Raw genomic sequence first — 57104 nt, 5'->3', positions numbered from 1 at the left:
TCGTCCTCGATGGCGGAGATCTGACCCTTGTCGATGCCGAACCGCCGGCGGCGCACCACGCCCATCGGCTCGGTGCGGGATGCCCGGTAGAACGCCGTCGACACGGGCGCCCGCCAGTCGAGCACGACCGGGTCGCCGTCGTTGTTGCTCACGTGCCGCCGACCGATGTAGGCCACCCCACGAAGTTCTCCCCCGCTGCGCTCCTCCGATACTTCGCGGGGACCCCGACCTCCCAATGAGAGCGTCTCGAAGTCCAGGCGCCCGAAGAAGAGCGTGGTGTGCGGGTCGTCCTGCAGGGACGCGACGCGGCGCGCCAGGGTCACCGCGAGTTCGTATGCCGAGTCGCCGTCGCTGGCACGGTTCGGGTCGAGGGCTTCGGCGCGCTCGCGCATCCGGGCCAGGTCAGCGCGGGCAGCTGCGAGGTAGGTGCGTTCGGAGTCGAGGTCTGTCGTTGCGGGACTGTGGTCAGGCATGCGAAATGGGCGCCTCTTCCGGCAGTCGAGTTGTGGGGGACGAGCGAGCTTATCCGCTCAGCCCTACCCACGACCACTGAAATAGGCCGCCTCAGCGGTCGACAAGACAAAAGTCCCCCTCGGCGTGAGCCGAGGGGGACTTCGCGTGATCCGGCCCCGTCACAAGCCGGATCCACCCCGTCAGGACCTACCGGGCAACGGAGGAAGGGAGAGTGCCCGGGGTCCCTCGCCACGGTCTAACTGGACGATGCTTCGCCCAGCGTGACCGAGACGTCTTGCTGCTTCCCATCGCGGACGATGGTCAGCGTGACCTTGTCTCCGACGTTGTGCGCTCGGACATAACCGATCAGCGCGTCGGAGGATGAAACCTGGCGTCCGTTGAACTTGATGACGTCGTCACCGGCCTTCAGTCCGGCCTTGTCAGCCGGGGAGCCGGAGTTGACCTTGGAGATCTTCGCCGCCTGCACGGTTGCGTCGCCGAGCTTGACCGTGTCCGGGTTGCTGTTGACCTGGACACCGATCTGCGGGTGCTTCACCTTGCCGGTGTCGATCAGCTGCGAGGTGATGTTCTTGACGACGGACACAGGGATAGCAAACCCGATCCCGATGTTCCCCGCCTGGGACGAAGCTGACGATTGCCCGAGAGTCGCGATCGAGGAGTTGATCCCGACCAGCTTCCCGGAGCCGCTGACCAGCGCGCCGCCGGAGTTGCCCGGGTTGATCGCGGCGCTGGTCTGGATCGCGTTCGTCGTCGAGCTGTTGTTCTCCTGCTGTTGCGGCTGCGAGCCGAACGGGTTCTCGCTGCCGCCCTGGCTCTCCTGCTGGGTGGTGACCGGACGGTTGAGGGCGCTCACGATGCCGGTGGTGACCGTGCCGGCGAGGCCGAGTGGGTTGCCGACGGCCATGACCGGCTGTCCGACCACGAGCTTGCTGTCGTCGCCGAGCGTGATGGGCTTGAGGTCGTCCGGTGGATTCTCCAGCTTCACGACGGCCAGATCGGTGCTGGAGTCGGTGCCGACGACCTTGGCCTTGTAGGTGCGGTTGTTGTTCAGCGTGACGGTCACCGTCGGCTTGCTGCCGGCGCCGGTCACCACGTGGTTGTTGGTGACGATGTTGCCGTCCTTGTCGAGGATGACCCCGGAGCCCTGGTCGCCCTGGCCACCGGCCCGCACCGTGATCGCCACGACACTGGGCGAGACCTTGCTCGCCGTCGCCGACCAGTTGACCATGCCCGCATCGCCGAAGTCCGCCGGGTTGGCCTTCAGCACGGTGGTGCTCCCGCCGCTGGCGGTCGAGGACCCGTTGTCATCCTTGGTCAGCGCCCAGGTGCCGCCGCTGGCGAGTGCGGCCGCCAGGACTGCGGCGACCGGGACGGCGGCCCAGCGCTTGCTGCGCTTGGTACCACCGGTTCCGGAACCATTGCCGGACCCGCCGGCGGGGTTGTAGGGGCCATTGGGGAAACCACCCTGCTGGCCGCCACCCTGCTGGCCGCCGTTGGTGTATGTCGGTGCCGCGTAGGCGCCGTGCGCCGGACCCCCGCCATACGGCTGCTGGCCCTGCTGATGTGGGGCCTGCGGGGGCTGCTGGCCCGGCGCGTGGCCGCCGCCGAACGCAGGCCGGCCGGCGCCGGCCGGTGCGGCATACGGGTTGTGCTGCGGGTGCGGTTGCTGCTGGGGTTCGCCGTACGCCGCCTGTGGCTGCGGATGCGCCGGCAGGTGCGCGGTGTGGTCGCCGGACGTGTAGATGCGACCGGTCGTGTCATCACCTGGTGCGTCGTTGCCCCGGCTGTCATCAGCAGGATGCTGGTCAAACGACATCTCTCTCAAACCCCTTGTGGTCGATGCGCCGCCGAGGGTGGTGGCTGGCCCTTCACTGGTTCCTATTCAACGCCGTCCGTCTGTTTCGGCGCTTCGTCGAACCTGTGGGCCTCCTGTGGCTCCTCCGTGACCGGCGGCGCGGTGCTCTCGTTGACGGTCTCCGTTGGCGTGTCTGTTTCGAGAGAGGGTATTTTCGCGACGAAGGTGGCGCCACCACCGGGGGTGTCGTTGACCTCGACCGTGCCCTTGTGTGCGGCGACGAGAGCGGTCACGATCGCCAGCCCGAGCCCGCTTCCTCCGTGCTCGCTGTTGCGGGACGCATCGGCGCGGTAGAAGCGCTCGAAGATGCGATCTCGCAACTTCGCGGGGACACCCGGCCCGTGGTCGATCACCCGGACCTGTGCGGTGTCGCCGATCGTGCCGACCGCGATCTCGATCGGTGTCCCGGCCGGCGTGTAGCGGATCGCGTTCGCCATCAGATTGCTCAGCACCTGCCGCAGCGCGGCATCGTCCCCGAGCACGACCGTCGGGCGGACCGGGCCGCCCAGCCCGTGCAGTCGGACCTCGCGCTCGTGGTCGATGGCAGTCGCGTCCTGGACGGTGTCCGCAGCGAGCACCGTGAGGTCGACCGGTGTGAGGGGGCGCTCCGTGACGCTGTCGTCCTGGTGGCGCCGCTCGAGCCGGGTGAGCAGCAGGAGGTCGTCGACCATCGTGGCCATCCGGGTCGCCTCGTCCTCGATGCGCCGCATCGCGGAGCGCACGTCCTCGGGCTCGGAGACCGCGCCCTGGCGGAAGAGCTCGGCATACCCGCGAACGGTGGCCAGCGGAGTGCGCAACTCGTGCGATGCGTCGGCGACGAACTGTCGCATGCGGTCCTCGGATGCGCGGCGTACGGCGAAGGAGTCCTCGATGCGGGCGAGCATGATGTTGAGGGACTTGCTGAGGCTGCCGACCTCGTCCTGCGCTCCGGGCACGGGCACGCGTTGGGTCAGGTCGCCGCGGGCGATGCTGCGCGCGGTGTCCTCGATCTTGCGCAGTGGGCGCAGGGCTCGGCGTACGGCGTACCAGCCGAGCGCGGCACAGGCGAGCAGCGCGATCAGGCCGACGGAGACGATCACCAGCTCCAGGCGCTCGATCACGTCGTTGGTGTGATCCATCGACACCGCGACGGCGTAGACGAGCGTCTCCTTGTCGGTGCGGACGGTGCCCGCCACGACGTGCCAGGTGGTGCCGCCGTTCTTCGACCCGACGCTGAAGACGCGTCCGCTCCTGACGCGTGGGTCGGAGCTGGTCAGCCGCGGGATCGCCGGCAATGGCCCACCGGTCGAGGAGTTGCCGGGGTCGGTGGCCAGGCTGCGTTCCTTGCCGTCGACCGTCTGCAGCTCGATCGCATAGGTGTTGGTCGGGACGAACGCGAACGCACGCTGCTCGGACGCGCGGTTCTGCACCGCACTGTCGACGAGATGTGCGCTCGCCGCACGCAATTCGGCGTCCTGCCGGGCGCTCATGAAGCTGCGCACCTGGGTGGTCACGGTCGCGCCGCTGGCCAGCAGGGCGACGGCCAGCAGAGCCATCACCAGGACGGTCAGGCGCAACCGGAGCGGCATGGCGGAGAGTTCGTGGCCGACGCGTCCTCGCAACGAGTTGCGCGACGCCCTCACTCGCGCGGAGCGCGCAGGACGTAACCGACCCCGCGCTTGGTGTGGATCAGCGGCAGCGCATCGCCGACGTCGATCTTGCGGCGCAGGTAGGAGATGTAGCTCTCCACGATGCCCGCCTCACCGCGGAAGTCGTAGTCCCACACGTGGTCCAGGATCTGTGCCTTCGACAACACCCGGCCCTGGTTGAGCATGAGGTAGCGCAGCAGCTTGAACTCGGTGGGGGACACCTCGATGACGTGGCCGGCGCGACGCACCTCGTGCGAGTCCTCGTCCAGCTCCAGGTCGGCGACCCGCACCGTGGAGCGGGCGTCGCTCTCGACCTGGGTCCGGCGGAGCACAGCGCGGATGCGTGCGACGACCTCCTCCAGGCTGAACGGCTTGGTGACGTAGTCGTCGCCACCGACCGTCAGGCCCTTGACCTTGTCCTCGACCGCGTCACGTGCGGTCAGGAAGACGATCGGCAGCTCGATGCCGTTGGCGCGCAGCTTGCGGGTGACGGTGAAGCCGTCCATGTCCGGGAGCATCACGTCGAGCACCGCGAGGTCGAGCGTGTGCTGGCCGGCGATGGTGATCGCGTCGTTGCCGGTCGCCGCGGTGTGCACCTCGAAACCTGCGAATTTGAGGCTCGTTGCGAGCAATTCGCGAATGTTGGTTTCGTCTTCGACCACCAGCAAGCGGGCTTCCGGAGAGTTCATAGCGGACACTGTGACCCCCTTCGCTGGGAATTGTCTGAGAGTCACATGATACCGCTCAGCGGCCCTGCTGGGCGAGGGTCGAGCGCCTGGCGGCCGATGGAATTTCATTAGCTCGTCTAATGAGCTAAACTAAGTACCCGTGACCCCAGCCGAACGCAGACGCCTCGCCGTCGACCTCCGCTCGGTCTGCATGCGCATCAGTCGCCGGGTCCGTTTCTCCAGCGTCGGTCAGAAAACCCTCCCGCCGCACCAGGTTTCGGTCCTCGGCAAGCTCGACAAGCAGATCCGCACCCCGCGTGAGCTCGCAGAGATCGAGTGCGTGAGCGCCCCGTCGATGACCCGCACGGTCAACGCACTGGTCGAGCAGGGTTTCGTCCGACGTGATGCCGACCCCGACGACGGTCGCCAGGTGCACCTGCAGCTGACACCCGAGGGCCGTAAGACCCTGAGCGCCATACGCCGTTCGCGCGATGAGTGGGTCTACTCCCGTATGGCGGATCTCACCGAGGAGGAGTGCGCGGTGTTACGGCGGGCCGCGGACATCCTGGAACAGGTGGTCTCCCACAAATGAGCCGGACCTTCGCGTCCCTGTCCGTCTACAACTACCGCGTCTACTTCGCCGGTGCACTCGTCTCCAACGTCGGCACCTGGATGGGCCGCACCGCCCAGGACTGGCTGGTCCTGACGCAGCTGACCGACAACAACTCGACGGCCCTCGGGATCGTCACCGCGCTGCAGTTCGCACCTGTCGTCCTCCTCGCGCCCTTCGCCGGTGCGATCACCGACCGCTTCCCCAAGCGGCGCATCCTCTTCGGCACCCAGAGCGCACTCGCGATCACCGCCGGCCTGCTGGCCGCCCTCGTGCTCGCCGACGTGGTCACGCTCTGGCAGGTCTACGCGCTGGCGCTCCTGCAGGGCATCGCCACCGCGCTGGACAACCCGAGTCGGCAGGCCTTCGTGTCCGAGATGGTCGAGTCGGACCTGCTGAGCAATGCCGTCGGCCTCAACGCCACGTCGTTCAACGCCGCCCGGCTGGTCGGACCCGGCATCGCGGGATTGTGCATCGGCCTGCTCGGGACCGGTCAGACCCTGGTCTTCAACACCTTCTCCTTCATCGCCGTGCTGATCGCGCTCAAGGCGATGCGTCCCGCCGATCTCATGCCGGCGCCGCAGGTGCGCGGCAAGGGGAAGGTGCGCGAGGGGCTGGCCTACGTCAAGCGCCGTCCGGACATCATGCTGATCATGTTCATGGTCTTCATGCTGGGGACCTTCGGGATGAACTTCCAGATCACCATCGCGCTGATGGCCACCGCGGTCTTCCACCAGGGGGCCGCCGAATACGGACTGCTGGGCTCGATCATGGCGATCGGCTCGCTCGCCGGGGCGCTGATGGCCGCGCGTAGGCAGCGGCCGCGGCTGCGGATCGTGATCTGGTCGATGACCGGTTTCACGGTGTTCTCGGCGCTCGCGGCGATCGCGCCGTCATACCTTCTCTTCGCCGCGTTCCTGGTGCCGACCGGCCTGTGCGCGATCACCACGCTCAACACCGCCAACGCCACCGTGCAGCTCAGCGTGACGCCGGTGATGCGCGGCCGGGTGATGGCCCTCTACATGGCGATCTTCATGGGCGGCACCCCGGTCGGGGCACCGGTGGTCGGCTGGATCGGTTCGGTGTGGGGGCCGCGATGGACCATCCTGATCGGCAGTATCGCGACGGCGATTACGGTGGGTGCCGTCATGAGCTATCTGTTGCGCAGCAAAGACCTGCGACTCCGTCTCGAGGGTCGGCCGATCCCGCACGTCGAGGTGCGTCACCGAGACGGCGCCGGTGACCTCACCGGGGAGCGCGTCGCATGATGTCGCCACGGTCGCAACGCCTCGTCGTCATCGTCGCGCTGGTCGCACTCGTCGGCGTCGCCGTGCTCGGCGCATTGCTCGGCTGAGCCTCAACCGAGCTGGGCGCGCAGCCGTCGCCGGACGTGGTCCAACTGCTCGATCACGATGCGGCGCAACGCAGTCGGGGCGTCCTCGTGCCGGTCGAGCCATTCCTGCGCAGCACGCACGACCGGGTTGTCGGCGTCGCCATGGGTGATGTTGGTCCGGGGGAACAACCCGGCAGCCAGCCGAGCGGCCATGGTCATCGTCTGCTGCTGCCACCACTGTCCGACCTGCTCGAAGTAGGGCGCCACGAACTGCGCGGTCGCGCTCTCCGGTCCGGTGCTGAAGCCGGCGAGCAGGGCACGCTGCTTGTCGTTGGTCAGCGCGTCGTCGGTGGTCAGCTCGCGCCATACCCGTGCCTTGGTCGCGGCGCCCGGCAGCGATGCGAGAGCACGATCCCGGGCGGTCGCCCCGCTCATCGTCGGGTCGGCGGCGTATTCGTCCTGCAGCCGTGCCTCGTCGACGGCGCCCAGCTCCGCGAGCGCGGCAAGCAGGTCCCAGCGCAATGACGGGGTGAGCTCGTGACCGTCGACGCCGCCTTCGAGGGTATGGCGCACCGGTGCCTCGCCGCTCGGGGTCAGGCCGGCACTGCCGGCAAGAGCGTGCGCCCACGCCCGCTGCAGGTCCGAACCCGGTGCGGCCGAGCGCAGGCCGTCATTGATCGCGGAGACGAGTTGTGTGGCAGCGGAGGGGCGTTCGGCGGGCGGAAGATAGTCGGTGATGGCTGCAGCTGCCTGACGCAACACCATCCCGAGCAGGCCGGCATCGGTCTCGGTCGCGGCGTTGCGCTCGACGGCCACCAGGTAGTGCTCCGGGTGCAGTTCGGCATCGCGCACGGCGTTCCACAGTGCCGACCAGATCACTGCCCGGGTCAGCGTCGGCTGCACCGAGGACAGCTCTCCGGTGAGCTTGATGGCCGACATGTCATCGAGCCGGAGCAGAGCGTAGGTCAGGTCATCGTCGTTGGCGACGACCGCGTCGACCCGGGTGCCGGCGGGCAGTTCCACCGGGACCTTGGGTGCATCGAGCGTGACCTCCACCCGAGCGCTGCGCTCGAGGCCGGCGGCCCCCAGCGCAAAGGTCGAGACCACGACGCGGTGCTTGCGGTCGATCCGCTCACCGGTCAACTGATCCGCGGAATTCAGTGTGACGTAAACGTTCTCGCCCTCACGCAGGACACCGATCGTGGATGGTCCGGTGGTCTCCAGCCACGACGGCACCCAGTCGGACAGGTCTGCGTCGGTCGTCTCCTGCAGGCAGGTGATGAGGTCTTCGAGAGTGGTCGAGCCGAAGGCGTGCCGCTGGAAGTAGCGCTGCGCGGCACCGAAGAACGCGTCGCGTCCGGCATACGCCATCAGCTGCTTGAGGACCGAGGCGCCCTTGGCGTAGGTGATGCCGTCGAAGTTCAGCCGCGCGGCCTCGAGATCCGGGATGTCGGCGACGATCGGGTGGGTCGTCGGCAGCTGATCCTGGGTGTAGGCCCACTGCTTGCGGTTGAGCGCGAAGGTCACCCAGGAGCCCTCGAACCCGGCGGCCTCGGTCGCGCCGAGGTAGCCCATCAGGTCGGCGAAGGACTCCTTGAGCCAGGTGTCGTCCCACCAGCGCGGCGTCGCGAGATCGCCGAACCACATGTGCGCCATCTCGTGCATGATCACTTCGGCGCGCGACTCCAGCTGCGCCTCGCTGGGCGTGCCGCGGAAGATGTAGCTGTTCTCGCTGAAGGTCACCAGCCCGGGGTGCTCCATCGCCCCGATGTTGTACTCCGGCAGGAAGATCTCGTCGTATTTGCCCCAGGGGTAAGGGAATTGGAAGGCCTCGTCGAAGAACGTCAGGCCTCGTTTGGTCACGTCGAAGATCGCGTCGGCGTCCAGGTGCTCGGTCATCGACCGGCGGCAGATGACGCCGAGCGGGATCTCCAGGGAACTGCCGTCGGCGCGGTCGGCCCGCCATACATCGGCCACGGAGTGGAACGGGCCGGCCGCGATCGCGGTCAGGTATGACGACAACGGCAACGTCGGTGCGAACGTGACGGTGTGCCGGTCGCCGTCGACCTCGTCAGTGACCACTGACTGGTTGGCGAAGACCGCTGCTGCGGCGGGTGCGGTGACGACGAAGGAGAAGCGCGCCTTGAGGTCCGGCTGCTCGAAGCACGCGAAGGCACGCCGGGCGTCGGTGGGCTCGAAATGCGTGTAAACGTAAGTGTTCTGGTCCGCCGGGTCGGTGAAGCGGTGCAGACCCTCGCCGGTCCGGCTGTAGCGGCAGCGTGCCTCGACCACGACCTCGTTGACAGTATCGCCGGTCTGCAGGTCGGTGAGGTGCAGGCGTGCGCCGTCATACGAATCGAAGGGCTGGGCGGCGCCGTTGACGGTGAGTGCGGTGACCTCGTCGGCGATCAGGTCCAGCCAGGTGGACGTGTCCGTGCTGGTGAAACGGATCGTCGACCGTGAGCCGAACGCCGCGACGTCGGCGTTGTCGAGATCGCTGAGGTCCAGCTCGACGCGCTGCGTGTCGACAGCCAGCCGGCGGCCGCGCAGCGCGCAGTCGTCACGAGTCAGATTGAGGTCCGCAATAGTCACACGCATCATGGTCGCCGATCGGCGACGGCGCGCCCGGACCGGGGTTCGTTCTCGGCAAGAGGGTCAGAGGTGTTCCACCACGTAGTCGATGCAGGCGGTCAGCGCGGCGACGTCGTCGGGGTCGACGGCGGGGTACATGCCGACGCGCAACTGGTTGCGGCCCAGCTTGCGGTAGGGCTCGGTGTCGACGATCCCGTTGGCGCGCAACGTCTTTGCGACGGCCGAGGCGTCGACGCCGTCGAAGTCGATGGTGCCGACCACGGGGGAGCGGTCCTCGGGTGCACTCACGAACGGCGAGGTGTATGACGTGCGCTCCGCCCAGTCGTAGAGCGTCGTGCTCGACGCAGCGCTGCGACCGGCGGCCCAGGACAGTCCGCCGTTCGCGAGCATCCACTCCACCTGCGCCGCCATCAGTGCGATGGTCGCGACCGCAGGGGTGTTGTAGGTCTGCTCGAGACGCGAATTGTCCACGCACACCTGCAGATCCAGCGTTGCGGGCGTCCAGCGCTGGGCGCTCAGCGTTTCGATCCGCTCGAGCGCGGCCGGGGACATCGCGGCGAACCAGAGGCCGCCGTCGGACGCGAAGACCTTCTGCGGGGCGAAGTAGTAGACGTCCGTCTCGGTGAGGTCGACCGGGGCAGCGCCCGCCACCGAGGTCGCGTCGACGAGCATGAGCGCGTCACCGGAGTCGGCCACCCGGCGCACCGGGGTCAGCACGCCGGTCGAGGTCTCGTTGTGCGCCCAGCAGTAGACGTCGGCGCCCTGCGCCAGGCTCAACTGCACCGAGGTGCCGACCGGTGCCTCGGCGACCAGTGGGTCGCTGAGGAACGGCGCCTTGCGCGCCACCGTCGCGAACTTGGCGCTGAACTCCCCGCAGACCGCGAACGCGCCGCGCTCGCTGATCAGCCCGAAGGACGCGGCGTCCCAGAAGACGTTGGTGCCGCCCATGCCGACGACGATCTCGTAGCCGTCGGGTGCGCCGAGGAGCTCGGCGAGGCCGGAGCGGACCTGCGCGACGAGCTTCTTGACCGGGGCCTGCCGGTGCGACGTGCCGAGCACCGTGCGGCCCTGCTGGAGCAACGCGTCGAGCTGCTCGGGTCGCACCTTGCTCGGTCCGGAGCCGAAGCGGCCGTCGGACGGTTTCAATGATTCAGGGATGACGAGCTGGTCGGTCACGGATCCGATTCTGCCAGCGGTAGCGTCGGAGCCATGCAGCCGATCAAGCGTTGGGACTACGCAGGCGAGGGCCTGGACGAGCACGACCTGCCGGCGGCACCGCTGGCCCTGGTCGAGCAATGGGTGCAGGACGCCGTCGACCGGCAGGCCGCCAAGGGCGACGTGCCGGAGCCGGACGCGATCTCGGTCGCGACCGTCGACGATGCGGGACAGCCGCACGTGCGCACCGTGCTGATGCGCTACCTCGGCCCGGACGGGCCGGGGTTCTACACCAACTACACCAGCCGCAAGGGTCTCGACCTGGAGATCAATCCGAACATCGCGGCGGCGCTGACCTGGCCGCCGATGTTCCGCGCCATCCGTTTCGTCGGGGTCGCGCACAAGATGCCGGTCGAGCGCTCCGAGGCCTACTTCCGCAGCCGCCCCTACGGTTCGCGGATCGGCGCGTGGGCGTCGCACCAATCGCAGCCCGCGGCCACGCGCGCGCAGCTGGAGGAGGCCGTTGCGTCATACGAGAGGAAGTGGCCGGACACCGGCAGCGGCGAGGGCGTGCCGCTGCCGGACTTCTGGGGCGGGTATGTCGTGCGCTGCGACGAGCTGGAGTTCTGGGCCGGCCGCAGCAGTCGACTGCACGACCGGCTGGTCTACGTGCGCACCGGCGACGGGGACCTGGCCGATGCCGGCAGTTGGCGGATCGAGCGGCGGCAGCCGTAGAGCTCGCGGTTTCGATACGGGCTCGTACCTCGCCCTACTCAACCCGCGAGCTCGCCCTACTCAACCCGCACGTACGCCCTGGTCAACCCGCGAGCACGTCCTGATCAACCCGCGAGCGGGCATGGGACAGCCCGTGGGCTCCGGCACGAGTGCCGGTCTGCACGATGGACGAGATCGCGCACCCACGGGCCGCGGTGGCTGCGTTGGCGTAGCTACCGAACGTCCGTTTCGTCGGTCCACCGGAGGTGGCCGGCGACGAATCCGAAGGTTGCGCTAGCGCGCAACCACCTCACGCGTCCTTTGAGAATTCACTCTTGGACCACCTCCTTTCTCGTGTGCTTCCACGCTAAGCCGAACGGCGCGCCGGTGGCAACGGATTTACGCCGCGTGGCGCACGAGAGGCCGGCGAACGGTCCGTGAATGCAAGAACGGCTGGCGCCCAGGGGAGGTGCGCCAGCCGTCCGAGCTGCACCTTGCGGTGTGCTCACCCCGCCCGCAAAGCGAACGGTTCGGGAAGCCGTGGGTCAGGGGGGAGGAGCCCCACGCCTTCCAAGTAGAAGAACGTAGCGCGAGCGGCTGGGATTCCCGAACATATTGACCGAAATTCTTTCGCGAGCGGCCGCGATGGCACCTGTCATCGCTTAATGGCAGGCTTACGGTGTGAGCGAGCTGATCGACACCACCGAGATGTACCTCCGCACGATCTTCGACCTCGAGGAAGAGGGGATCGTGCCGTTGCGTGCACGCATCGCCGAGCGCCTGGGGCACTCCGGGCCGACCGTGTCCCAGACCGTTGCCCGCATGGAGCGGGACGGCCTGCTGACCCTGGCCGGTGACCGGCACCTGGAGTTCACCGACCACGGCCGGATGCTCGCGACCCGGGTGATGCGCAAGCACCGGCTCGCCGAGCGGCTCCTCGTGGACGTCATCGGCGTCGAGCTCGAGTTCGCGCACGACGAGGCGTGCCGGTGGGAGCACGTCATGAGTGAACGTGTCGAGCGCAAGATCCTCGGCATGCTGCAGGAGCGGCACATCTCGCCGTACGGCAACCCGATCCCCGGGCTCGAGGAGCTCGGCGAGGAGGAGACCCGGTTGCAGTTCCGCGACGGCGTGCGACCGATGACCGAGGTGGTCACCGATCAACCAACCAACTTCGTCGTCCGGCGTGTCGGTGAGCCGGCACAGGCGGACCAGGAAGCGCTGACCGTGCTGACCGCCGGCGGGATCACTCCCGGCGCGAAGGTCGAGACCCATCTCGAAGGTGACCGGGTGCTGGTGCGCGCGGAGGGCAATGAGGGCGTGTCGCTGCCACGCGACGTGGCCATGCACGTCTTCGTCGACGCCGACTGAGCGTGTCGCAATCGCGGGCAGTCAACGAGTTTCGAACTTTTTTCGACCACTCCGTGACCTCGCTGTGACATTGCGTTCGGGGTTGTGTACCGTTTTCCCCGGCCCACCAACTCGGTGGGCTCCTGTGAGGCAACGCCGAGTCCTGCCAGCCGATCAGGTGTAACGATTCCGCCCGGCAGGAGCGGGGGACCCACATTCGGGTGGCGCAAGCCGCCCTAGGGGCGAAGTTCCACCGCGGCACCTCACGGTGTCGCAGCGGAACCGGGTATCTCCAACTCGAGCCCGACAGCTGACCTCGTAGGCGACGGAGAGGTAATTCGTGTCCATTCTTGGAACGCGCGGTCGTCACCGCGCCCCGAGCAAGTTGTCGACGACCTTCAACTCGACCGCGCGTGTTTCGGCCACTGTTGCCGTCGCCGGTGGTTTGGTGGCCTCGATTGCCGCGCCGCAGGCCGCCCAGGCGACCACCGGAGTCGCGTCGATCACAGGTGCGAGCTCGGTCGACTTTGCAGCCCAGGCTTCCCGCGCCCAGGCGCTGGCGCACCCGCTGACCGCGACGAAGGCCGAGCAGCAGCTCAGCGCCGTGCCGGCGCAGGGCCAGCTCGCGGCCCCGGTCCCCGCGCAGCGCTATGAAGCCCCGAAGAAGGTTGTGCGCCCGCGCACGTCGTCGGTCTCCCGCGCCGCGACGCGTCCCGCGCCCGTGCAGCGGCAGCAGCCCGCACCTCAGCCGGTTGCCAAGCCGAAGCCGCCCGTGGCCCAGCCGGCACCCCCGGCTGCGAGCGGCATCGTGGGCATCGCCGAGCGCTACATCGGCACGCCCTACGTCTACGGTGGCTCGAGCCCGTCCGGCTTCGACTGCTCCGGCTTCACGTCCTACGTCTACGGCCAGGTCGGCAAGTCGCTGCCGCGCACCGCGACCGCCCAGATGCAGATGGCGACCCGGGTCAGCGACCCGCAGCCCGGCGACCTGATCTTCTTCGGCGACGGCAGCTCCGCCTACCACGTGGCCATCTACATCGGCAACGGCAAGATGATCGACGCCAACCACCCGGGTGGCTCCGTCGGCATCCGCGCCATCTACAGCGGTGTCTCGGGTTACGGTCGCATCTGATCGACCACTGATCCACCAGCTTCACCGAACGCCGCGTCCGGCCCGCCGGGCGCGGCGTTCGTCGTACCCCCACATGTACCCCCGCATGTTCCCCCGCATGTTCCCCCGCATGTTCATCCCCACCGAAAGGCAGAACCCATGACCTTGTCCGAAACCCTGCTCGCCGCCGACCGTCGCCCGCAGGTCGTCGCCGACCTGGCCGCCGTGATCGACGCCGAGGTGAAGGACAAGAAGGGCCTGAGTGGCGGCGCCATCAAGGCCGGCTACGCCGCGGTGCGCAAGTTCAACCCGACGATCGCGTCCGACGCGACGAATCGCATGCTGCCGGAGGTCGCCACGGCACTGCAGCCCTTCTGGGCCGACTTCGCCGGCGCCGGCGACTTCGGGGACTACCTCGCGGGGCGCGGCGACGAGGCGGCGGACGCGCTGCTCGCCGTGACCGACAAGCGCGCCGCGGCCACGGAGCGCGAGCCGCTGAAGCGCGCCTACAAGGGACTGCGCGGCAAGGCGCACGACAACGTCAAGCAGGCCCTGCCCCGGCTCGGCAAGGTCATCCAGCAGTACGGGTCCTGACCGCCGAGCAGGCATTCATGGTCTTCTGATAGACCATCGATATGTCTGATTCGCTGCACGCATCGACCGTGCGACTCACCGGCTCCGACGGTGCCCAGGTCGAGGCCTACCTCGCGACGCCCGACGGCGACGAACCTCGTGGTGGCGTCGTCGTGATCCACCACCTGCCCGGCTACGACCGCGCGACCAAGGAGATGGTGCGGCGCTTCGCGGAGCTCGGGTATGACGCGATCTGCCCGAACCTCTACTCGCGGCAGGCGCCCGGCGCGGACCCGGCCGATGCGGCTGCCGCCGTGCGTGCGGCCGGCGGCATCGCCGACGAGCAACTCGTCGGCGATGTGCAGGTCGCGGCGGCACACCTGCGTGGGCTGCCGCACGCGAACGGCAAGGTCGGCGTGATCGGCCACTGCTCCGGTGGCCGGCACGCCGTGCTGGCCGCGTGCCACCTGGATCTCGACGCGGTCGTCGACTGCTACGGCGCGTTCGTGACCGGCACACCGGCTGCGGACTACCCGCTGCACGTCACCAACCTGGTCCCGTTGTTGCCCGACCTGCGGGCACCGCTGCTCGGCCTCTTCGGCAGGAACGACAGGTTCCCCAGCCCGGCACACGTCGCCGAGCTCGACGAGATCCTCACCACACACGACAAGCCGCACACGTTCTTCTCGTATGACGACGCCGGACACGCCTTCTTCGCGGTCGACCGGCCGTCATACAACGTGGCCGCCGCGAACGACGGCTGGGAACGCATCGAGACCTTCTTCCACGAGCACCTGGGGGCCTGACACATGTGCACCTACATCACCGTCACGACCGACGTCGAGGGCAGTGCCAAGGGTCCCGGCGGCAAGTGGTTCAGGATCACCGACGCCGCTGCCTACTACGACCACCCGGTCCACGCGATGGCAGAGCACACGCTCAACGTCGACCTGACCGACCCGAGCGCCGGACCGGGGCAGCGGATCGCACTGGAGCTGACCGCAGCCTCCGCACAGCGGCTGGTCGACGCCATCCAGCAGGCGCTGGACGCGGCACCCGACGAGCTCAAGGCCGGCTGAGGGCGGCGCTCAGGGCCGTCCGAGGGATGGGCCTGTCGGGCGCGGCGGCCCGCCGGGCGCCGTCGTCGTCACCGTCTGGGTGACGGTCGTCGTCTTCGGCGGTGGTGCCGACGCCGTGGTGGTGCTCGTCGCGGTCTTGGTTTCCGTCTGCGTACGGGTGACCGTCGTGCCCTTGCCGGGCTGGACGACCTGCACCGTCACTGTCCTCCGCGGCAGCGTCACCGTCGTGGTCTGCGTGGAGGCGCTGTCGCTCGCCGGGTCGGAGCTGGCCTTCTGCGTGACGGTCTGCGTCGGACCGAGCTGTGTCTCGGTGACCGTCTGCGGGCTGGTGCCCGTGTCATTGCCGCCGTTTCCCGCGAGTAGGTAGATGCCGATGGCGCACAGTGAGGCGATGCCGGCGCCTATCAGCGCGCCGGGTAGGAGGCCCGGCGCCTGGTGGTGCCGCGCCTCGTCGCCGTAGTCGTCCTCCGGGTCGGCCCATTCGTCCATGAACGCGTCGTTCGCGGACTGCTGTTCGCCGTCACCGTTTGCCTGGGTGTTGTTCGGCATGTCGCCCATGCTACGAGGGACTTCCGCCTTGATCGGTGCTTCGCCGCCGGGTGCGCGCGTCGATGCGGCATGCTGCAGGCATGCATTTCGTCGGTCTCGATCTCGCCTGGGGTCTGCGGAACCCCACCGGAGTCGCCGTCCTGGACGAGTCGGGGGCACTGTGTCATGCGAGCGCCGTACGCACCGACGACGAGATCGTCGCCCTGGCCCGAGCCGCCGCGCCCGCCGACTGCGTCGTCGGCATCGATGCGCCACTCATCGTGGTCAACCCCAAGGGCAGCCGGCCGGCCGAGCGGGCGCTGGGCCGCGATTTCGCGGCATACGAAGCGGGCGCGCACCCCTCCAACACCGACAACCCGGCGTTCGCCGACGGCAGCCGTGGCGGACGCATTGCCGGGCTGCTCGGCCTCGACATGGACCCCGACTCGCGCGCGCCGCGCCGTGCCCTGGAGGTCTATCCGCATGCGGCGACCGTTGCGCTGTTCCGACTCGGGCAGAGCCTGAAGTACAAGAACAAGCCGGGCCGGTCGGTCGATCAGTTGCAGGGCGAGATGCTGACCCTGATCCGGTTGCTGGAGTCGCTCGAGACGGCGAAGCCGGCCCTGCGGCTGAAGCACAGCGAGCACTGGCAGCACCTCGTCGACACCGTGCAGTCGGCGACCCGCAAGGCGCAGCTGCGGCACGCCGAGGATGCGATCGACGCGGTGATCTGTGCGTATGTCGCACTGCTGGCACACCACGCCCCCGAGCAGCTCACGACGTATGGCGACTTCGCCACCGGCTACATCGTGACGCCGACGCTGCCGGAGGACCTGGAACCGAGCCGACCTTCGGCCAAGGGAACGACACATGCCGACGTGGTGAGCGCGGCCCGGCGGGAGTATGCCGTGCAGTTCCCGCGGGTCGAGCGTGCCGCGGCCGACGCCGTCGCCCTGATCGCCGGCGTGCTCGACGATGCCGGGCTCAACTACCTGTCGGTGGACGGGCGGGCCAAGACGGTCGCGTCGTTCGCGGAGAAGGCGACGCGCGAGCAGAACGGCGCACCGCTGTATCCGGACCCGATGCGCCAGATCGGCGACACGATCGGGGTGCGCGTGATCACCTACGTGCGTCGCGACGTCGACGCGGTCGTGCAGTTGCTCGCCGCCGAGACCGAGGTGCTCGACGACCGCGACCTCGGTCAGGAGACCGCCAGCGAGGGCCGTTTCGGCTACTCCAGCCGGCACCTGCAGATCCGGCTGGTGCCCGAGGACCGCGCCGAGCACCCCGACCTCGGCGACCGGCACGTCCAGGTGCAGATCCGCACCGTGCTGCAGCACGCCTGGGCCGAGTTCGAGCACGACATCCGTTACAAGGGAACGATTCCCACCGAGCAGCGGCCGGACTTCGACCGGCGCTTCACCCTGGCGGCGGGTCTGCTGGAGCTGGCCGACGAGGAGTTCTCCACGATCCGGGACAAGCTGCAGTCGGGTGCGGCCGAGGCGGTGCCGAGCGCCTTGGGCGCGGACCAGATCTCCTCGCGCGAGCTCGCCGCCTATCTCGCCGGTCAGTATGCCGAGGCGGCCTGGTCCCGTGCCGACCACTACTCCTGGATGGCAGGGCTGGTGGGCGAGCTCGGCATACAGTCCCTCGCCGACCTTGCCGAGACGCTGCGCACCGTCGACTCCGAGACGATCGACGAGCGCATGGCCTACCGCACGCCGCCCGGTGCGGTGCGGCGGCTGGACGACGCGCTGCTCTACCGGTTCGGCGAGGAGTATGTCGCCCTGGAGGGCAACGCACACCGTGTCGAGCGGTTGCAGTCGCGGCTGGCGAAGCTGCGCGGCGCGTGAGCGCCGCCGGTCACGCGGATTCGACTGTGGCAGCGAGCTTTTCGAGAGATGCCGACAGGTTGTCGGACGTGGTCGACCGCGCGCGGTCCACGCGCTTGGGGTCGTTCAACCGAGACCAGTCGTAGGTGTGGGTGACCCGGGTGTGCTGGTCGTCCAGCGGCGCCAGCTCCCAGCGCCACAGGTGTCCTGCGGGTGCCGCGCCCTCGTTGCCGGGGCACCAGGCGATGCGGCGTCCCTCCTCGAACTCCACCACCTTGTTGTCGCGGACCTTGCCGTTGGCGAGCGTCATCCGGAAGACCTCCCCGACGGCGCGCACGCGCTGGCCGGCGGCGGCCTGCTCGAGGTTGTGGTTGCCGTCCCACGCCGGTTGCCGGCTGGGATCGGCGATCAGCTCGAAGATCTGCGCCGCGGGTGCGGCGATGTCGCGGGTGGCACTGACGACCTTGGTCTCTTCCGGTGTTGTCATGTCGCCCATCGTGGCAGGACCTGCAGCCGGGTGGGACAGGGGCGCCCCGCCGGCCTGGAGGAGCCGGCGGGGCGGGTGCGGTGGCCGTCAGGAGCCGTTCGGCAGCTGCACGGCTTCGCCGGTGGTCTTCGCGACCGCGGACGTCGTGCCGGCCGGGTTCTCGCCGGTGACGGTCAGTCGCGGCGCGTAGCTGCCGTTGGCGACGTCCTGGTCGGAGATCGCGTGCGTCCCGTACTTGCACAGGTATGACGCACCGGCCGCGAGCGACGAGTAATGGCAGCGGGGCAGGTTGTCCTGGTTGCCGGTCACCGTCACGTTGGTCAGTGTTGTGTTGCCGGTGTTGGTGATTCGGGTGAAGTAGGTCGCGACGTCGTCGATCGTGCCGGTCCGGCCCGCGGCCGTCAGGTGGTCCAGGTAGGACTCGATCCGCAGCTTCGGTGCTGCGGGCGCCGCATCGTTGGCGTCGACACTCACGGTGAGGTCGGCATTGGAGGTCTTGCCGGCGGCGGCATACCGGACGGAGAGCGTGTGGTCGCCGGGTGCGCTGGTGAGCGGCGCGGTGATCGGCACCCGGACGGTCGCGCTGCCGTCCGTCGGAATGGGCGGCGTCGGGACCTCCTTCGGCGCGGTCCAGTCCTCCGGTGCCGTCACGGCGAGGGAGCCGGCGGCCAGCGCGTGGCCGGTCTGGTTGGTGATGGTCACCGGCACGGATCCGGCGCTGCCGGCCTGAATCGTGCTGGCATCAGCGGAGATCGGCGCGCAGAGCGCCTTCATCGAAGCCAGTGGGAACGACGTGTAGGTCAGGTGCTGATAACCGTCGCGCTCGTAGAAGAGGCCGACGGTGTCGCGCGTCACCATCGCGAGGGTGGAGTATGCCGAGCTCTCCTTGTCGATCACCTTCGAGGCCGCCCAGGTCTTCCCGTCGTCGCACGAGAGCCGCACGGTCTCGTTGCGGCGGATCGACGGATCGTCGTTGTTCGCGGACAGCAGCAGGTGCGACGCCGGGTCGCTCGCCGGTGCGTTCGGAGCGACGCGCAGAACCGCCCCGTTGTCGCCCGGGTCCACCAGGGTCGGGTCGGCGACCGGCTTCGAGTAGGTCTCGCCGCCATCGTGCGAGATCGCCACGAGTCGATGTCCGGCCGCGCGGACGTTGAGCATGACCGACCCGTCGGACAGCTGGACCGTCTTGTTCTCGTCCATCCCCGGACCGACGGGTTTGCCCATCTGCCAGGTGTTTCCGTGGTCGTCGCTGTAGGCACTGGCCGCGTAGTTCTGGCCGTCGATCCGGATGACGTACTGCTGGATGAGGCGCCCGGCATACGGCCCGGTGGTCAGTTGGATGCCCTGCCCGGAGGCTGCGAACATCCCTCCCCAGGACGGGTCCTTGACCTGCGGGGTGATCCGGCGGGAGTGCCAGGTGAGACCGTCGTCGTCGGAATAGCTGTAGTCGGCCTGCAGCACGTTGGGGTCGGTCGGGTCGTTACCGGTGGCGGAGCCGACGAAGCCCTGGTTCATGCCGGCCGCGTAGAACAGGAAGATCCGGCCGGTGTCGTTGTCGACCAGCAGGCTCGGGTCGCCATACCCGTGCGGTGCGGGGTCCTGGCGGACGACCTGCTGCTTGGTCCAGGTCCGACCGCCGTCGCTGCTGCGCCGGATGATCATCGCGATGTTGCTGGGCAGGTCGGCCATCGTCGGACGGCCGTCGTATGCCGCGATCAGCGTGCCCTTCGTGGTCCTGGTCAGCGCCGGGATGCGGTACTGCGGGAAGCCGCCCTCGCCACGGGTCGCGAGAGTGGTCGAGGCATCGCCGGAAGGTGCGGCCGCAGCGGCGGACGGGAGTGCCGTGCTGGCCAGCAGGGCTCCGGCGGCGAGCGCGACGAGGGGGCGGGTGAGGCGGGGAGCACGCATGGAAGTGTTCCTTTCGAGAGGACATCAGACATCTGATGTCCTCGGACCGTAGTCCGATCAGCGGGTGCCGTGTGGATTGCGCGACGCCGATTTGCCCGGTGTTCCGGACCCGGCGCGGGATCTCAGCGCCAGAGGTCCTGCAACCAGCGGATCGACGCGACCTGCTCGTCGGCCTCGCCGCCCTCGTGGTTGTTGTAGGGATAGACGTCGAGCTGTTTCGGTCCCGCGTAGTGGTTGTGGACGCCGAAGCCGCCGGATGGCGGGCAGATGGTGTCCATCAGCGCGACCGAGAACTTCGCGGGTGCCGTGGCGTGTGCGGCCATGGTGATGCCGTCGACGTAGTCCATTGTGCGCAAAGCGGTTTCGGCGTCGGCGCGATGGGTGCCGAGGAACGCGATCAGCTCGTAGTAGGGCCGTTCCTCGGTGATGCGCACGGCGCGACGGACGTTGGCCAGGAACGGAACGCCGATGATCGCTGCGCGCACGAGATCGCCTGCGAGGGCGGTGGCGGCGAGTGCGATGGCGCCGCCCTGGCTGGCGCCGGCGACTGCGAGCCGTTCCGGGTCGGTGCCGTCGAGGGCGAGCGCGGTCTCGACAGCGCGCACCGCGTCGGTGAACACGCGCCGGTAGAAGTAGTCGCGCGGATCGAGGATGCCCTGCGTCAGGAAACCCTCGACGTATGGCGAGGCGCTGCCCGCCGGATCGCCGGTGCTGCCGGCGCGCCGGGCGCGGGCGCCCTGGCCGCGGGTGTCCATGACGAGTGTGGCGAAACCGGCTGCGGGCCAGGCGAGCCAGTCCAGGGGAGTGCCGCGCCCGTCGCCATACCCGAGGAACTGCACGACGGTGCCCTGCACGTCGCCGGCTGCCGGTCGCAGGTGCCAGGCGTTCACGCGATGCCCGCCGAAGCCGGCGAACGAGACGTCCTGTGTCGCCACGCCCGGCAGATATGCGGCGGCGCTGTGCGTCTCGACCGACAGGTCGTGCTTGCGCGTCTCGGCGAGTGTGTCGTCCCAGAAGGCTTGCCAATCCTGGGGTTCCCGCCGGTCCGGCAGATAGGTCGTGAGTTGTTCGAGCGGCAGGTCGAACTCAGGCACCGGTCGCCTCCGTTGCGTCCGTCGCGTCCGGCAGCGGATCGGTGTCGGCCGCCAGTGCGGCCAGCGTCCGGATCTGCTCCTTGACCGGTGCGTAGTGCTCCTCGATCGCAGCGTGCAGGCGCTCCAGGTCGTGTGCGGCTGCGGCGTCGACGATCTCGACATGTGCCTGGGCGGTGCGCTGCCAGCTGCGTTCGCTGACGTCGAGGGTCTTGGCGACGCGGGCCTGCACCTCCCAGAACGCGCCGGTGAGCTGGACGACCAGCTCGTTGCCGATCGGTTGCAGCAGCAACAGGTGGAAGGCGCGGTCCTGCTCGACATACGGCTTGCCCTGATCGGCGAGCTCGCACATCTCCCGGGCGAGCGAGGCCAGGCTGGTGCGCTGCCTGGAGTCGAGCCCGTCGACGATCATCTGCGCGAAGCCCTGCTCCATCAGTTGACGGACCGAGACGACGTCGGACAGCACGCGGTAATCGGTGCCGCTGCCGAGCAGGGACCGGAAGGCCAGGCTCTCGATCATCGCGCTCAGTGACAGGCTGCCCACGAAGGTCCCGTGGCCGTGCCGGACCTCCACGATGTCCAGCGCGCTCAGGGTACGGATCGCCTCCCGGACGCTCGAGCGGCTCGCACCGATCTCGCTCATGAGTTCCGGCTCGGTGGGCAGCGGGTCGCCGGCCTTCAGCCGGCGGTCCTGGATGTAGCTCTTGATCTGCTCCACGACCTGCAACTGGGCGGTCCGTGGCCGCCCGTCGGTATTGCTCATGTGCGTCCTCCCTCAAAATCCCTGGAACGAAAGTTAGCGTATCTCAACATCAGACGTCTGATGTCTTGTATGGTCGCTCACATTCACCGTTTTGCAGCAACTTGGAGGCAGTCGTGGCACACCAGAATTCACCTCTCGATCCTGCCGGACTCCGCGGAACCTCGCGTCGGCAATTCCTGAAGTACACCGGAGTTCTCGCCGCGGCAGCCGGCATCGCGACCTCGGTCAGCGCGTGCGGACCCTCCAGCGGCACCTCCGGCAGCGGCGGTGGCGGAGGCGCCAACGGCGGTGGCTCGGCCACGATCGACGCGACGCTCGCCTTCCAGCTGTCCGGCACACTCGACCCGAAGGACCACTCGAGCGCGGTCGCGACGGCGGCCAACCAGCACGTGTTCGAGGGGCTCATCGATCTGGACCCGGCCACCCACGAGCCCTACCTCGCGCTGGCGAAGGCACAACCGAAGGCCAGCGCCGATGGCCTGAAGTGGACCGTGCAGCTGCGGGACGGTGCGGTGTTCTCCGACGGCTCCGCGGTGACCGGTGAGGACGTCGCCTGGTCGTTCACCCGGGCCCTCGACCCGGCAACCCTGATGTCGCAGTTCATCTCCTTCATCAAGTCGGTCAAGGCGACCGGCAAGGACTCGGCGGAGTTCACCCTCAAGGAGCCGTTCCCGCTCTTCCCGACCCGCATCTCGGTGATCAAGATCGTGCCCAAGGCGAAGACCACGACCGCCGCGCAGGCCAAGAAGTTCGGTGACTCACCGATCGGTTCCGGCCCCTGGGTGCTGGACTCGGCCGACGCGAACAGCGGCCTGACCTTCTCGGCGAACCCGAAGTACAACGGGGCGCACAAGGCCAGGGCGAAGAAGATGGTCTGGCATACGACGACGCAGGACGCGACCCGGGTCGCGGACCTGCAGAGCGGACGCTCGCAGGCCATCGAGGCGGTGCCCTACGTCAACGTCAAGCAGCTGTCGAAGACGAAGAAGGTCGCCGAGAAGCAGGCCTTCAACCAGATCTTCCTGATGTTCAACTGCTCGGCAAAACCGTTCGACGACAAGCGAGTTCGTCAGGCGCTGCACTACGCGGTCGACACCGACGCCATCATCCGGACCGCGTTCCAGGGTCACGCATCGGCGGCGCAGAGCTACCTGGACGAGGGCAACGCCGACTTCCAGAAGGCGTCGACGGTCTACAACCACGACCCGGCGAAGGCCAAGAAGCTGCTGGCAGCTGCGGGCGCGACGAACCTGAAGCTGGAGCTGGTCACCACCGACTCCGGCGCCGTCGCGGCGACCGCACCGCTGATCATCGACGCCTGGAAGCAGGTCGGTGTGCAGGCGACCCTGAACACCGCGCCCTCGTCCTCGGTCTACGCGCCGGCGCCCGACGGGCTGGTGAGCAAGCCGAGCTTCCGGGCACTGCTCGCCTCCGGCGACCCGACCGTGTATGGCGTGGACGTCGACCTGCTGCTGCGGTGGTTCTACTACGGAGCGACCTGGCCGACCGACCGCTTCCGCTGGCAGCCGGCCTCGGCGAAGAAGGTGGCGAACTGGCTGGACCAGGCCGCCAAGGAGACCGACAAGGCGAAGCAGAAAGCGTTGTGGATGAAGACGATCGACTTCATCGCCGACGAGGCTCCGCTCTACCCGGTCGTCCACACCAAGATGATGACCGGCTGGGACGACAAGAAGCTCACCGGCTTCAAGCCGGTCTCGATGACCGGCCTGTACTTCCTGGACACGAAGCCGGTCTGACCCCCACCCGTCCCTGATCGAGCCCATCGAGCCGGGTCAATTTTGAATTACTGCATGAGGAGGTGTTCGCATGGCTCGCGTGCTGAGCCTGGTCTTCCGGCGAGTACTGACGCTGATCCCGCTGCTGTTCGGCATCGCGCTGTTCGTCTTCGTCATCATGCGGCTGTCGCCGGTGAACTCCGCGGTGTCCGCGCTGGGTGACAACGCCAGTGCCGCACAGATCGCGGCGTACAACCACGAGCACGGCCTGGACAGGTCGCCGCCGGTGCAGTTCGTCAACTTCCTCGGCGACCTGCTGACCGGGGACCTCGGCACCACGCACTCGCTGAACAAGTCGGTGTCGGCACTGGTCGGTGAGGCGCTGCCGGTCACCATCGAGCTGACGGTTCTGGGTGTCGCGCTCGCCTTCGTGATCGCGATGGTGCTCGGGATCGGCGCGGCGCTCTATCGTGACCGGTGGCCGGACCACCTGGTGCGCATCCTGTCGATGGCGGGGATCTCGATCCCGTCGTTCTGGTTGGCGTTGTTGCTGATTCAGCAGTTCGCGATCAGTCGCACGTGGCTGCCGAATGCCGGCTACGTCAATCCCGGGGACGACTTCGGTGGGTTCCTGCAGGCGATGGCGATGCCCGCCATCTCGCTCGCGCTGCCGGTGGGCTGCTCGCTGGCGCGGATCGTGCGGACCTCGATGGTGGAGGAGTTGGACAAGGACTACGTGCGCACGGCATACGGCGCGGGCCTGCCGCCATACGTGGTGGTCGGGCGCAACGTGCTGCGCAACGCACTGGTCAACCCGCTGACCGTGCTCGGGCTGCGGGTGGGCTACCTGCTCGGCGGCACGATCATCATCGAGGCGATCTTCCAGATGCCCGGGATGGGCACGCTGGTCATGCAGGCCGTCACGACCAACGACACGTCGCTGGCGCAGGGCACGATCCTGGTGATCGCCGGCTGCTTCGTGGTCATCAACCTGGTCGTCGACCTGCTCTACACGGTTGCGAACCCGAGGCTGCGAGGAGGCCACTGATGCGTGGATTTCTGGGTGGATATCGCGCGGGACTCACCCGCAAGCTGTCGAACAACCCGGGGACGAAGTCGATCAGCCTGTCCCGGCTCGGCATACCGTCCCGGATCGCGCTCGTCTTCGTCGCGGTGCTCGTCGTGGTGGCGATCATCGGGCAGTGGATCACCCCGCACGACCCGACCCGCACCGGACTGGGTGCGGTCGGCACGGGCCCGAACGGCAGTTTCTGGTTCGGGCTGGACTCGTCGGGCCGGGACATCCTGTCCCGGCTGATCGTCGGCACGCGGCGGTCGCTCGAAGTCGGCTTCGGCGCAGCGGCGTTCGCGCTGATCGCCGGCTCGGTGCTCGGTGCCGTCGCGGCGACCGGTCGCAAGGTGGTCGACGAGATCATCATGCGGCTGCTGGACATCGTGATGGCATTCCCGGCGATCGCGCTCGCGGCAGTGCTCGTCGTGGCCTACGGCAAGGACAGGCTGTCGGTGCTGATCTTCGCCATCGGGTTCGTCTTCATGCCGTCCATCGCCCGGGTCGTGCGGGCGAACGTGCTGTCGCAGTATGGCGAGGACTACGTCGCAGCCGAGCAGGTGATCGGCGCCCGCCGGTTCCACATCCTGCGCCGGCACGTGATGCGCAACTGTGCGGCGCCGGTGCTCGTCTTCGCCACCGTGATGGTCGCCGACTCGATCATCTTCGAGGCGTCGCTGTCCTTCATCGGCGGCGGCCTGCCCGGGCAGGCGGCGCAGTCGTCCTGGGGCTCGGTCATCGCCTACGGCCAGCAGATCCTGCAGGCCGGCGGGTGGTGGGCGACGTTCTTCCCCGGCGTTCTCATCCTGGTCACCGTGCTGTCGCTGAACGTGCTGTCCGAGGGCATCTCCGATGCGTGGGCGGCACCGGCCTCCCGTGCCACGGTGTCGACCAAAACAGCTGCGGCTGTTGCTGATCCGGTTGTCGGTAAGGGTGCGCCGGCCGAGGCCCTGCCGGGACTCGCGGTCGCGGCGCAGCGGTTGCGGGCGAGCGCCCGTCCGGTGCCGGACGCCGAGCCGATCCTGACCGTGCGGGACCTGCGGATCGGCTTCCCGGAGCGGCATCACGGCATCGCGATCGTCGACGGCGTCGACCTCGCGGTGCGTCCGGGTGAGGTCCTCGGTCTGGTCGGGGAGTCCGGCAGCGGCAAGTCGCTGACGTCGCTCGCCGTGATGGGCCTGCTGCCCAAGGGAGCCCACCTGACCGGGTCGATGATGTTCGACGGTGCGGAGCTGGTCGGCATGAAGCCGGGTCGGCGCCGGGCGCTGATGGGGCGCGACATCGCGATGGTCTACCAGGACGCACTGTCCGCGCTGAACCCGGCGATGACGGTCAAAGCCCAACTGCGACAGGTCATTCGGCGTGGCGGCACCCGGTCGGCGAACGAGCTGATGGAGCTGGTCGGCCTGGACCCGGAGCGGACTCTTGCGTCATACCCGCACGAACTGTCGGGTGGTCAGCGCCAGCGGGTCGTCATCGCGATGGCGCTCGCGCGCGACGCCAAACTGCTCATCGCGGACGAGCCCACGACAGCCCTGGACGTCACCGTCCAGGCGCAGGTGATCGAGCTGTTGCTGCGGCTGCGCGCCGAGTACGGCTTCGCGCTGATCCTCGTCAGCCACGACCTGGCGCTCGTCAGCGAGGTGTGCGACCGCGTCGCCGTGATGTATGGCGGCCGGATCGTCGAGGACGGCACGAGCGCGGACGTGGTGGCGCAACCGCAACACCACTACTCCCGCGGGCTGCTCGGCTCGGTGCTCTCGCTCGAAGCTGGTGCCGAACGGCTCACCCAGATCCGCGGCACGGTGCCCGCTCCGGCGGACTTCCCGGCCGGTTGCCGATTCGCCGACCGGTGCCCGGCGGCGACGTCGGTCTGTCACGAGGAGGTTCCGCAGCTGGTCGGCCATGGGACCAACCCCGACAGCCATCGGTCCGCGTGCCATCACGCGGTGACCGCAGACAGTCACGCTCCCGACCTGGTGAAGGTGAGCTCCAATGAATGACACTCCACTGCTGGAGGGCAGGAACCTGCACGTCACCCACCGCATCCGCGGTGGCGGTCTGTTCGGCAGCGGCCACGTCTACGCCCTGACCGGTGCCGACCTGACCATCGAGGCAGGGCGGACGCTCGGCATCGTCGGCGAATCCGGTTGTGGCAAGTCGACACTCGCGCGCGTGCTGGTCGGGCTGCAACGCCCGACCGAGGGCAGCCTGTTGTGGGAGGGCAAGGACGTCTGGTCGATGTCCCCGCGCGAGCGACGCAGCGTGCTCGGTCGTGGTGTCGGCATGATCTTCCAGGATCCGTCCGGATCGCTGAACCGGCGGATGCCGGTGTCCGAGATCATCCGGGACCCGCTCGACGTGCACCGCTGGAAGTCCCCGGCGGAGCGGGCCGCACGGGTCCGTCAGCTGATGGACCTCGTCGGGTTGCCCTCGTCGTTGGCGGATGCGCTGCCGTCGTCCCTGTCCGGAGGGCAGCGCCAGCGCGTGTCGATCGCGCGAGCACTGGCGCTGGACCCGTCGCTGGTCGTCGCGGACGAGCCGACCAGTGCGCTCGACGTGTCCGTCCGGGCCCAGATCCTCAACCTGCTGCTCGACCTGAAGCACGAGCTGGACCTGGCAATGGTGTTCGTGTCACACGACATTCAGACCGTGAAGCGGATCAGCGACCGGGTCATCACGATGTATCTCGGGCGCATCGTCGAGCAGGCACCGGCAACTCGATTGCCCGACGACGGGCGGCATCCCTACACGCGTGCGCTCTTCTCGGCCGCGCCGAGCCTGCTGCACCCGACCGACCCGATCCCGCTGGTGGGTGCGGTGCCGTCGGCGTCATCGCCGCCGAGCGGTTGCCCGTTCCGGACCCGCTGCTGGCGCGCCGATGACACCTGCAGCACCCGGATGCCCGCGTATGACGAGGTCGATGGCGACCACGTCGTGCGTTGCTACCACCCCATCGAATCCTCAACAACGACAACAGAACTGCTGCGCGAGGCGTCTGCCGACGACAACGCAGCTACAGCGCAAGGAGCGTGAACCGTGGCCACCCCCACCACCTACACCGGGGTCATCCCGCCCGTCGTCACTCCACTGGCCGATGACGGCAGTGTCGATCGTGGCTCGCTGGAGCGACTCGTGCAGCACCTGCTCGACGGGGGCGTTGACGGACTCTTCGCGCTCGGCAGCTCCGGCGAAACAGTCTTCCTCACCGACGCACAACGTGACGAAGCGCTGGACGTCATCGTGCACACGACCGCCGGCGCCGTGCCTGTCCTGGCGGGGTGCATCGAGCCGACGACGCCGCGAGTGCTGGAGCGCGTGCGCGCTGCCGAGCGGCTGGGAGCGGAGGCGTCGGTCGTGACCGCGCCGTTCTACGCGATCGTCGGGCCGTACGAGATCGAGCGGCACCTGCGGGCCGTGGCGGCGGCGAGTTCGCTGCCGGTGCTCGCCTACGACATCCCGGTCTGTGTGGGCCGGAAGCTACCGCTCGACCTGCTGCTGCGCCTCGCCGCGGAGGGCGTGCTCGCCGGGGTCAAGGACTCCAGTGGTGACGACGTCGCATTCCGGCAGTTGCGGCTCGGGCTGGACGAGCAGGACGACAACGGGTTCGCGCTGCTGACCGGTCACGAACTTGTCGTGGACGGCATGCTGCTCGCCGGTGCCAGTGGCTCGGTGCCGGGTCTGGGCAATGTCGACCCGGCCGGCTACACGCGACTGCATCAGCTTGCGGGGAAACAGGATTGGGCCGGTGCTCGGGCGGAGCAGGAGCGGCTCGGCCGGTTGTTCCGCATCGTCGACGCTGCGGATCCGGCGACCGCCGCGGGAGCCACGCGCGGTGTCGGTGCGTTCAAGTGTGCGCTGCACCTGCTCGGCGTCATCGATTCACCGGCCGTGTCGTTGCCGATGCGTCGCTTCGATGAGGCCGAAACCGGCCGGGTCCGTGAGCAATTGGAGCTTGCCGGGCTCGACGTCCGCCGATGAGCGATGTTGTGGGGTGTGCCGTCGGCGTGGACATCGGCGGCACCAAGACGGTCGCTGCGCTGGTCGATGCGGGTGGTGGCATCATCGGGCGCGCCGTCGAGGCGACGCCCGGATCCGACGGCCCGGACGCGATCCTGGCAACCGTCCTCCGACTGGTCAGAGCCGTGGCCGACGGCACCCGCCCTCGCGGTGTGGGGGTCGGCTCGGCAGGAGTGATCGATCATCGCTCCGGCGTGGTGCTGTCAGCGACCAGTGTGTTGCGCGATTGGGCGGGAACTCCTGTGCGCGAACGCCTTTCGGACATGACAGGGCTGCCGGTACGAGTGGTCAATGACGTGCATGCGCATGCCCTCGGCGAGGCGTGGGCCGGTGCAGCCGCCGGCGCGGAGTCCGTGCTGATGATCGCCGTCGGCACCGGAGTCGGCGCGTCCTTCGTGCGATCCGGGGAGGTCTGGTTCGGCGCACACGACGTGGCCGGCCATCTGGGGCACATCCCGGCCGCAGCGGCGGAGGGTCGCCCCTGCGTGTGTGGACGGACCGGTCATCTCGAGGCGGTCGCAGCCGGGCCGGCGATCTGCGCGCTGTATGCCGAGCGCACCGGTCGAACCGTCACCGACGTGCAGGAGATCGTTCGGTGCGCAGCGGCCGGATCAGCCGAAGCTGCAGGGGTGCTCGCCGAAGGCGGGCGCGCGTTGGGTGCAGCCGTGGGCGGTGCGATCAATCTGCTCGACCCGGAGGTCGTCGTGGTCGGTGGCGGCGTGGTCGGCGCGGGGGAGTTGTGGTGGGCACCGATGGAAAGTGCCTTGCGGGACCAGCTCCTGCCCACCACGGCAGGCATCCGGGTGGTCCGCAGCAAGCTCGGCAGCGACGCAGCACTCGCCGGAGCCGCCCGACTGGTGCTGGACGCCGACCGCAAGATGAAGGAAAGACATTGAGCATCAACGTCATTGACGCCCTTCGTGGACGTCTCATCGTGTCGTGCCAGGCATATCCCGGGGAACCGATGCGCGACCCGCGCACGATGACCCAGGTCGCCCTGTCGGCGGCTCGCGGCGGCGCTGCGGCGATCCGCGCGCAGGGCCTGGACGACCTGCGACTCATCCACCAGCACGTCGACCTGCCGGTCATCGGGCTCTGGAAGGACGGCGACGCACCGGTCTTCATCACCCCGACGCTGGAGCATGCGCTCGCGGTGGCCGAGACAGGTGTCGAGATCGTCGCGATCGACGGCACCGCGCAGGAACGCCCGGACGGCCGGACCGTTGCCGGGACGATCGCCGAATTGCACCAGCGCACAACGGCACTCGTGATGGCGGACTGCTCGACGCTGGAGGAGGGCCGCGCTGCAGCGGATGCCGGCGCGGATCTCGTCGGCACGACCTTGGCGGGGTACACGCCGTACACCGAGAAGACCGATGGGCCCGACCTGAAGCTCGTCGAGCAGCTCGCTGCCGCCGTGGACGTGCCGGTGGTGTGCGAGGGGCGCGTGCACACGCCGCAGCAGGCGAGGGCCGCGATCGAGGCCGGCGCATTCACTGTGGTGGTCGGCACCGCGATCACCCACCCCGCGACGATCACCGGATGGTTCGCCGACGCGCTGTAGTCAGTGCGGATGTCCCAACACGGCCCGGATGAGGGGGTCGGTGTCGGTGCCCGTGACGTAGGCGATGTTGACGGTGGCGTTCCAATGCGGAAGGCCTTGCATCGGAAGCTCTTTCAGTGATCCGGCGTCGAACTCGGCCCTGACATGATCCACTGCGAGAGCAGCCACGTGGCCGAAGTCGCGGGCGAGGGTGGTTGCGACGGAGGCCGGGGAGACCCAACTGACGTGTGAGCGTGGGACCCGGGCCCGGTCGAGCAGCGTGGCCAGCTGGTCCGCTTCGGCTCCCCACGTGTGCACGGCGAGGCGTTGCTCGGTCAGGTCTGCGAGTCGTATGGCGCCACGCGTGCGGAGCGGATGGTGCCGGGCGGCGACCCACCGGATCGGCGAGGTGCTGAACGGGCGGAGAGCGAGTCCTCGCGGGGCGCTGTCAGTGGTGACGAGACCGATGTGGGCGACCCCGTCGAGCAGCTGGCGGGTGATCTCGTGGCTGTGCGCGGCGCGGCAGACGACCTGGCAGGGCTGATGGGCGAGCGTCTCGACCAGGTCCGGGAAGACGCCGTCGGCGATCGACGCGGGCGCGAGCACCACGAACCGCCTGGTCTCGGCCGAGGCCTGGGCGGCGAGGCGGCCCTCGTCCGCGGCTTCCAGGCAACGCCGGGCGTATGGCGCGAACGCCTTTCCCGCGGGTGTGAGCACGACTCCACGAGTGGTGCGCTCGAACAGCCGAACACCGAGCGTGCGTTCCATCCCGCTGATGCGGGCGCTGACCGAGGGCTGTGCCTGGTGGGTGCTGGTTGCTGCTCTGCTCAGGCTTCCCTGCTCGGCCACCGTCAGGAACAACGTCAGATCACTCAAGCCGATCGCCATAGGGAAATCCTAGAGCAGCGCCAGTCAGTTGGGGGATTCTCTGTGGGGTCGTCGGCTGTGACGATCTCCTCATGGTGGATGCGGGGCGGGGGCTGAAGGCACGCGCGCCGTTCCCGGTCACCGGACTGCACGGGTGGCTCGTGCCCGCGGGCGCCGGCCGTGATGCGGTGGTCCTGCTCCAGGCACGGGGAGTGCGGGCGCTCGGTGACGGGGTCGTCAGCGTGGTGCTGGCGTCATACCTGACCTCGCTCGGCCTGACCGCCATACAGGTCGGAATGATCGTCACCGCAACGTTGTTCGGCTCGGCGGCGCTGACACTGGTGAGCGGCCTGCACGGCCATCGCGTCGAACGTCGTCGGTTACTGCGGTGGATGTCGCTGTTGATGATCGCCACCGGAGCGGCGTTCGCCTGCTGCACGGTATTCTGGCCGCTGCTGGTCGTGGCACTCGTCGGGACGCTGAACCCGTCCGCCGGGGACGTGAGCGCGTTTCTCTCCACGGAGCAGGCGCTGCTGCCCGCCACCGCGCCGCACGATGCGCGCACAGATCTCTTCGCACGCTACGCGTTGGTCGGGACGCTGGTCGCTGCGGTGGGTTCACTGGGCGCGGGGGTGCCGTCCTGGGTCGGTGGTCTGATCGGAGCTTCGGCGGCGACTTCACAGCGATGGATCTTCGCGGGCTACGCGATTCTCGGCGTCATCCTGCTGGCGCGCTACCGACGACTGAGTCCGGCGGTCGAGCCGTCGGGCGGGACCCAGCACTCGCCGCTCGGGGCGTCGCGGCCGATCGTCCATCGGCTGGCCGCGCTGTTCAGCCTCGACGCGTTCGGTGGCGGGTTCAGCATCACCGTCATCGTCGCCCTGTGGCTGCAGGAGCGCTTCGAACTCTCCCTCGTCGTGACTGGCCAGCTCTTCTTCTGGGCCGGTGCCCTCTCGGCATTCTCGGCGCTCGTGGCCGTGCGACTCGCCCGTCGGATCGGGCTCGTGCGCACCATGGTGTTCACCCACCTTCCGGCGAACGGGTTCCTGATCCTGGCCGCGCTCATGCCGACCGCACCGCTGGCGGTCGCCGCGCTCCTGGCGCGTTCGGCCCTGTCCCAGATGGACGTGCCGGTCCGCAACTCCTACGTCATGGCAGTCGTGTCGCCGGGCGAGCGTCAGGCGGCGGCGAGTATCACCAACGTGCCCCGCAGTCTCGCGGCGGCGGTCCCGCCCCTCCTCGCCGGGTGGCTGCTGGCGCACTCGGACTTCGGCTGGCCACTGATCATCGGCGGCGGGCTCAGAGTGCTCTATGACCTGGAGTTGCTGCGTCAGTTCCGTGATCTCACGCCGCCGGAGGAGGCGATGAAATCGCCTGCCGTTACACCTGATTCGGATGCGGAGCAGGCATCTTGCGAGACTGAAATTCTCTTGCGAGACGCTGGCGAAACCGGTGCCTGACGATCCATCGAAAACTAATGTTCCTCGCGCCCCGCGACACAAGCCGCCGGGGACTCACTCCTTCAGTAGCGGGGGATTTCACATGAACAAGAGCAAGAACATCCGGTTGGTCGGTTTCGTCAGTGCATTGGGTGTGTCGGCGGCACTTATCGCCGCTGCCTCCTCGAACACCGGGGCCTACTTCACCGACAGCGCCAACGGTCACCTCACGGGCAAGTCCGGGAGTCTGGTGCTCTCGCACGGCGCCACGTCGATCGACTTCACCGGCCTGAACCCGGGTGTCGACCAGTCTCAGAAGATCGATTTCAACGTCAAGTCCGGGTCGACGACCAACGCCGACATCTGGTTGGTATTCGATCCCACCTCCGCGGGATACGGCGCCTTCACCGGCGCCAACGGTGGAACGTACGGAGGTGTCGTCACGGGCGGCGGGCTGGGCCAGTACGGCCACTTCAAGGTGGCGGGGCCGGCCGGCACTTTCGATTCGTACAACCTCGCGCTCAAGACGGCCGGCGACGCCACCAACCCCAATGGCTACAGCAATACGACGTCGGCCAACACGTGCACGGTGAACAAGTACGGCCTCGGCGGAAGTAGCGTCCAGCACACCGTGGGCGCCGGTAACGACATCGCACAGTGTGGCGCGCCGGCCGCCATCTTGCTCCAGCAGAATCTCGCCCCCAACATCGCATCCAGCGCCACGATCACCTTCGGGCTCACCGGCAAGGCGGCGAACCAGAACACGACGTGGGCGAACGTCGGGTTCAAGATCGTCGCGACCCAGCCGGGCGTCGCTCCCACCGGCCCCACCTGGTAATCGGATCGGTCACCGCGGGTTGGGGGGGCGAGCACCTCGCGCCCCACCAACCCGCGCCGCACACCTGAGGAGTTAGCCGTGCACATCCACCGTCGGGTCGTCTGGGCGTTCGTCGCGCTCGTGTTCCTGGGGCTCGTCGCGGTCGGCGTCGCCGGCTGGCAGCAGGGCTATCGGGCGTACGTCATACACACCGGATCGATGAATCCCACTCTCGTGCCTGGGGATCTGATCATCGATAGGCCTGCGGCGACGCAGCACTTGCAGCCGGGCGACATCATCACCTTCCGGCACTCGGCCGGTCCTGATCTGGTGACCCACCGGATCACGAGCGTCGCCGCCACCGGCATACACACCAAGGGCGACGGCAACAGTACGGCGGACGTCTGGACGATCTCGCCGCACATGGTGCAGGGCGTCGAGCAGACCCGGCTGCCGCTGATGGGCTACGTCGCGGTGTATTTCAGGCAGCCCACCGGCGTCGGGTCGCTGGTGACGTCGTTCATCGGGTTGTTCCTGCTGTGGCGGTTGTTCTTCCCGCCGGACGAGCCACTGCGGGGAGCGCTGCCGTCGGCGGTGTGAAACCACCGCCGCTCGGACACGCCGGAGCCGGCGGGCCGTGCGCTCCACCGCACCGCCCGCCGGCTCCGACACTGCTCAGGATCGCTTGAAGTGGATGACGTGCTGGAAGTCCGCCTGGGCGTTCGACAGGTGCACGTGGCTGCGGGTGCCGTAGTGCAGCGGGTTGTTCCAGTTGTACTCCTCGACGTCGAACGAGCCGTCCTTGTGGACCTTGTTGATGTAGGCGACGTGGCCGACCTTGTGGACGTCGTTGACAGCGATGCCGCCGACGACCGGCTTCTTGTCGACCTTCAGGTGCGCACCGCGCGCGGCGTTGTCCCAGGTGCCGGCGTTGCCGAAGTGCTGGCCCTTCCAGTCGTTCCGAAAGCCCTTGACCCCGAGCCGGTCGACGACACGGAATGCCGCGAACGCGGTGCAGTTGTCGGCCGCGAATCCGTAGGTCTTGTGGTTGAAGTCGTCCCGAGGCGTCTGGCCCTTGCCGGGCTTGCCCGGGTTGCAGTCGGGCACGCCGGGCGCCCGCCCGTCGGTGCCGGTCTTGACGTACTTGTCCGGCACCCACGTCTTGTCGGACGTCTTGTTCCACAACGCCGAGCCGTAGTACTCCTGGCAGACGACCGGGACCTTGTGGCCCTTGCGGTACTGGTTCTCGACGTGCCCCGGCGCGTTCGCGGGCTGGCCGATCCTGGCGCGGCCGTTGATGTCGACCTTCGCGGTGAACTTGTGCACGGTTGCTGCGTGCGCGGTGCCGCCGGAGGCGGCCCCGAGGCCGGTGCAGAGGGCGGTGGCCGCCAGGAGGGCGGTGGTGGTCTTGGTCTTCGTGCGCATGATGGTTCTCCTTCTCATCGGTTGTCCGTCAGGGGTGGTGTTCGAGGTATGGCACCGTCGCGTCGTGGTCACTTGAAGGGGCGGGCCGCCTGCTTGTTCCAGTCGGAGGCGTGGAAGGCCGAGATCCGCACGCTGTGGGAGTTGCGCGGCGTGGCGGCCTGGGCCACCTTTCCCTTGCCCATGTAGAGACCGACGTGGTCGGTCGGCGAGCCCTGGAACACCAGGTCTCCGGGCTTGAGTGAAGAGGTCGACACCTTCGCGGCCCCGGCCAGCTGTGCGCCCGTGTAGGAGCCGATGTCCTTGCCGGCTCCCTTCCAGTAGGAGTAGAGCGTGTAGCCCGAGCAGTCGAAGCCGAAGCGGTTCGAGTCGTCCTTCCCGCTCGGGGAGGGCGTCGTTGCGCCATACGCCGGACCGCCCTTGCCGCCGGCGCCCCATGCGTAGGTGAGTCCCTTGCCGGTCTGTGACCTGGCCACCTTCAGCACTCGGGAGATCTTCTGGGCGCGGGTGCCAGTCGTCGGGCCGGCGGGGCCGTTGTTGCGGCCGTGGACGCGGTGGCCGGAGCCGTCGTCCTCGGAGCAGAGGGAGACCCCGGGCGCCCGCCCGTCGGTGCCGGTCTTGACGTACTTGTCCGGCACCCAGGTCTTGGCGGAGGTCTTGTCCCACAGGGCGCCGTCATGGTGCGCCTGGCAAGTCACCGGGACCTTCTCGCCCTTGCGGTACTGATTCTCGATGTGGCCGGGAGCATCGGCGGGCTGGCCGATCTTGGCCCGGCCGTTCAGGTCCACCTTCGCCGGGAACCTGTGGGTTCCCGCTGCGCTGGCCGGACTCGCTCCCTGCATCGAACCGATACCGGCCAGGCTGCCCGCGATCGCCAGGCAGGCGACGCCCGCTCGGACCGTCCGGAACCTGCTCGTGCTCTGCTGTGTTCTCATCGTTCGCACCTTTCGTGTCGGATGGCTACACATTCGGGGTGCGGATCGGGTGTCCGGTACCGTGTACGGCGCGAACTGCCCGGTATGACGCGGATCTGACACGCGATCTGACAGCTGCAGCTGTCCTCGACGATCGTGCTCGAGAGGGAGCGATGACAGGCCAGGACAGCAACAACGCGGACCCGCGGGTGCGCTCAGGGGTCGAGGGTTTTGCGGAAGTGTTGTCAGCCGCCCGTCAGCAGGCCGGCGACCCCTCGTTCCGGAAGATGGCCGGTCGCTCGGGATGCATCTCGCACACAACGCTGCACGAAGCGACCAAGGGTTACCGCTTTCCGAGCTGGTCGACGACGGCCGAGTTCGCCAAGGCGATCGGTCGCGATCCGGCCGATTTCCGGCAGCAGTGGGAGCAGGTCGACCGTCTGGTCAATCCGCCGGAGCCTGAGTTCCGGGCCCACGAGGAGCCGGCGGCGGAGCCCGAACCACGGGAAGCGCCCGCGACGGTCGAGCGCGAGAGCACCGGGTCGACCAGGGCCGCCGCGCAACCGACCGGACCCTCGCGGGCCTGGGCGATGCCTGTCGCCCTGGTCGGTCTCGTCGTCCTGGCCGCTGCTCTGGTCACGGTGTTCGTGATGCACCGGGACACCGCTGCGGCCGGGGCCGGCCCGTCGTCCGCCCGCTCGTCGACTCGCCCCACTCAGGCGATGGCCACGGGGATCCCCAGCACACCGGGCGCGACGGCACCGTCGGCGCCCACTGTCGGTTCCTCGTGTCCGGCCATGGACACACGGCAGGACGTCCCGCCGCTCGTCGCCGGAGACCACGCGTTCTTCGCCAAGGACGTCACCTACTCCGATTGCAGCCATGTCAGGCCGGGACAGCAGTTCGTCAAGGAATTCGACCTGAAGAACACCGGTGACGTGATGTGGAGCGGTCGCACGATCGTGCGCAGCGACCTACCGCTGACGAAGAACAGTTGCCGCACCGCGGTGTCGACGCCGATCCAGGACACCGCGCCCGGGGGAGTGGCGCGGATCGAGGTCAAGGTCACCGCGCCGAAGAAACCCGGGCTGTGCGTCGTGCGGTGGATGATGGCGGACCACGGGCGCTGGTCCTTCCCCGGGCAGAAGCCCTTCAAGGCCCAAGTGGTCGTGACGCCGAAATAAGTGCCCCCGGCATGATTCGAACATGCGACACCCGCTTCAGGAGTCAGACTGATGGGCCGTGCATGGGCGAACGGCGTTGGAACGTAACGGTTTTCGGTGTAGCGGTGGGCTCGGGAAGGTGAGGGCGTCTCGGTGACTGAAGCCGAGACAGTGGCGGACGTTCGAGGTAGGACCTGCTCCCGCCTTGCTGCAACGTTGGCCGGAGTGTCGCGTCAACGACCCGGGTTCAACGCCGCTACTTGATCCGCTTCATCGTTTGGTGCGAGATGGTGCGGCTGATGCCGGGGACCCGCAGGAGGCGTGTCGTTTGGAATCGCTCGTATGCGTTGGCGTCCTCGACCATGACACGCAGCAGGTAGTCCGGCGCACCAAACACTCGGCGCATCTCGACCACCTCGTCGAAGGCCTCGATCTCGGCTTCGAACTTCTCCAGCGACACCTGATCGTTCACGGCGACCTCGATGGCCACCGTTACTTCGAAGCCGCGGCCTGCAGCTTCGGGGTTGATAACGGCCCGGTATCCGCTGATCACTCCTTCGTCCTCGAGTCGCTTGACCCGCCGCAGGCACGGTGCCGGTGTCAGCGATATCCGGTGCGCGAGCTCGGTGTTGCTCAGGCGGCCGTTCGCCGACAACTCATCAACTATTGCTGTGTCGATGCGATCGAGTTCCCGAAATTTGCGCATGGAGCCAGTATGACGCGTGAATCCGCAATCGGAATTCGCCATAACCTGGCTAGCGTTGCTGTCATGGAGATCCGCCACGTCCCGGTCACTCAAGTCGTCATGATCGCCAGCGCCCCGCTCCTGATGATCGTGGTGAGTCTGTTCGAGCGTCGCTGGGGGCCGATGGTCGCTGGAAAGGTTGCCGCTGCACCGATCACGGCGATGATCGGTCTGCTGCTGGTCGCTGCCGACCTCGGCAATGACGTGAGTCACGAGATGGCCATCACGATGAGCGGATACGTCCCCGCGCAGATCGGCATCGCGCTCGTCGTCGCCGCACTCGTGAAGCGAACCAGTTTCCTGCGCGGACTCGCGGTGGGCATCGCTGCGTACGGGTGCCTCGCCTGGGTGGCCACTCTCCTGCCCGCCGTTGTGGCCATCGCCACGAGCATGCTGCTACTCATCGTCAGTCGGCGGTTGGTCGCCGCACCACCGGAGACCAACGACGGAAGTCAGCCACCACTCGCTGCCGGCCGATGGATGATCGCGCTTCGCGCTGGTGCGTCGCTCGCGACGGCACTTGGCCTCCTCGTGGTGTCCCAGCGGTTCGGGCCTGCGGCCGGCGGCGTGATCGGCGCCTTCCCGATCTTCACGTTCACCCTGTGCGCCTTCGTCTTCGCCACCTCCGGCCAGACTGGTGTGCGGCAGGTCCTTGCCGGCATGGTCCATGGACTCCCGGCGTACTTCGCCTTCGTGCTGACCTACGCACTCATGACCCCGCACATCGGCTCCATCGGTGCCGCGCTCGCCGGGTCCTTGGCGTGCGCTTGCTGCTACCTCAGATCAGCCCCGCCGTCGGCGAAACTGACTCTCGACACCTACACGCACTGGATGGGTAGCGACGCCGACGTGCCGCGCTGAACCGGATCAACGCAGCGTTTTCTGAGAGCTCCGGGCGCGCATCGGGCACGCGAGGAGCAAATGACGGCGGCGGCGAGGGAGCGTCGGGCGATGCAACAACGCTCTGACGTGCGGAAACGTGCTTGTGCCCCCGGCATGATTCGAACATGCGACACCCGCTTTAGGAGAGCGGTGCTCTATCCCCTGAGCTACGGGGGCATGCCGGTCACCCGGCGTCGCCAAGTGTAGGCGGAGCCGAGATGGGAGTCGCGCGCCGGATCGGATCGAACTAGCGGTGCGGGGTCAGCCGGAACGCGCGGGCGCCCGACTTCCAGGCGAGTTCGAGGTCACCCGGGACCGGGTTGCCCTGCTTGTCGATGGCCACCTTGTTGAAGTTGGCGAACGCCTTGTTGTCGCGACACATGACGCCATACGCCTCGATGACGCCGTCGTGGTCGGTGATCGCGACGACGTCGGCCTGCTGCGGTGTGCCCATCAGGACGATGTTGATCGTGTCGCCGGTGCGGAGGTTGCGGCCCCAGGCGAACGGCGTGCCGACCAGGAGGTCGGCGCCCTGCCGGGTGTAGGCGACGGGCAGCTCGAAACGCTTGCCGGAGCGGCGGCCGACGATCTCCAACAGGACCAGTCGCCGGCCGGGGAGTTTGCTCAGGAGCGGCACTCGGAGCATGGTGCGCATGACGCGGTTGACGGCGCCCTGGAAACGCAGGGTCTGGGCGCGGGGTTGCTGGGACATCTGTCCTCCCTCGGGCTGGGCCGGACCGGGGAGCCGGGCGCCGACCGGTCCGGATAAATGAAACGATTTCGTTTCATTTATACGCCTCTGCAAGTCCCATGGCCAGGTGTCCGTGGGGCGTCTCCTGGCCCGACATACGCTGGACGCGCGAAAGCCGTTAGCCGGAAAGGAAACTCGTGTCCGATCAATCCTCCACGCGCTCGGCCGCGTTCCAGCGGTTGCTCGCCGATGCGGGGTGGACGGGCCAGGTTCGGGTGCTGCCCGAGTCGGCGCACACTGCCGTGCAGGCGGCCGCGGCACTCGGCTGCGAGCCGGGCGCGATCGCGAGCAGCCTGGTCTTCCTGGCCGGTGAGGAGCCGGTGCTGGTGATGACCAGTGGTGCCCATCGTGTCGACACCGAGCTGTTGTCGCGCGAGCTCGGTGTGCCCGTCGTGATGGCGCGGGCCAGGCTGGTCAAGGAGGTCACCGGCCAGACGATCGGTGGGGTTTCGCCGATCGGTCACCCGGCACCGTTGCGCACCATCGTGGACGAGAGCCTGCGGTCGTATGGCGAACTCTGGGCGGCGGCCGGCAGCGCGAGCAGCATCTTCCCGATCGGCTTCGATGACCTGGTGCGTATCACGAACGGCACGACGATGCGGGTCGCCGAGGACTGAACCGGCCCCGGCGACCCGCGGGTGGCTCAGCTGGAGGCGTGTCGCATGCCGACGGTCTCCTCGGCACCGATCGCCTTGATGATCTCCGGAGCGGACAGCTTCTCGACCTTGCCGCCGACGAGCGGGATCTTGGCCTTGAGGTCGGCGTCGACGGCGATGCGGGTGCCGTCACCGTCGGGTGCGATCGAGGCGGTGCCCTTCATGGTGATCGGCTGGCCCTTGAAACCGATGTCCAGGGTGCCCTCCCGGCTGCCGTCGGCCTGCCGAGCGCCCCAGGTGATGACCTGGGTGACGTCCACCTTGTCGCCGACGATCTTCTTGACCAGGTCGGGCACGTCGCCGGACGGCATGATGCGCTGCACCCGGACCTCGTGACCCGCGCCCTTCTCGGTGACCGTGCTCTGATGGCTCAGCGCGCCGGCTTCTTCGCAGATCTCGTCCTGGTAGGCGGGATCGACCGAGAGCGCGTAGACCTCGTCCGGCGTCGTTGGCAATGTCCACTGCTGGGAAATCTTCATGCGGCCGAACCTACTGGCAGGTAACCAATTTGTGAACAGCTCTGGACGGCCGATCTCGCGTGGTCAGGACGCGGCGACGCCGCTCCGCCAATAACCCATGAAGCACACCGCTGCCTTGGGTATGTCGAACTCATCGACGAGCATCCGCCGCAGCGCTCGGACCCGGCCGGACTCGCCGGCGATCCAGGCCGACAGGTCGGCGGTCTCCGTCACTGCGGTGTTTCCCGCCGAGACCTCCCAATAGGAGTCCGCCACACCGTCCTCGATCACTGTCGTGGCAGCGTGGTCGGACGTGAGCGGTCCGAGTGCAGTGAGCCACTGCCGGACCGCGTCGCCCTGGTCGTCGCCGCGGTCGGTGACGCTCCACATCAGGTCGACGTTCGGCGGCGCGTGGACGCCCCGGGTGTCTTCTTCGTGCGGAACCTCGATGCTCACGAGTCCGGTCGCATCGGCCGGCAGGCGCTCCAGGATGCCGTTGATCGCCGGCAGTGCCGTGATGTCGCCGACGATGAGTTGCCTTGCGGTGCCACCGAGTTCGCGTCGGAACTCCAGGCCCCCGGCTTCGCCGGCGAAGTCGGCGTTCGGGCCGAAAATGACGGCTTCGTCGCCCGGCACCGCCTCGACCGCGAAGCGCGAGCCGGGTCCGGTGATGCCGTGGTCGACGAAATCGACGTCGATCTCGCACCGCTCGGGGCGGACCGCGACGACCGTGTAGGTGCGGATGTGCGCGCGGGCGTCGGCCGGTTGCTCACGCCACTGCGCCCACCAGTCGACCCCGGTCGGGAACGCGCTCAGGGGTAGGCCGCCCGGCTTGGGCAGCACCAGCTTGATGCGCTGGTCGTAGCCGCGGTCGGCGAACCTGTCGAGGGACGGGTCCGTGAACGTCATACGGACCAGGCTCGGTGACCGGCGCTGCCGCCGCACGAGGCGGACGGGGAACATTCGGTACGGCGGGGCGTCGACGGTGACGGTCACAGGGCTTCCTCCCGATCGATGACATCGGTAAGGCTAACCTAAGTAACCGCGAACGGCCCAGCGGCCCTCGGTGTTCAGTCCCGGTGCCGCAGTTGCGCCAACAAGCGACCGTGACGCTCGCCGGCCTGGGCGGCATACTCGCCCTCGGCCGTGGCGGGGGACAGGTCGCCGGCCCGGGCGTCGCCGGTGCGCAGGTCGATCTGCTCCGACAGATATCGCCACAGCACGGCGACCGAGGCGGCCACCGGCACGGCGAAGAACGCACCCGGTATGCCGAACTCACTGCCGCCGAACGCGACCGACAACAGCACGATCGCCGGATGCAGCGACATCGACCGGCTCTGCAGGAGCGGTTGCAGCACGTGGCCCTCGATCTGCTGCACCGCAACGATGATGATCAGCACGATGAGCGCCTTGCTGACGCCGCCTGCGACGAGAGCGACGAGCACGGCGACGGTCCCGGCCGCGAACGCACCGACGATCGGGATGAAGCCACCGAAGAAGGTCAGCACGATCAGCGGCACGGTCAGCGGGATCTGCAGCACCACCAGCCCGATACCGATGCAGATGGAGTCGACCGCGCTGACGATCGCCTGGGTGCGGATGAAACCGGACAGGGTGTTCCAGACCCGGGTGAGTGCCTCGGTCAGGTGCGCACCCGCGCCGCGGCCGACCGACACTCGCACCCACGGCAGGAAACGCGGGCCGTCCTTGAGGAAGAAGAAGGTCAGGATCAGTGCGACGACACCGTCGATCAGCACCTGGCCGGCCAGGGTGATGCCGTTCAGCACCTGGGTGGCGATCTGGTCACCGCTGGACTTCAACCGGTCGGTGATGCTCGCCGTCGCCTGGTCGATCTGATCCGGTTGGATGTGCAGCGGGCCGTTCTGCAACTCGTCCCGCAACTGGTTGACGCCGGCCACCGACTGATTGACCAGGTCGCCCCATTGGGACGAGACGGTCGGCGCGGTTGCGGCGACGATGCCGCCGACCACGACGACGGCGAGCAGCAGGCCGCCGAGTGCCGCCAGGGCGGGCGGCACCTTGTGGGCACGCAGCCAGCGCACCGGCGGCCACAGCACGGTGGTCACCAGCAGCGCGATCGCGACCGGCAGCAGTGCCGACCAGAACATCCCGAGGACCTGCAGCACCAGCCAGGTCGCCGCGACGACGACGATGAAGCGCAGCGACCAGCTCGCCGTCCACTTCAGCGCGTGACTGATCACACCGGCTCGGTCGATGCCCTTGTTCGGGTTCCGGTCGGCGGCATACGCGGCGGTCCGTGGCGGCGTGACACCGTCCTCGACGTAGTCGTTCGCAGACTCCTCCTGCCGGTCGATGGCCTCAATCGCGTTGCTCGGGCGGCGGTTGCCCATCGTGGCGGTCCCTCCCATGTCTTCTGCAGCGGTGCTCGATCGATGAGCTCGATCGGTGGCCCCGGTCGCAACGGTATTGCACCACTGCCCGGTCTGCGCAGTAGCCGCGCGAAGGTGGCCCGCCCGGGCGTGCCTGGCGGGGAGCCGCCGGTGCGACGGTTAGCCTTGCTCGGTGAGTTCGCCCACCCCGCAAGACGATTCGACCAACCCCTGGTTGGCGACCGGCCGTGATGCCCTCGTGCGTGACGCCGTGGGGGAATGGCAGCGGCATTTGGTCGACCTCGGCGGCCGCAACACACTCCTGTGGTTCCGGGACCTGCCCAGCGGAACGCTCGACCTGACCCGCGCCCACCCGGCCGGTATGGCGCAACTGTTCTCCGCCGGTTCCGCCCCGTTGGAGCTGCTGCTACGCGAGCCCGCGGCCCTGGCCGAGGGCGACCGGCGCGCCCGCATCATCCGCTCGCGCACCCAGGCGCTCTCGCAGGAGCGCGGCATCTCCTCCTGCTACCTCGCCATCGGTATGGCGACCTGGGAGCACCCCGGTGCACCGCGGAATCCCGCGGCGCCGGTGTTGTTGCGCCGGATCGACATCGTCGGCACGCCGAAGGTCCCGCAATCGCTGACCCTGCGGCTGCATCCGCACATCGAATTCAACTCGGTGCTGGCGAAGTACGTCGAGGTCGAGCACGGCATCAACCTCGACACGGACGCCATCGACGACTATCTGCGGGACGACGCCCGCGTCGATCCGGGCGGCGTGCTGACCCGCATTCAGCAGGCGTGCGCCGACGTGCCCGGCTTCGACGTCGCCCGCCGGTACGTCGTCGGCACGTTCAGCTACACCAAGCTGCCGATGGTGCGTGATCTCGCCGATCAGCTCGGCACCTTGTCCTCGCATCCGGTGATCGCCGCGCTCGCGGGCGATGCGGACGCGCGCGGGGACGTCCGGGCCGAGGCGCCGGCGGTGGTGGATCGCGATCCGGCGAGCGAACACCTGGTGCTCGACGCGGACGCCTCCCAACAGGACGTCGTCGAGGCGGCGCGGGCCGGCGCGCACCTGGTCGTGGAGGGTCCGCCCGGCACCGGCAAGAGCCAGACGATCGCCAACCTCATCGCCGCGATCGCGGCCGACGGCAGGCGTGTCCTGTTCGTCGCCGAGAAGCGCGCGGCGATCGACGCCGTGGTGAAGCGACTGGACCGCGTCGGGTTGGGTGACATGGTGCTCGACATACATGACGGGCAGGGTGGTGGGCGCGAGCTCACCGCGCAGCTGGTTGCCAAGATGGACGACCTCGTCGCGTCCGACATCGAGTCCCGGACGACGCGTGCCGACCTGACATACCTGCGCGACGACCTCGCAGCGCACCGGCGGGCGATGCACGAGCCGCGCAACCCGTGGGGCGTGACCGTGGACGAGGCCCAGAGTCGGGTCGCGGCCTTCCATGCGATGAAACCGGCTCCGCGCTCCCATGCCGGCATCGACCCGGCCGACCTGGACGCGATTCCGGCCGGCCGGCGGGACGAGTTGCGCGACGAGCTGGTCCGGGTGGCCGAGCTCGGCGCCTGGCGCACGAACGACGAGCCGGATCCCTGGTATGGCGCCCGGGTGGTCGGCGTACAGCAGGCCGGCCGGACCCAGGAACTCGTCGAGCGACTGGCCGGCGGCGGCCTGCAGGAGCAGCGCGACCTGCTGGACCGGCTCGGGGAGAAGCTCGGTCTGCCCGCTGCGGACACGATGCTGGCGTCCGAGCAGCAGTTGGAGCTGATGAGCGACGTCCACCGCACCCTGGAGACGTTCCGGCCGGAGGTCTTCTCCGCGCCGCTGGACCAGCTGGTCCACGCGACCGGCTCGAGCGACTATCGCAAGGCCAATCCCAGCGATCTCGGCACGCTCGACCGGCGCCGGCTGCGCAAGCAGGCGAAGACGCTGCTGCGACCCGGCCAGCCGCCGTCCGACCTGCACGGTGTGCTGGTGCTCGCCTCGGGCCAGCGGGACCGCTGGCGGGCGCTCGCGGGCAAGGGTTCACTGCCCTCGGCTCCGGTCGACGTCGCGAAATACGTCACCGCACACGAGCGGCTGCGCGAGGACCTGGAGTGGCTGGCCAAGCGGTTGGACGGCACCCGCGAGGGCAACGCGCTGCTCGAGGTCGATTACGACGCGCTGCAGGATCGGCTCGATCGGCTGGCCGGTGCCAAGGACCGGCTGGCCCTCGTGCCGTCGGTCATCGGTCCGCTGGATCAGCTGCGGGCCAACGGGCTGGGCGACCTGATCGATGACCTGGCAGCGCGCAAGGTGCCTCCGGCGCGAGTCGGCGCGGAGTTCGAATTCGTTTGGTGGAGAGCGGTTCTCGGTCGCATTGCGGACCTCGACCCGGCATACGGCGAGGCCGACGGTGCAGCGCTGCGGGAGCGGGTCTCGGCATACGCCGCGGCCGATGCGGAGCACGTGGGCTCGGGTGCTGTCGCGGTGCGAGGCGCGTGGACCGAGCAGGTGCGCCGGACCATGCGCGATCTGCCGGAGCAGGAGAGGCTGCTGCGCGAGCAGGCACGCGCCGAGCGGCCGCTGGCGCTGCGCGAACTGCTGCCGCAGGCGCCGGAGCTGCTGACCGCGATCGCGCCGTGCTGGGTGATGAGTCCGCTGCTGGTCGCCTCGATGCTGCCGCCCGGTGTGTGGTTCGACGTGGTCGTCTTCGACGAGGCATCCCAGATCCCGCCCGCCGAGGCGATCTCCGCGATCTCCCGCGGTGGCCAGGTCGTCGTGGCCGGCGACCGGCGGCAACTACCGCCGACGAGCTTCTTCCGCGGCGTCGACGAGTCCGACGAGGACACGTCGCCGGTGGCGGCCGAGTCGATCCTCGACGCTCTGACACCGCTGCTGCCGCATCGCGAACTCACTTGGCATTACAGGGCATTGGATGAGCGGCTGATCGCTTTCGCCAACGCCCAGCTGTATGGCGGCAGGCTCATCACCTTCCCCGGGGTCGGCGACGACACGGTCGTGCGGCTCGACGTGGTGACCGGTGACTCGTCATCAGGGGATCCGACGAGCGCCGAGGTCGAGCGGGTGGTGCGTGTCGTGCTCGACCAGGCCCGGCAGCGACCCGATGAGTCCATCGGCGTGATCACGCTCGGCCAGCGGCACGCGGACCGTATCGAAGCCGCGCTGCGGGACGCGATCGCCGGGGATGCGGGCCTGGCGTGGTTGCTGGACGAGTCGCTGCTCGAGTCGTTCTTCGTCAAGAATCTCGAACGTGTGCAGGGCGACGAGCGTGACGCCATCGTGCTGTCCGTCGGGCACGGCCGTGCCTCGGACGGCAGCGCACCGCATCGCTTCGGGCCGATCAGTGCCGAAGGTGGGGAGCGCCGGCTCAACGTCGCGATCACCCGGGCACGCCGTCGGATGGTGATGGTGTCGTCGTTCTCCGGGGACGAGTTGCATCCCGGCCGGCTGCGGTCCCGCGGTGGCCTCCTGCTGCGCGACTTCCTGCTGTATGCCGGGTCCGGTGGCGCGGCCCGTCGGGTGCATTCCGACACCGGGACGGAGACGGGCGCCGTACCGGAGCCCGCCGCACCGAGCGGGGTGGTGCGCGGTCCGGACGGGCGCCGACGGCGCGCGGCATCGTCGGGCAGTGTGCTCGACCGGCCGATCCTGCCGCCGACCCCGGAGGTCGAAATCCCTGTGCTGGTGCGCGATCTCGCGCGCCGGCTGCGTGCCGAAGGATTGGTGGTGCATCCGGGGTGGGGCACGTCACGGCACCGGCTCGACCTCGCGGTGGAGGACCCGCGGCGACCGGGTTCATTGCTCGTCGCGATCGACACCGACGGCGCCGTCTACGGCTCGATCGCATCGACCCGTGACCGCGAACGGCTGCGGGTCGAGCAGTTGCGCCGGCTGGGCTGGAGCTACGAACGCGTCTGGACCCGCGACCTCTTCCGCGATCCGGCGCGTGAGGTCGCTCGCCTCGTCGAGGCCATCCATGCCGCATCGAAGGTCGCGAGCACGAAGCAGCGGATGGAAACGGCCCACGACCGGGCACACAACCCCTGGCTCGCCGATGAGTGACCCGGATCAACCTTCTGACGAGCGGCCCGGAAAGCGACGGCACCGGCGCGCGAGCAGCCCGGCGACCACCGGTCATCCCGACGCCGGACACTGGTCGAAGAACGCACCGGAGCCCAGCGCAGTCGATGAATCGCACGCGACGGATGCGTCGGTTGAACACCGCGTCGCCGGACGCGACGAGGGCACACCAGAATCGGCCCAGGATCGCTGGTGGCGTGAGCAGCGCCCACCGCACTGGGAGTGACACGGCGGACATACGAAGGGGCGGGACCGTGACGGTCCCGCCCCTTCGGCGTTGTTTCAGTCGAGCTGAGGGTCAGAGTTGACCCTGGCCGCGACCCTGACGCAGTTCCTGCAGGATCTCGGTCAGCACGTCGACCTCGGTCGCCGCGGCGTCCTCTTCCTTCATGTAGCGCTCGTGGAACGCCTCGTAGGGCTTCACGACGCCGAAGTAGACGACGGCGGCCAGGATGATGAAGGCGACCAGCGCGGTGATGAACAGTCCGACGTGGACACCGCCCGGCTTGTAACTGCTGAAGTCCGCCGAGCCACCGAACTTGCCGATGATGTCCAGGACGACCGTCGTGAACGCGGTGACAACGGTCGCGAATGCCCCGCCGATGATGAATGCGACGGCGATCTGCACGAGATTGCCTTGCATGAGGAACTTCTTGAAGCCTGCCATGAAATTAGTCCTTGATTAGAAGGGAGTCGGGGTCGCCGGAACTGTATCGAAGATTTCGTATCCGGCAGAGCATGAAACACCGGCGAGTAGGTCACAGTTGTGCTAACGGAGAATGGCGACCGATGCCACCTCAGGCACCCGCCCGCAACGCAAGCTGTATGCCGCCGCCCAGCCCACCCGAACGTGCACTGACCGCGGACCCGACCGCAGCGGCCTGCGTCGGCGTCACGGCCACCAGCACCGACGCGGCATCCGTGGCGGACAGCGTCGGGTGCTCCTCGGCATCCTGTGCGGATCCGGCGGGCACGGAGACGACGGAAACGGCTGTGGCGACCGTCCGGGCCCTGGCGGTGTCGATGAGGTCGACCCGGTCGCCCGGCTGCAGCACCCGGACCAGCGCGCGGTCGCTGCTGCTGACGCCGATGACGACGCGTCCCTTCGGCAGCGCCGGCCAGGACCGGGCGGCCCGAACCCGCGCGGACGTCACCGGCTCACCTGCCCGGATCGGCGCGGTGAGCACCTTCCCGGTGGCGGCGGCCGAACTCAGCAGGCCGGGCACCTTGTCGGCCACCGACCATCGGACCTGCCGGACGTCGGATGGACCGAGCCGCTGCCCCGCGGTCAGGTCGTGTGCCGCGACGGTCACCGGATAGCTCGGCGGGTCCGCGGGCCGGACCGCGCCGACCACCGCCAGCACCGCGCAGCCGCCCAGGAGTCCGGCGAGCACCCGGCGGCCCCGGGACCGGCGCCACCGCGCCTCGCGACCGGTTCCCTGCCACGTGCTCGGCAGCAACCGCTGGAGGCTCTTCATCACGGCAGGGTGATCGGCAGGTCCATGCCGTCGAGCACACGCCGGCACGGGCAGGTCGCTGTGTCGTCCGGCTCCGGCGCGGGCAGCCGCGAGATCGTCTCTCGGAGTGCGACTTTCAGGTGCTCGATGTTGTCGGCGAAGACCCGCATGACCTCCTCATGCGTCACTGACTCGCCGCCCTCGACACCGGCGTCGTTGTCGGTGATCAGGCACGCGGTGCCGAAACACATGGCCAGCTCGCGAGCGATGGACGCCTCCGGCATGCCCGTCATGCCGACGACCGACCAGCCGGCGGCCTGGTGCCACTGCGACTCGGCGCGCGAGGAGAACCGCGGGCCGCCGATCACGACCAGCGTGCCGCCGTCGACCGCCCGGGCGAAGTGGGTGCCCGCCGACTCCAGCAGCGCCGAACGCAACTGCGGGCAATAGGGATCCGCGAATGACACGTGAACGACCGGGCCGACCTCGTCGTAGACCGTCCCGGCGCGGCCGGACGTGCGGTCGACCACCTGGTCGGGCACCAGCAGCGTCCCGGGCGTGTGCTCGGACCGAAGGGAGCCGACGGCGCATGGTGCGAGGACCTGGCGCACACCGACGGACCGGAGCGCCCAGAGATTGGCGCGGTAGTTGACCAGGTGCGGCGGGTAACGGTGACCCTGACCGTGGCGGGCCAGGAACGCCACTCGGCGGCCGTCCACGTCACCGACGACGATGTCGTCGCTGGGCGCACCGAACGGGGTGTCGACGTGGATCCGCTCCGGGGAGTCGAAGAACGAATAGAAACCGGAGCCGCCGATGACGCCGATGTCCGCGCGCGGACCGTCATAGGAATGGTCGTCAGAAGTCATGCTGCGAGATTAGCCAGCAGCAGTGACCGCGGTGCAGGCTGATCCGCGACCGGTGGACGACGGAGCCGGCCGCGAGGGGATGTGGACGGGGAGGTGCTCAGGCAGCGGAGCCGTCGGACGACGAGGTGGTCGTCGAGGTCGTCGTGTTCGAGCTGCTGCTGGTCGAACTGCTCGTGTCGCCGGACGCGGTGGTGGGCGACGTGTCCTTCTTGGCGGACGCGGGCGCCGACGCGGTGGACTTCTTGCCCGAGTCGCGCGAGTCGGTCTTGTAGAAACCGGAGCCCTTGAACACCACACCGACGGCGCCGAACTGCTTGCGGAGGTTTCCGCCGCACTCGGGGCAGGTGGTCAGCGCGTCATCGGAGAAGGACTGCTGCACATCGAAGGCGTGCGCGCAGTCCTTGCATACATAGGCATAGGTCGGCACGGGCACAGTGTACGGGGTGTTCGGCCCTGTCCCGAACTCCCTGTCCCGAAGTCAGTCCTGTTCCGAACGCAGCGGCGTCGCCCAGCCCGCCATACGCCCGTCACGGGACACCGAACGCACCCGCCGGATGGCGTGGTCCCGCGACTTGGCGGTCGTGACCAGGAGCAACTGGTCGCCACGCCGGATGATGGTGCGCGGGCTGGGCACGAAGCCCTGCTCGCCCCGAACGATCAGGGTGACGTTGGCGCCCTTGGGTAGCCGCAGTTCCTGGATCTCGACGCCGTTGAGGCGTGACGTCTCGCCGACATGAAGTTGCAGGACGTCCGCGTGCAACTCCTCCAGGGGCGTTGCCTCCACGTCCAGATCGAGCACCTGCGCGGCCTCCGCGACACCGAGCTTGCGCGCGATCCATGGCATGGGCAGCGCCTGGACCAGCGTGAAGATGAGTACGAGGACGAAGACCAGGTCGAAGATCCAGTCGGTGTCGGGCGTTCCCACCGTCAGCGGCACGGTCGCGAGCACGACCGGCACGGCGCCGCGCAGGCCGGCCCAGGAGAGGAAGAGCTGCTCCTGCCAGCGGAACCTGAACCAGCTCAGGCTGGCGAACACCGACAGGGGCCGGGCGACCAGCAGCAGCACCAGCCCGACGAGTATGGCGGGCAGGACCTGTCCGCCCAGCCGGCCCGGCGACGCCAGCAACCCCAACAGCACGAACAACCCGATCTGCGCCAGCCAGCCGACCGCTTGCGCGAACCCGTGGACCGCGCGGCGGTGCGGCAGGTTGCTGTTGCCGAGGACCAGCGCCGCCAGGTAGACCGCGATGAATCCGCTGGTGTGGGCCAGGCTCGCGGTGGCATAGGCGAGCACGGCGACCGACAGGATGCCGATCGAGAACAGGCCCGAGGAGCCGGGCGCCGTCGCCCGGCTCAGTTTCGCGAAGAACCAGCCGAGGGCGAGGCCGATGGCGGCGCCACCGATGAGTTCGCCGGCCGCCTCGAGCGCGACGATCCACCAGGCGTGCGCCGTCCGGCCGGGCGTGGCCGCGTCGGCCAGGGCAACGACGAGCAGCACGACCGGTGCGTCGTTGAAGCCGGACTCGGCTTCGAGGACGCCGGTGATCCGGCGCGGCAGGCCGACCCGCTTGAGCACCGAGAAGACCGCCGCGGCGTCGGTGGAGGTGACGATCGCGCCGAGCAGCAGTGCGATGGTCCAGGACTTGCCGAGCAGCAGCACGACGAACGCGGCCATCACCAGGACGGAGACGAGGACACCGAGGGTCGCCAGTAACGCGGCGGGTGCGATCGAGGACCGGATGCTCGACCAGCGCGTGGAAATACCACCTTCGGCCAGGATCAGCGCCAACGCCGAATAGCCGAGAACCTGTGTCAGCTCAGGGTTTTCGAAATGTATGCCGAGCCCGGCCTCGCCCATCGCGAGCCCGATCCCGAGGTAGAGCACGAGCGTCGGCATACCCGAGCGGTTCGCGAAACGCACCGCCGCGACAGAGACGAGCAGCACCAGCGCCGAGATGAACAGGACGAACGCGAGGTCGTGTGTCGTGAAGTGGTTCGCTGCGGAGGTGGCCACGGGGGTCTCCTTCGCAGAGTGGTCGGTTCCGGGGCTTGGGCGTCAGCGTTCCGGCCGAAGGACGGACCATCGGTACCGAAATACTGACACGGAGATGAGGAACGAATCTCCGCGTCAGTATTTCAAATGGTCGGGCCCACCTGCGCAACGCCACCTGACGGGGTCAGCACGGCATCGACGATGCAATCGTGCGGTTCGGAGGGCACTCCATCCATCACTTCGGCGTCGAAAAGGACTGCCAGCACTGGAGTTCCGGGGGCCTTGCGGTCCAGCGTCCGGTCGTAACTGCCGCCGCCCTGGCCGAGCCGGATGCCGGTGGCCCGGTCCACGGCCAGCCCGGGCACCAGGATGAGGTCGGCGTCGGAGATCGCGGCGATGCCGAGATCCGCGCCGGAGGCCGGGTCACGCCAGGACAGGTCGTTGTCCGCCAGCAGGGTCGGCACGATGAGCCGGACGCCGAGGGAGACCAGCGCCGCGCGGATGCCGTGTGTCGGTGGCTCGGTCGGCAGTGCCTCGTAGATCGCGGCGAGTTGCGGCACCGGCCGATCGTTGAGCCAGCGCGCCAGGCCGAGGCCGAGGGCTTCGCCATACGCCCGCCACTGCTCGTCGCCCACGGATGCGCGCAGCGATCGGCGACCGGCACGGATCCGCCGGCGGGCGTCGCGCTTGTTCGCCGGGAGTTCATTCGACATACGGTTGATTCTGACGGCATTCACGGTGGATCGAGCGAAACCGTGTCGTAGCCTGTGCGACATGACAGCCGAGGGGACTTCTCAAGTACGTAAAGCGGTGATTCCGGCGGCAGGTCTGGGCACTCGCTTCCTGCCGTCCACCAAGGCGATCCCCAAGGAAATGCTGCCGGTCGTGGACAAGCCCGCGATCCAATACGTCGTCGAAGAGGCCGAGCGCGCCGGCATCCACGACATCCTGATGGTGACCGGGCGCAACAAGGCCGCTCTGGAGGACCATTTCGACCGGCACTGGGAACTCGAGCAGGCGCTGGAACGCAAGGGCGACACGCTGCGGCTGCAGCGGGTGCAGAAGTCCGCGAACCTCGGCAACGTGCACTTCATCCGCCAGGGCGAGCCGCGCGGGCTCGGTCACGCGGTGCTCTGCGCGAGGACCCATGTGGGGGACAGCCCCTTCGCCGTGCTGCTCGGCGACGACCTGATCGACGAACGGGATCCGTTGCTGGACACCATGATTCAGGCGCAGGAGCTGTATGGCGGCTCGGTCGTCGCACTGATGGAGGTTCCCGAGGACCAGATCCACCTCTACGGCTGCGCGGCAGTCTCGCAGATCGACGGCGCGGGCGACCAGGTCGTGCGCGTCGAGTCGCTCGTGGAGAAACCGGCGATCGGCGAGGCACCCAGCAACCTGGCGATCATCGGTCGCTACGTGCTGTCCCCGGAGATCTTCGACGTGCTCGAGCACACCGGACCCGGCCGGGGCGGCGAGATCCAACTGACCGACGCATTGCTGGAGATGGCCGACGACCCGGATCGCCCCGGTGGCGGGGTCACCGGCGTGATCTTCGGCGGCCGGCGCTACGACACCGGTGACCGGCTCGACTACCTCAAGGCGATGGTCCGGCTCGGTGCACGGCACCGCGATTTCGGCGCGGACTTCCGGGCCTGGCTGATGTCCTGGGTCGACTCGGAGGAAGGTCGCGGCCGCAACGGCAGCAGCGGCAAACCCGCCGAGCGCGAGCATCTCGGCCACTGAGGCTGCTGCTCGCGTCATTAAACTGCGAAGGTGCTCACCTTCGACGAATACCAGCAGCGGGTGGTGGCCGCGGCGCGCCGATTGCCGTCGCGCTCCGTTGCAGCCACCGATGCCACCGACCTGCTCGGTCTGGTGACGGCGGAGCCCCTGCGCAGCCGTGTCGCACTTCCCGGCTTCACCAACTCCGCGATGGACGGGTATGCCGTGCGGGCCGCCGACGTGCAGGGTGCCACCGCTGACGCCCCGGTCTCGTTGCCGGTGACGGGTGACATCCCGGCCGGGGACACCCGGTCGCTGCGGCTCGAACCCCGCACCTGCTGGCGGATCATGACGGGCGCGCCCGTGCCCGACGGCGCGGACGCAGTGGTGCAGGTGGAGTTGACCGACGGCGGCACGGAGACGGTGGCGATCCGGTCGGCCGTCGAGGCGGGGCGCGCCATCCGCCGTCGGGGGGAGGACATCGAGCCGGGCGACGAGGTGCTGCCGGCAGGCACGCTGCTGCACCCCCGGCACGTTCCCGCGCTGCTGTCCGCCGGTGTGCCGGAGATCTCGGTGATCCCACGGCCGCGCGTCGCGATCGTCAGCACCGGGGACGAACTCGTCGAGCCGGGCCGGGAGCCCGGCCACGGGCAGGTCGTGGACTCCAACGGCCCGATGCTGGCGGCGCTCGCGGTCGAGTGCGGGTTCGAGGTCGTGGCGATGCGCCGGGTCGGTGACACCGGAGAGGAAGTCCGCGGGGCACTGACCGAGCTGGCCGGCGTCGCCGACGTCATCGTCACCAGCGGCGGCGTGAGCGCGGGAGCCTTCGAGCCGTTGAAGCTGGCCTTCGAGGGGAGTGGTGGTTTCGACTTCGTGAAGGTCGCGATGCAGCCGGGTAAGCCGCAGGGCTTCGGAACTCTCGGCAACGCAACGGTTTTCGCTCTGCCCGGCAACCCGGTCAGCTCCTTGGTGTCGTTCCTGGTCTTCGTCGCGCCGGCGGCACGGGTGCTGGCCGGACGCGACCCCCGGCTGACGACGGTCGAGGCGCGGGTGGCCGAGCACTGGACCTCCCCGCCCGGGCGGCAGCAGTTCGCCCGGGTCGTGTTCGACGACGACGGCCGCGTCGTGCGGCCGATCGGCGGCCAGGGCTCCCACGTGCTCGGCGGCCTCGCCGGGTCACACGCGCTCGCGATCGTGCCCGCCGACACCACCGAGGTCGCGGTCGGTGAGACCCTGCACGTAATTCCTCTCGAAGGACTCGCATGACAAAACCCTCTGAACTCACGCATCTGCGGAGTGATGGCACGGCGCACATGGTCGACGTCAGCGCCAAGGCCGTCACCGCCCGCGTCGCGGAGGCGCGCGGCCGAGTGTTGTTGTCGCCCACCGCGATCGAAGCGCTCCGGTCGGGCAAGGTGCCCAAGGGCGACGCGCTCGCGGTGGCACGGATCGCGGGCATCCAGGCCGCCAAGCGCACACCTGACCTGGTGCCGCTCGCGCACCCGGTTGCGGTGCACGCCGTGTCGGTGGACCTGACCGTCCAGGACGACGGGGTGGACATCAGCGCCGAGGTCCGCACCGCCGACCGCACCGGCATCGAGATGGAGGCGCTGACCTGCGTGACCGTCGCGGCGCTGGCGTTGATCGACATGGTCAAGGCCGTCGACAAGCACGGCCGCATCACCGACGTCCGGGTCACCGCGAAATCCGGTGGCCGGTCGGGGGATTGGCGGGAATCGTGACAGCCGCCTGGGTGATCACCGCGTCCAACCGTGCCGCGGCCGGGACGTATGACGACCGCTCCGGGAAGATCCTCGAGAAGTCCCTGCAGGACTGGGGATTCACCGTGACGCGCAAGGTCGTGCCCGACGGGCCACCTGTCGGGGCCGCGCTGCGCGAAGCTCTCGACGCGGGGGCCCGCGTCATACTCACGACGGGCGGGACGGGCTTGAACCCCACCGACCGTACCCCGCAGGAAACGGCGCCGTTGCTGGACTTCGAGGTGCCCGGCATCGCGGAGGCGCTGCGGGCACAGGGCGTGGCGGCCGGCATACCGACGGCGACGCTGTCCCGAGGACTCGCCGGTGTCGCAGGCGACGCCCTGATCGTCAACCTGCCCGGTTCGACCGGGGGTGTGCGGGACGCGCTCGTGGTGCTGGAACCCGTGCTGCCGCACGCAATTTCGCAACTCGATGGGGGAGACCATTAGGTCCCGGTGGTGGCCGACCGCTGTCGCCGGCGAGTGGCGTGGTTCCCGAATAGTGCTCCGGCCACTACGGGTCCGCGCGGACAAGCGTGAGTTCCTGGCGTTGCGCGCGGAGAACTCCGCGTGGACCCGGCCATGGGATTCCACGGCGCCCGGCGCAGGTGAGGTGCGGATGAACTACGGACAGTTGGTCCGCTTCCAGGATCGCGAAGCTCACGAGGGCCGGCTGCTGCCGTTCGCCGTCGAGGTCGACGGAGCGCTCGCCGGGCAGATGCACCTCTTCGGCATCGCGCGGGGTGCATTGCTGTCCGCGGCGGCCGGCTACTGGATCGGTGAGCGGTATGCCGGCAGGTCGATCACGCCATACGCGCTGGCGATGGCGATCGACCACGCCTTCTCGGACGCCGGACTGCACCGCGTCGAGGTCAACATCCGGCCCGACAACGACGCGAGCCTGCGCGTGGTGGAGAAGCTCGGGCTCCGCGAAGAGGGCATGCGCAAGCGCTACCTGCACATCAACGGCTCGTGGCACGACCACCTGACGTTCGCGGTGACCAGTGAGGAACTGCCGAGCGAGACGATGGTGGAGCGGCTGCGTCGCCGCCTGTGAATTCGGCTGTGGCACAAGCGAACTGAGCGCGATCGGCGTCTCTCTACACGGAATGACTTGCTGTGCAAGCGGCGACACACCGTGGACCTCCACGGATCGCAACGGATTTGGCCCTAACGTCTTGTCTCGTGCAGCAGCCGAGCAGCCTGATCTTCCTGGCCATCGTCGTCATTTGGGCTGCCTATCTCCTGCAGCACTGGATCCGGCGCCGCGAGGCGCTGGCCACCGCGCGCTCCGTCGACCAGTTCAGCGACGCGATGCGCGTGCTGGAGCGACGTGAGCACCGGGTCGAAGGCGTCGCCGAGCAGGCATCCGATCCAGCGCACGCCAGCCGAACATCGGCACCGCGGATCAGCGACAGCGGACCGCGGCCGTCACTGCGAGCAGGGACCGTCATGACCGGAGAAACCCCACAGCCCCCCACGCAACCGTCCGCCGAGAATGGCGACGAGGCATCCGCCTCGGCGACCCAGAAGCTCGCTGCAGCGAGCAACTCGTCGGCCGAAGCCGTCCAGCGCTTCGGCAACTTCGCCGCGCACGCGGGCTCCCCGAAGCTGCGCGCGATCGCGCTCATCGGCAGTTTGTCGTTGCTGGTGATCACCGTCGTGTGCGCACCCTTCGGTGCCCTGCCGTGGTGGTCGCCGGTGCTGATGCTCGTCGTGTCCGGCGGTGTCTTCTGGTGGTGCCGTGCTTCGGCCATGGCCGCCGGTGCCGCCCAGCGTCGCTCCGGTGCATCAGCGCATCAACGTCCGCGGGCGTCGGTTCGCAAGGGCGACGGTGTGCAACTGCCGCAGCAGCGCCGGACCGCCGCACCGGCAGCCGCGGCGCCCGCGGAGGTGCCGCTCACGAAGGCGACCATGCCCGAGCCGGTCGTCGAGAGTGCCCCGGTCGCTGACAGTGACCAGGTCTTCGACGTGATCGCATCCGACACGACCGCGTCCCAGCAGCCGGTCGCGCCGCCGCTCGTGTCGATCGCGCCGGAGCCCGCCGCCCAGGAATCCGTCGCCCAGGAATCCGTCGCTGAATCCGTCGGGCAGGAGGCAGCGGAGGAGTGGGAGCCGGTCGCCGTGCCGCGCCCGACCTACACGATGAAGGAGCGGGCGCCGGAGCGCCCGCAGCAGGCGCCCGCAGCGACCTCCAGCAAGCGGTCGTATGACGATGTCGCCAATGAGGACCTGCCGTTCGACGGTCTCGCCCTCGACCAGGACCTGGACGACCTGCCCTCCGTTTTCCGGGCGGGCTGAGCAGGCTCGAGCGCGGGCGATCGAGATGTCCCGCAGGGGTCGGCCCGATTTAGCCGATCGCCCGTCTCGGTGTTAATGTTGCTCTCGCTCATGGGGCATTGGCGCAGTTGGTAGCGCGTCTCGTTCGCAATGAGAAGGTCAGGGGTTCGAATCCCCTATGCTCCACCAGAGATAGTGAAGAGCCCCCGTCAGGTTTTCGACGGGGGCTCTTCACTATCTCCAGGCGACACAGTGGATTCGGGAGGAGCCGCAGCGAAGCGAGGACGACGGCTCCCCTATGCTCCACCCCAACAAGAGAAGCGCCCCGGTCACTC

At 68.7% G+C, this 57104-nt stretch carries 54 protein-coding genes, 2 tRNA genes and 1 riboswitch (1 of these 57 running past the window's edge); of the genes, 30 read left to right on the top strand and 26 right to left on the bottom strand.

Translation table 11 applies throughout. The annotated features are described in order from the left end of the window. From VG502_RS12235 to VG502_RS12220, 4 genes are all read right to left on the bottom strand, one after another. Positions 1-473, bottom strand: the beginning of a protein-coding gene (locus tag VG502_RS12235; RefSeq protein WP_325550341.1) for a HelD family protein. Its footprint begins 1624 nt before the window's first position; only the first 473 of its 2097 coding nucleotides appear in the window; it begins with the start codon at positions 471-473; the stop codon falls past the left edge of the window. Between the two features lie 236 nt (positions 474-709). After that, positions 710-2290: a S1C family serine protease gene (locus tag VG502_RS12230; RefSeq protein ID WP_325550340.1), complete on the bottom strand. Its 1581-nt coding sequence runs from the start codon at positions 2288-2290 to the stop codon at positions 710-712. 62 nt (positions 2291-2352) lie between these two features. Next, positions 2353-3897 carry a sensor histidine kinase gene (locus VG502_RS12225; protein ID WP_325550339.1) on the bottom strand — a complete coding sequence of 515 codons (1545 nt, stop codon included), beginning with the start codon at positions 3895-3897 and terminating at the stop codon, positions 2353-2355. Positions 3898-3947: 50 nt separating this feature from the next. After that, positions 3948-4646: a response regulator transcription factor gene (locus VG502_RS12220; protein ID WP_325550338.1), complete on the bottom strand. Its 699-nt coding sequence runs from the start codon at positions 4644-4646 to the stop codon at positions 3948-3950. 139 nt (positions 4647-4785) lie between these two features. Between VG502_RS12220 and VG502_RS12215 the strand changes: the two genes are divergently transcribed. Together VG502_RS12215 and VG502_RS12210 are read left to right on the top strand one after the other, a co-directional pair. After that, entirely contained in the window at positions 4786-5217 is a 432-nt protein-coding gene (locus VG502_RS12215; protein ID WP_325550337.1) for a MarR family winged helix-turn-helix transcriptional regulator, read from the top strand. After that, positions 5214-6503 carry an MFS transporter gene (locus VG502_RS12210; RefSeq protein ID WP_325550336.1) on the top strand — a complete coding sequence of 430 codons (1290 nt, stop codon included), beginning with the start codon at positions 5214-5216 and terminating at the stop codon, positions 6501-6503. The genes VG502_RS12215 and VG502_RS12210 overlap by 4 nt, the downstream gene beginning before the upstream one ends. Before the next feature lie 89 nt (positions 6504-6592). On the opposite strand, the gene pepN is transcribed toward VG502_RS12210, so the two are convergent. After that, positions 6593-9160 (bottom strand): aminopeptidase N, encoded by a 2568-nt coding sequence (gene pepN, locus VG502_RS12205; RefSeq protein WP_325550335.1) that lies wholly within the window; start codon positions 9158-9160, stop codon positions 6593-6595. A 63-nt stretch (positions 9161-9223) separates the two neighbouring features. Beyond that, positions 9224-10336 carry a phosphoserine transaminase gene (serC, locus tag VG502_RS12200; protein WP_325550334.1) on the bottom strand — a complete coding sequence of 371 codons (1113 nt, stop codon included), beginning with the start codon at positions 10334-10336 and terminating at the stop codon, positions 9224-9226. A 33-nt stretch (positions 10337-10369) separates the two neighbouring features. On the opposite strand from serC, the gene pdxH reads away from it, so the two are divergent. The 6 genes from pdxH to VG502_RS12170 all read left to right on the top strand — a co-directional run bounded on the left by pdxH (position 10370) and on the right by VG502_RS12170 (position 15142). Then, positions 10370-11050, top strand: coding sequence for a pyridoxamine 5'-phosphate oxidase (gene pdxH, locus VG502_RS12195; protein WP_325550333.1), 681 nt, complete (start codon positions 10370-10372; stop codon positions 11048-11050). Between the two features lie 660 nt (positions 11051-11710). After that, complete coding sequence (locus tag VG502_RS12190) at positions 11711-12400, top strand: iron-dependent transcriptional repressor DtxR (RefSeq protein ID WP_325550332.1); 690 nt, start codon at positions 11711-11713, stop codon at positions 12398-12400. 123 nt (positions 12401-12523) lie between these two features. Further along, a riboswitch (cyclic di-AMP (ydaO/yuaA leader) is annotated at positions 12524-12719 on the top strand. Continuing rightward, positions 12720-13511, top strand: coding sequence for a C40 family peptidase (locus VG502_RS12185; RefSeq protein ID WP_325550331.1), 792 nt, complete (start codon positions 12720-12722; stop codon positions 13509-13511). A gap of 138 nt (positions 13512-13649) precedes the next feature. After that, entirely contained in the window at positions 13650-14084 is a 435-nt protein-coding gene (locus VG502_RS12180; RefSeq protein ID WP_325550330.1) for a DUF6918 family protein, read from the top strand. Between the two features lie 41 nt (positions 14085-14125). Continuing rightward, the gene (locus VG502_RS12175; protein WP_325550329.1) at positions 14126-14869 is read left to right on the top strand and encodes a dienelactone hydrolase family protein; all 744 of its coding nucleotides are present in this window, start codon (positions 14126-14128) and stop codon (positions 14867-14869) included. 3 nt (positions 14870-14872) lie between these two features. Next, positions 14873-15142 carry a DUF6295 family protein gene (locus VG502_RS12170; protein ID WP_325550328.1) on the top strand — a complete coding sequence of 90 codons (270 nt, stop codon included), beginning with the start codon at positions 14873-14875 and terminating at the stop codon, positions 15140-15142. A gap of 9 nt (positions 15143-15151) precedes the next feature. Here VG502_RS12170 and VG502_RS12165 read toward each other — a convergent pair whose 3' ends face one another. Continuing rightward, a complete protein-coding gene (locus VG502_RS12165; RefSeq protein WP_325550327.1) occupies positions 15152-15691 on the bottom strand; it encodes a hypothetical protein in 540 nt (179 codons plus the stop codon). A gap of 80 nt (positions 15692-15771) precedes the next feature. Between VG502_RS12165 and VG502_RS12160 the strand changes: the two genes are divergently transcribed. Continuing rightward, positions 15772-17523 (top strand): DUF429 domain-containing protein, encoded by a 1752-nt coding sequence (locus VG502_RS12160; RefSeq protein WP_325550326.1) that lies wholly within the window; start codon positions 15772-15774, stop codon positions 17521-17523. A 10-nt stretch (positions 17524-17533) separates the two neighbouring features. Here VG502_RS12160 and VG502_RS12155 read toward each other — a convergent pair whose 3' ends face one another. The 4 genes from VG502_RS12155 to VG502_RS12140 form a co-directional block, all read right to left on the bottom strand. Then, positions 17534-17989, bottom strand: a complete 456-nt coding sequence (locus tag VG502_RS12155) for an SRPBCC family protein (protein ID WP_325550325.1) — start codon at positions 17987-17989, stop codon at positions 17534-17536. A gap of 87 nt (positions 17990-18076) precedes the next feature. Then, a complete protein-coding gene (locus VG502_RS12150) occupies positions 18077-19897 on the bottom strand; it encodes an exo-alpha-sialidase (RefSeq protein ID WP_325550324.1) in 1821 nt (606 codons plus the stop codon). Positions 19898-20019: 122 nt separating this feature from the next. After that, positions 20020-20991 (bottom strand): acetylxylan esterase, encoded by a 972-nt coding sequence (locus tag VG502_RS12145; RefSeq protein WP_325550323.1) that lies wholly within the window; start codon positions 20989-20991, stop codon positions 20020-20022. After that, positions 20984-21751: a FadR/GntR family transcriptional regulator gene (locus tag VG502_RS12140; RefSeq protein ID WP_325550322.1), complete on the bottom strand. Its 768-nt coding sequence runs from the start codon at positions 21749-21751 to the stop codon at positions 20984-20986. The genes VG502_RS12145 and VG502_RS12140 overlap by 8 nt, the downstream gene beginning before the upstream one ends. Positions 21752-21864: 113 nt before the next feature. Here VG502_RS12140 and VG502_RS12135 point away from each other — a divergent pair, with 113 nt between their 5' ends. From VG502_RS12135 to VG502_RS12105, 7 genes are all read left to right on the top strand, one after another. Continuing rightward, the gene (locus tag VG502_RS12135; RefSeq protein ID WP_325550321.1) at positions 21865-23508 is read left to right on the top strand and encodes an ABC transporter substrate-binding protein; all 1644 of its coding nucleotides are present in this window, start codon (positions 21865-21867) and stop codon (positions 23506-23508) included. Positions 23509-23578: 70 nt separating this feature from the next. Continuing rightward, on the top strand, positions 23579-24535 hold the full coding sequence (locus VG502_RS12130; RefSeq protein WP_325550320.1) for an ABC transporter permease: 957 nt from the start codon (positions 23579-23581) through the stop codon (positions 24533-24535). After that, entirely contained in the window at positions 24535-26559 is a 2025-nt protein-coding gene (locus VG502_RS12125) for a dipeptide/oligopeptide/nickel ABC transporter permease/ATP-binding protein (RefSeq protein ID WP_325550319.1), read from the top strand. Before VG502_RS12130 ends, VG502_RS12125 begins: the two co-directional genes overlap by 1 nt. Beyond that, on the top strand, positions 26552-27592 hold the full coding sequence (locus VG502_RS12120) for an ABC transporter ATP-binding protein (protein ID WP_325550318.1): 1041 nt from the start codon (positions 26552-26554) through the stop codon (positions 27590-27592). Before VG502_RS12125 ends, VG502_RS12120 begins: the two co-directional genes overlap by 8 nt. 3 nt (positions 27593-27595) lie before the next feature. Then, positions 27596-28537, top strand: coding sequence for a dihydrodipicolinate synthase family protein (locus VG502_RS12115; protein WP_325550317.1), 942 nt, complete (start codon positions 27596-27598; stop codon positions 28535-28537). Next, a complete protein-coding gene (locus VG502_RS12110; protein WP_325550316.1) occupies positions 28534-29472 on the top strand; it encodes an ROK family protein in 939 nt (312 codons plus the stop codon). The genes VG502_RS12115 and VG502_RS12110 overlap by 4 nt, the downstream gene beginning before the upstream one ends. Next, complete coding sequence (locus tag VG502_RS12105; RefSeq protein WP_325550315.1) at positions 29469-30140, top strand: N-acetylmannosamine-6-phosphate 2-epimerase; 672 nt, start codon at positions 29469-29471, stop codon at positions 30138-30140. The genes VG502_RS12110 and VG502_RS12105 overlap by 4 nt, the downstream gene beginning before the upstream one ends. Here the strand turns inward: VG502_RS12105 and VG502_RS12100 are convergent, their stop codons facing one another. Continuing rightward, positions 30141-31007 carry a LysR family transcriptional regulator gene (locus VG502_RS12100; protein WP_325550314.1) on the bottom strand — a complete coding sequence of 289 codons (867 nt, stop codon included), beginning with the start codon at positions 31005-31007 and terminating at the stop codon, positions 30141-30143. Positions 31008-31078: 71 nt separating this feature from the next. Here VG502_RS12100 and VG502_RS12095 point away from each other — a divergent pair, with 71 nt between their 5' ends. The 3 genes from VG502_RS12095 (at position 31079) to VG502_RS12085 (ending at position 33842) form a co-directional block, all read left to right on the top strand. Beyond that, positions 31079-32446: an MFS transporter gene (locus VG502_RS12095; RefSeq protein ID WP_325550313.1), complete on the top strand. Its 1368-nt coding sequence runs from the start codon at positions 31079-31081 to the stop codon at positions 32444-32446. An 82-nt stretch (positions 32447-32528) separates the two neighbouring features. After that, the gene (locus VG502_RS12090; protein ID WP_325550312.1) at positions 32529-33263 is read left to right on the top strand and encodes a hypothetical protein; all 735 of its coding nucleotides are present in this window, start codon (positions 32529-32531) and stop codon (positions 33261-33263) included. A gap of 78 nt (positions 33264-33341) precedes the next feature. Next, positions 33342-33842, top strand: coding sequence for a signal peptidase I (locus tag VG502_RS12085; protein ID WP_325550311.1), 501 nt, complete (start codon positions 33342-33344; stop codon positions 33840-33842). Between the two features lie 75 nt (positions 33843-33917). On the opposite strand, the gene VG502_RS12080 is transcribed toward VG502_RS12085, so the two are convergent. Beyond that, positions 33918-34667, bottom strand: a complete 750-nt coding sequence (locus VG502_RS12080) for a CHAP domain-containing protein (protein ID WP_325550310.1) — start codon at positions 34665-34667, stop codon at positions 33918-33920. Between the two features lie 68 nt (positions 34668-34735). Further along, positions 34736-35599 carry a C40 family peptidase gene (locus VG502_RS12075; RefSeq protein ID WP_325550309.1) on the bottom strand — a complete coding sequence of 288 codons (864 nt, stop codon included), beginning with the start codon at positions 35597-35599 and terminating at the stop codon, positions 34736-34738. 152 nt (positions 35600-35751) lie between these two features. Here VG502_RS12075 and VG502_RS12070 point away from each other — a divergent pair, with 152 nt between their 5' ends. After that, entirely contained in the window at positions 35752-36762 is a 1011-nt protein-coding gene (locus tag VG502_RS12070) for an NBR1-Ig-like domain-containing protein (protein ID WP_325550308.1), read from the top strand. 235 nt (positions 36763-36997) lie between these two features. On the opposite strand, the gene VG502_RS12065 is transcribed toward VG502_RS12070, so the two are convergent. After that, positions 36998-37540 carry an Lrp/AsnC family transcriptional regulator gene (locus VG502_RS12065; RefSeq protein WP_325550307.1) on the bottom strand — a complete coding sequence of 181 codons (543 nt, stop codon included), beginning with the start codon at positions 37538-37540 and terminating at the stop codon, positions 36998-37000. Between VG502_RS12065 and VG502_RS12060 the strand changes: the two genes are divergently transcribed. Beyond that, entirely contained in the window at positions 37511-38347 is an 837-nt protein-coding gene (locus tag VG502_RS12060; protein WP_325550306.1) for a hypothetical protein, read from the top strand. The genes VG502_RS12065 and VG502_RS12060 overlap by 30 nt on opposite strands. Before the next feature lie 125 nt (positions 38348-38472). Here the strand turns inward: VG502_RS12060 and VG502_RS12055 are convergent. Together VG502_RS12055 and VG502_RS12050 are read right to left on the bottom strand one after the other, a co-directional pair. After that, a tRNA-Arg gene (locus VG502_RS12055) sits at positions 38473-38545 on the bottom strand. A 70-nt stretch (positions 38546-38615) separates the two neighbouring features. Continuing rightward, complete coding sequence (locus VG502_RS12050) at positions 38616-39080, bottom strand: hypothetical protein (RefSeq protein WP_325550305.1); 465 nt, start codon at positions 39078-39080, stop codon at positions 38616-38618. 176 nt (positions 39081-39256) lie between these two features. Between VG502_RS12050 and VG502_RS12045 the strand changes: the two genes are divergently transcribed. Next, the gene (locus VG502_RS12045) at positions 39257-39736 is read left to right on the top strand and encodes a YbaK/EbsC family protein (RefSeq protein ID WP_325550304.1); all 480 of its coding nucleotides are present in this window, start codon (positions 39257-39259) and stop codon (positions 39734-39736) included. 26 nt (positions 39737-39762) lie between these two features. On the opposite strand, the gene VG502_RS12040 is transcribed toward VG502_RS12045, so the two are convergent. The 3 genes from VG502_RS12040 to VG502_RS12030 form a co-directional block, all read right to left on the bottom strand. After that, positions 39763-40254, bottom strand: a complete 492-nt coding sequence (locus VG502_RS12040; protein ID WP_325550303.1) for a DUF2505 domain-containing protein — start codon at positions 40252-40254, stop codon at positions 39763-39765. 63 nt (positions 40255-40317) lie between these two features. Then, the gene (locus VG502_RS12035; protein WP_325550356.1) at positions 40318-41196 is read right to left on the bottom strand and encodes a siderophore-interacting protein; all 879 of its coding nucleotides are present in this window, start codon (positions 41194-41196) and stop codon (positions 40318-40320) included. A 107-nt stretch (positions 41197-41303) separates the two neighbouring features. Further along, positions 41304-42623, bottom strand: a complete 1320-nt coding sequence (locus VG502_RS12030; RefSeq protein WP_325550302.1) for an AI-2E family transporter — start codon at positions 42621-42623, stop codon at positions 41304-41306. Positions 42624-42777: 154 nt separating this feature from the next. Here VG502_RS12030 and VG502_RS12025 point away from each other — a divergent pair, with 154 nt between their 5' ends. Continuing rightward, entirely contained in the window at positions 42778-46668 is a 3891-nt protein-coding gene (locus VG502_RS12025; RefSeq protein ID WP_325550301.1) for an AAA domain-containing protein, read from the top strand. A gap of 316 nt (positions 46669-46984) precedes the next feature. On the opposite strand, the gene VG502_RS12020 is transcribed toward VG502_RS12025, so the two are convergent. The 6 genes from VG502_RS12020 to VG502_RS11995 form a co-directional block, all read right to left on the bottom strand. After that, the gene (locus tag VG502_RS12020; protein WP_325550300.1) at positions 46985-47353 is read right to left on the bottom strand and encodes an MscL family protein; all 369 of its coding nucleotides are present in this window, start codon (positions 47351-47353) and stop codon (positions 46985-46987) included. Positions 47354-47483: 130 nt separating this feature from the next. Next, positions 47484-48164 (bottom strand): SAF domain-containing protein, encoded by a 681-nt coding sequence (locus VG502_RS12015; RefSeq protein WP_325550299.1) that lies wholly within the window; start codon positions 48162-48164, stop codon positions 47484-47486. Further along, positions 48164-49012, bottom strand: a complete 849-nt coding sequence (locus tag VG502_RS12010; protein ID WP_325550298.1) for an S-methyl-5'-thioadenosine phosphorylase — start codon at positions 49010-49012, stop codon at positions 48164-48166. Before VG502_RS12010 ends, VG502_RS12015 begins: the two co-directional genes overlap by 1 nt. A gap of 97 nt (positions 49013-49109) precedes the next feature. After that, the gene (locus tag VG502_RS12005; RefSeq protein WP_325550297.1) at positions 49110-49439 is read right to left on the bottom strand and encodes an FmdB family zinc ribbon protein; all 330 of its coding nucleotides are present in this window, start codon (positions 49437-49439) and stop codon (positions 49110-49112) included. A 51-nt stretch (positions 49440-49490) separates the two neighbouring features. Further along, on the bottom strand, positions 49491-51026 hold the full coding sequence (locus VG502_RS12000; protein WP_325550296.1) for a potassium/proton antiporter: 1536 nt from the start codon (positions 51024-51026) through the stop codon (positions 49491-49493). A gap of 122 nt (positions 51027-51148) precedes the next feature. Further along, positions 51149-51718: a 5-formyltetrahydrofolate cyclo-ligase gene (locus VG502_RS11995; RefSeq protein WP_325550295.1), complete on the bottom strand. Its 570-nt coding sequence runs from the start codon at positions 51716-51718 to the stop codon at positions 51149-51151. A gap of 61 nt (positions 51719-51779) precedes the next feature. Between VG502_RS11995 and galU the strand changes: the two genes are divergently transcribed. From galU to VG502_RS11960, 7 genes are all read left to right on the top strand, one after another. Further along, positions 51780-52751 (top strand): UTP--glucose-1-phosphate uridylyltransferase GalU, encoded by a 972-nt coding sequence (gene galU / locus VG502_RS11990; protein ID WP_325550294.1) that lies wholly within the window; start codon positions 51780-51782, stop codon positions 52749-52751. A gap of 30 nt (positions 52752-52781) precedes the next feature. Beyond that, positions 52782-53996: a molybdopterin molybdotransferase MoeA gene (locus VG502_RS11985; RefSeq protein WP_325550293.1), complete on the top strand. Its 1215-nt coding sequence runs from the start codon at positions 52782-52784 to the stop codon at positions 53994-53996. Then, positions 53993-54472 (top strand): cyclic pyranopterin monophosphate synthase MoaC, encoded by a 480-nt coding sequence (gene moaC, locus VG502_RS11980; protein ID WP_325550292.1) that lies wholly within the window; start codon positions 53993-53995, stop codon positions 54470-54472. The genes VG502_RS11985 and moaC overlap by 4 nt, the downstream gene beginning before the upstream one ends. Then, on the top strand, positions 54469-54939 hold the full coding sequence (locus VG502_RS11975; RefSeq protein ID WP_325550291.1) for a MogA/MoaB family molybdenum cofactor biosynthesis protein: 471 nt from the start codon (positions 54469-54471) through the stop codon (positions 54937-54939). The genes moaC and VG502_RS11975 overlap by 4 nt, the downstream gene beginning before the upstream one ends. Positions 54940-54991: 52 nt before the next feature. Then, entirely contained in the window at positions 54992-55546 is a 555-nt protein-coding gene (locus tag VG502_RS11970) for a GNAT family N-acetyltransferase (RefSeq protein ID WP_325550290.1), read from the top strand. 128 nt (positions 55547-55674) lie between these two features. Further along, positions 55675-56790 carry a hypothetical protein gene (locus tag VG502_RS11965; RefSeq protein ID WP_325550289.1) on the top strand — a complete coding sequence of 372 codons (1116 nt, stop codon included), beginning with the start codon at positions 55675-55677 and terminating at the stop codon, positions 56788-56790. A gap of 92 nt (positions 56791-56882) precedes the next feature. Continuing rightward, positions 56883-56958: transfer RNA gene (locus tag VG502_RS11960), tRNA-Ala, on the top strand. Positions 56959-57104: the final 146 nt, after the last annotated feature.

The sequence above is a fragment of the Flexivirga sp. genome (genome assembly GCF_035551235.1).
Lineage (GTDB): Bacteria > Actinomycetota > Actinomycetes > Actinomycetales > Dermatophilaceae > Flexivirga.
This window is presented reverse-complemented; position numbering and strand designations above follow the sequence as displayed.

Coding starts and splice junctions, on each gene's coding strand:
- VG502_RS12230 (WP_325550340.1), bottom strand. CDS start 2,290: ATGTCGTTTGACCAGCATCCTGCTGATGACAGCCGGGGCAACGACGCA.
- VG502_RS12225 (WP_325550339.1), bottom strand. CDS start 3,897: ATGCCGCTCCGGTTGCGCCTGACCGTCCTGGTGATGGCTCTGCTGGCC.
- VG502_RS12220 (WP_325550338.1), bottom strand. CDS start 4,646: ATGAACTCTCCGGAAGCCCGCTTGCTGGTGGTCGAAGACGAAACCAAC.
- VG502_RS12210 (WP_325550336.1), top strand. CDS start 5,214: ATGAGCCGGACCTTCGCGTCCCTGTCCGTCTACAACTACCGCGTCTAC.
- pdxH (WP_325550333.1), top strand. CDS start 10,370: ATGCAGCCGATCAAGCGTTGGGACTACGCAGGCGAGGGCCTGGACGAG.
- VG502_RS12180 (WP_325550330.1), top strand. CDS start 13,650: ATGACCTTGTCCGAAACCCTGCTCGCCGCCGACCGTCGCCCGCAGGTC.
- VG502_RS12175 (WP_325550329.1), top strand. CDS start 14,126: ATGTCTGATTCGCTGCACGCATCGACCGTGCGACTCACCGGCTCCGAC.
- VG502_RS12170 (WP_325550328.1), top strand. CDS start 14,873: ATGTGCACCTACATCACCGTCACGACCGACGTCGAGGGCAGTGCCAAG.
- VG502_RS12165 (WP_325550327.1), bottom strand. CDS start 15,691: ATGCCGAACAACACCCAGGCAAACGGTGACGGCGAACAGCAGTCCGCG.
- VG502_RS12160 (WP_325550326.1), top strand. CDS start 15,772: ATGCATTTCGTCGGTCTCGATCTCGCCTGGGGTCTGCGGAACCCCACC.
- VG502_RS12155 (WP_325550325.1), bottom strand. CDS start 17,989: ATGACAACACCGGAAGAGACCAAGGTCGTCAGTGCCACCCGCGACATC.
- VG502_RS12150 (WP_325550324.1), bottom strand. CDS start 19,897: ATGCGTGCTCCCCGCCTCACCCGCCCCCTCGTCGCGCTCGCCGCCGGA.
- VG502_RS12140 (WP_325550322.1), bottom strand. CDS start 21,751: ATGAGCAATACCGACGGGCGGCCACGGACCGCCCAGTTGCAGGTCGTG.
- VG502_RS12130 (WP_325550320.1), top strand. CDS start 23,579: ATGGCTCGCGTGCTGAGCCTGGTCTTCCGGCGAGTACTGACGCTGATC.
- VG502_RS12125 (WP_325550319.1), top strand. CDS start 24,535: ATGCGTGGATTTCTGGGTGGATATCGCGCGGGACTCACCCGCAAGCTG.
- VG502_RS12120 (WP_325550318.1), top strand. CDS start 26,552: ATGAATGACACTCCACTGCTGGAGGGCAGGAACCTGCACGTCACCCAC.
- VG502_RS12110 (WP_325550316.1), top strand. CDS start 28,534: ATGAGCGATGTTGTGGGGTGTGCCGTCGGCGTGGACATCGGCGGCACC.
- VG502_RS12100 (WP_325550314.1), bottom strand. CDS start 31,007: ATGGCGATCGGCTTGAGTGATCTGACGTTGTTCCTGACGGTGGCCGAG.
- VG502_RS12095 (WP_325550313.1), top strand. CDS start 31,079: ATGGTGGATGCGGGGCGGGGGCTGAAGGCACGCGCGCCGTTCCCGGTC.
- VG502_RS12090 (WP_325550312.1), top strand. CDS start 32,529: ATGAACAAGAGCAAGAACATCCGGTTGGTCGGTTTCGTCAGTGCATTG.
- VG502_RS12080 (WP_325550310.1), bottom strand. CDS start 34,667: ATGCGCACGAAGACCAAGACCACCACCGCCCTCCTGGCGGCCACCGCC.
- VG502_RS12075 (WP_325550309.1), bottom strand. CDS start 35,599: ATGAGAACACAGCAGAGCACGAGCAGGTTCCGGACGGTCCGAGCGGGC.
- VG502_RS12070 (WP_325550308.1), top strand. CDS start 35,752: ATGACAGGCCAGGACAGCAACAACGCGGACCCGCGGGTGCGCTCAGGG.
- VG502_RS12060 (WP_325550306.1), top strand. CDS start 37,511: ATGGAGATCCGCCACGTCCCGGTCACTCAAGTCGTCATGATCGCCAGC.
- VG502_RS12050 (WP_325550305.1), bottom strand. CDS start 39,080: ATGTCCCAGCAACCCCGCGCCCAGACCCTGCGTTTCCAGGGCGCCGTC.
- VG502_RS12040 (WP_325550303.1), bottom strand. CDS start 40,254: ATGAAGATTTCCCAGCAGTGGACATTGCCAACGACGCCGGACGAGGTC.
- VG502_RS12035 (WP_325550356.1), bottom strand. CDS start 41,196: ATGTTCCCCGTCCGCCTCGTGCGGCGGCAGCGCCGGTCACCGAGCCTG.
- VG502_RS12030 (WP_325550302.1), bottom strand. CDS start 42,623: ATGGGAGGGACCGCCACGATGGGCAACCGCCGCCCGAGCAACGCGATT.
- VG502_RS12020 (WP_325550300.1), bottom strand. CDS start 47,353: ATGGCAGGCTTCAAGAAGTTCCTCATGCAAGGCAATCTCGTGCAGATC.
- VG502_RS12015 (WP_325550299.1), bottom strand. CDS start 48,164: ATGAAGAGCCTCCAGCGGTTGCTGCCGAGCACGTGGCAGGGAACCGGT.
- VG502_RS12010 (WP_325550298.1), bottom strand. CDS start 49,012: ATGACTTCTGACGACCATTCCTATGACGGTCCGCGCGCGGACATCGGC.
- VG502_RS11995 (WP_325550295.1), bottom strand. CDS start 51,718: ATGTCGAATGAACTCCCGGCGAACAAGCGCGACGCCCGCCGGCGGATC.
- galU (WP_325550294.1), top strand. CDS start 51,780: ATGACAGCCGAGGGGACTTCTCAAGTACGTAAAGCGGTGATTCCGGCG.
- moaC (WP_325550292.1), top strand. CDS start 53,993: ATGACAAAACCCTCTGAACTCACGCATCTGCGGAGTGATGGCACGGCG.